Origin of the sequence: Agreia bicolorata (assembly GCF_000938265.1) — a bacterium.
Lineage (GTDB): Bacteria > Actinomycetota > Actinomycetes > Actinomycetales > Microbacteriaceae > Agreia > Agreia bicolorata.
In genome coordinates, this window is sequence record NZ_JYFC01000002.1 from 227,802 (window position 1) to 285,472 (window position 57,671).

The 57,671-nt window shown below is 66.5% G+C and carries 46 protein-coding genes (2 of these 46 cut by a window edge); 25 read left to right on the forward strand and 21 right to left on the reverse strand.

Going from position 1 to position 57,671, the window contains the following annotated elements; genetic code table 11:
- A protein-coding gene (locus TZ00_RS04605) for a DEAD/DEAH box helicase (RefSeq protein ID WP_044439673.1) crosses the window boundary here: on the reverse strand, window positions 1-3,026 show its 5' portion. It extends 325 nt beyond the left edge of the window; only the first 3,026 of its 3,351 coding nucleotides appear in the window; it begins with the start codon at window positions 3,024-3,026; the stop codon falls past the left edge of the window.
- A gap of 151 nt (window positions 3,027-3,177) precedes the next feature.
- Between TZ00_RS04605 and TZ00_RS04610 the strand changes: the two genes are divergently transcribed.
- From TZ00_RS04610 to TZ00_RS04620, 3 genes are all read left to right on the forward strand, one after another.
- Window positions 3,178-5,331 (forward strand): ATP-dependent Clp protease ATP-binding subunit, encoded by a 2,154-nt coding sequence (locus tag TZ00_RS04610; protein WP_084605921.1) that lies wholly within the window; start codon window positions 3,178-3,180, stop codon window positions 5,329-5,331.
- Between the two features lie 232 nt (window positions 5,332-5,563).
- Window positions 5,564-7,207 carry a YncE family protein gene (locus TZ00_RS04615; protein ID WP_152631083.1) on the forward strand — a complete coding sequence of 548 codons (1,644 nt, stop codon included), beginning with the start codon at window positions 5,564-5,566 and terminating at the stop codon, window positions 7,205-7,207.
- Between the two features lie 117 nt (window positions 7,208-7,324).
- On the forward strand, window positions 7,325-8,908 hold the full coding sequence (locus TZ00_RS04620; protein WP_078713696.1) for an amino acid permease: 1,584 nt from the start codon (window positions 7,325-7,327) through the stop codon (window positions 8,906-8,908).
- 60 nt (window positions 8,909-8,968) lie between these two features.
- Here TZ00_RS04620 and TZ00_RS04625 read toward each other — a convergent pair whose 3' ends face one another.
- Window positions 8,969-9,568, reverse strand: coding sequence for a nitroreductase family protein (locus TZ00_RS04625; RefSeq protein WP_044439675.1), 600 nt, complete (start codon window positions 9,566-9,568; stop codon window positions 8,969-8,971).
- Window positions 9,569-9,796: 228 nt separating this feature from the next.
- Between TZ00_RS04625 and TZ00_RS04630 the strand changes: the two genes are divergently transcribed.
- From TZ00_RS04630 to TZ00_RS04640, 3 genes are read left to right on the forward strand one after another with little or no spacing between them, the layout of a single operon-like run.
- Window positions 9,797-10,243, forward strand: coding sequence for an OsmC family protein (locus tag TZ00_RS04630; protein WP_044439676.1), 447 nt, complete (start codon window positions 9,797-9,799; stop codon window positions 10,241-10,243).
- Entirely contained in the window at window positions 10,243-10,617 is a 375-nt protein-coding gene (locus tag TZ00_RS04635) for a hypothetical protein (protein ID WP_044439677.1), read from the forward strand. The genes TZ00_RS04630 and TZ00_RS04635 overlap by 1 nt, the downstream gene beginning before the upstream one ends.
- Complete coding sequence (locus TZ00_RS04640; protein WP_044439678.1) at window positions 10,614-11,324, forward strand: ArsR/SmtB family transcription factor; 711 nt, start codon at window positions 10,614-10,616, stop codon at window positions 11,322-11,324. The genes TZ00_RS04635 and TZ00_RS04640 overlap by 4 nt, the downstream gene beginning before the upstream one ends.
- A gap of 33 nt (window positions 11,325-11,357) precedes the next feature.
- Here TZ00_RS04640 and TZ00_RS20580 read toward each other — a convergent pair whose 3' ends face one another.
- The 3 genes from TZ00_RS20580 to TZ00_RS04650 all read right to left on the reverse strand — a co-directional run bounded on the left by TZ00_RS20580 (window position 11,358) and on the right by TZ00_RS04650 (window position 15,179).
- Window positions 11,358-11,573, reverse strand: a complete 216-nt coding sequence (locus TZ00_RS20580; protein ID WP_161793727.1) for a CGNR zinc finger domain-containing protein — start codon at window positions 11,571-11,573, stop codon at window positions 11,358-11,360.
- Window positions 11,574-12,187: 614 nt separating this feature from the next.
- Window positions 12,188-13,267, reverse strand: coding sequence for a threonine aldolase family protein (locus TZ00_RS04645; RefSeq protein WP_044439679.1), 1,080 nt, complete (start codon window positions 13,265-13,267; stop codon window positions 12,188-12,190).
- Window positions 13,268-13,436: 169 nt separating this feature from the next.
- A complete protein-coding gene (locus tag TZ00_RS04650; protein ID WP_044440297.1) occupies window positions 13,437-15,179 on the reverse strand; it encodes a cation:proton antiporter in 1,743 nt (580 codons plus the stop codon).
- A gap of 111 nt (window positions 15,180-15,290) precedes the next feature.
- Between TZ00_RS04650 and TZ00_RS04655 the strand changes: the two genes are divergently transcribed.
- The 3 genes from TZ00_RS04655 to TZ00_RS04665 all read left to right on the forward strand — a co-directional run bounded on the left by TZ00_RS04655 (window position 15,291) and on the right by TZ00_RS04665 (window position 21,336).
- On the forward strand, window positions 15,291-16,532 hold the full coding sequence (locus TZ00_RS04655; RefSeq protein ID WP_044439680.1) for an MFS transporter: 1,242 nt from the start codon (window positions 15,291-15,293) through the stop codon (window positions 16,530-16,532).
- Between the two features lie 97 nt (window positions 16,533-16,629).
- Window positions 16,630-17,895, forward strand: a complete 1,266-nt coding sequence (locus TZ00_RS04660) for an MFS transporter (RefSeq protein WP_044439681.1) — start codon at window positions 16,630-16,632, stop codon at window positions 17,893-17,895.
- Window positions 17,896-17,901: 6 nt separating this feature from the next.
- On the forward strand, window positions 17,902-21,336 hold the full coding sequence (locus TZ00_RS04665; RefSeq protein WP_044439682.1) for a TM0106 family RecB-like putative nuclease: 3,435 nt from the start codon (window positions 17,902-17,904) through the stop codon (window positions 21,334-21,336).
- 68 nt (window positions 21,337-21,404) lie between these two features.
- Here the strand turns inward: TZ00_RS04665 and TZ00_RS04670 are convergent, their stop codons facing one another.
- Window positions 21,405-22,127: an SDR family oxidoreductase gene (locus tag TZ00_RS04670; protein WP_052521276.1), complete on the reverse strand. Its 723-nt coding sequence runs from the start codon at window positions 22,125-22,127 to the stop codon at window positions 21,405-21,407.
- Window positions 22,128-22,204: 77 nt separating this feature from the next.
- Entirely contained in the window at window positions 22,205-23,653 is a 1,449-nt protein-coding gene (locus TZ00_RS04675; protein ID WP_044439683.1) for a DUF6421 family protein, read from the reverse strand.
- 200 nt (window positions 23,654-23,853) lie between these two features.
- On the opposite strand from TZ00_RS04675, the gene TZ00_RS18680 reads away from it, so the two are divergent.
- A complete protein-coding gene (locus TZ00_RS18680) occupies window positions 23,854-24,798 on the forward strand; it encodes a DUF4190 domain-containing protein (protein ID WP_161793728.1) in 945 nt (314 codons plus the stop codon).
- Entirely contained in the window at window positions 24,758-28,174 is a 3,417-nt protein-coding gene (locus TZ00_RS04685; protein WP_052521280.1) for an AfsR/SARP family transcriptional regulator, read from the forward strand. Before TZ00_RS18680 ends, TZ00_RS04685 begins: the two co-directional genes overlap by 41 nt.
- A gap of 4 nt (window positions 28,175-28,178) precedes the next feature.
- On the opposite strand, the gene TZ00_RS04690 is transcribed toward TZ00_RS04685, so the two are convergent.
- Both TZ00_RS04690 and TZ00_RS04695 read right to left on the reverse strand, forming a co-directional pair.
- Window positions 28,179-29,000 carry an ABC transporter permease gene (locus TZ00_RS04690; RefSeq protein ID WP_174436060.1) on the reverse strand — a complete coding sequence of 274 codons (822 nt, stop codon included), beginning with the start codon at window positions 28,998-29,000 and terminating at the stop codon, window positions 28,179-28,181.
- The gene (locus tag TZ00_RS04695) at window positions 28,997-30,004 is read right to left on the reverse strand and encodes a daunorubicin resistance protein DrrA family ABC transporter ATP-binding protein (protein ID WP_044439684.1); all 1,008 of its coding nucleotides are present in this window, start codon (window positions 30,002-30,004) and stop codon (window positions 28,997-28,999) included. Before TZ00_RS04695 ends, TZ00_RS04690 begins: the two co-directional genes overlap by 4 nt.
- Window positions 30,005-30,137: 133 nt before the next feature.
- Here TZ00_RS04695 and TZ00_RS04700 point away from each other — a divergent pair, with 133 nt between their 5' ends.
- Window positions 30,138-30,827 (forward strand): methyltransferase domain-containing protein, encoded by a 690-nt coding sequence (locus tag TZ00_RS04700; RefSeq protein ID WP_044439686.1) that lies wholly within the window; start codon window positions 30,138-30,140, stop codon window positions 30,825-30,827.
- 2 nt (window positions 30,828-30,829) lie between these two features.
- On the opposite strand, the gene TZ00_RS04705 is transcribed toward TZ00_RS04700, so the two are convergent.
- The 3 genes from TZ00_RS04705 to TZ00_RS18685 all read right to left on the reverse strand — a co-directional run bounded on the left by TZ00_RS04705 (window position 30,830) and on the right by TZ00_RS18685 (window position 32,542).
- Window positions 30,830-31,180 (reverse strand): hypothetical protein, encoded by a 351-nt coding sequence (locus TZ00_RS04705; protein ID WP_044439687.1) that lies wholly within the window; start codon window positions 31,178-31,180, stop codon window positions 30,830-30,832.
- A gap of 65 nt (window positions 31,181-31,245) precedes the next feature.
- On the reverse strand, window positions 31,246-31,833 hold the full coding sequence (locus tag TZ00_RS04710; RefSeq protein ID WP_044439688.1) for a putative antibiotic biosynthesis monooxygenase: 588 nt from the start codon (window positions 31,831-31,833) through the stop codon (window positions 31,246-31,248).
- A 73-nt stretch (window positions 31,834-31,906) separates the two neighbouring features.
- A complete protein-coding gene (locus tag TZ00_RS18685) occupies window positions 31,907-32,542 on the reverse strand; it encodes a hypothetical protein (protein ID WP_052521282.1) in 636 nt (211 codons plus the stop codon).
- A gap of 80 nt (window positions 32,543-32,622) precedes the next feature.
- Between TZ00_RS18685 and TZ00_RS04720 the strand changes: the two genes are divergently transcribed.
- Together TZ00_RS04720 and TZ00_RS04725 are read left to right on the forward strand one after the other, a co-directional pair.
- Window positions 32,623-34,710 (forward strand): acyltransferase family protein, encoded by a 2,088-nt coding sequence (locus TZ00_RS04720; RefSeq protein WP_161793729.1) that lies wholly within the window; start codon window positions 32,623-32,625, stop codon window positions 34,708-34,710.
- 9 nt (window positions 34,711-34,719) lie between these two features.
- Window positions 34,720-35,643: an AEC family transporter gene (locus tag TZ00_RS04725; RefSeq protein WP_044439694.1), complete on the forward strand. Its 924-nt coding sequence runs from the start codon at window positions 34,720-34,722 to the stop codon at window positions 35,641-35,643.
- 101 nt (window positions 35,644-35,744) lie between these two features.
- On the opposite strand, the gene TZ00_RS04730 is transcribed toward TZ00_RS04725, so the two are convergent.
- Window positions 35,745-36,581 (reverse strand): exodeoxyribonuclease III, encoded by an 837-nt coding sequence (locus tag TZ00_RS04730; protein ID WP_044439695.1) that lies wholly within the window; start codon window positions 36,579-36,581, stop codon window positions 35,745-35,747.
- 35 nt (window positions 36,582-36,616) lie between these two features.
- Between TZ00_RS04730 and pyrE the strand changes: the two genes are divergently transcribed.
- The 5 genes from pyrE to TZ00_RS04755 all read left to right on the forward strand — a co-directional run bounded on the left by pyrE (window position 36,617) and on the right by TZ00_RS04755 (window position 41,854).
- Window positions 36,617-37,165, forward strand: a complete 549-nt coding sequence (gene pyrE / locus TZ00_RS04735; protein ID WP_044439696.1) for an orotate phosphoribosyltransferase — start codon at window positions 36,617-36,619, stop codon at window positions 37,163-37,165.
- A 20-nt stretch (window positions 37,166-37,185) separates the two neighbouring features.
- The gene (locus TZ00_RS04740; protein ID WP_052521284.1) at window positions 37,186-37,833 is read left to right on the forward strand and encodes a septum formation family protein; all 648 of its coding nucleotides are present in this window, start codon (window positions 37,186-37,188) and stop codon (window positions 37,831-37,833) included.
- Between the two features lie 283 nt (window positions 37,834-38,116).
- Window positions 38,117-39,034, forward strand: coding sequence for an LPXTG cell wall anchor domain-containing protein (locus TZ00_RS18690; RefSeq protein WP_052521287.1), 918 nt, complete (start codon window positions 38,117-38,119; stop codon window positions 39,032-39,034).
- Between the two features lie 111 nt (window positions 39,035-39,145).
- Complete coding sequence (locus tag TZ00_RS19905; protein ID WP_044439697.1) at window positions 39,146-41,002, forward strand: DUF2207 domain-containing protein; 1,857 nt, start codon at window positions 39,146-39,148, stop codon at window positions 41,000-41,002.
- Window positions 41,003-41,050: 48 nt separating this feature from the next.
- Window positions 41,051-41,854: a DUF1206 domain-containing protein gene (locus TZ00_RS04755; RefSeq protein ID WP_044439698.1), complete on the forward strand. Its 804-nt coding sequence runs from the start codon at window positions 41,051-41,053 to the stop codon at window positions 41,852-41,854.
- Window positions 41,855-41,926: 72 nt separating this feature from the next.
- Here the strand turns inward: TZ00_RS04755 and TZ00_RS04760 are convergent, their stop codons facing one another.
- The 4 genes from TZ00_RS04760 to TZ00_RS04775 all read right to left on the reverse strand — a co-directional run bounded on the left by TZ00_RS04760 (window position 41,927) and on the right by TZ00_RS04775 (window position 45,941).
- Window positions 41,927-42,883: a type IV toxin-antitoxin system AbiEi family antitoxin domain-containing protein gene (locus tag TZ00_RS04760; protein WP_044439699.1), complete on the reverse strand. Its 957-nt coding sequence runs from the start codon at window positions 42,881-42,883 to the stop codon at window positions 41,927-41,929.
- Window positions 42,884-43,073: 190 nt separating this feature from the next.
- Window positions 43,074-43,874, reverse strand: a complete 801-nt coding sequence (locus TZ00_RS04765; protein WP_044439700.1) for an HAD-IIA family hydrolase — start codon at window positions 43,872-43,874, stop codon at window positions 43,074-43,076.
- Window positions 43,875-43,931: 57 nt separating this feature from the next.
- A complete protein-coding gene (locus TZ00_RS04770; protein WP_044440313.1) occupies window positions 43,932-44,654 on the reverse strand; it encodes a metal-dependent transcriptional regulator in 723 nt (240 codons plus the stop codon).
- Window positions 44,655-44,687: 33 nt separating this feature from the next.
- Entirely contained in the window at window positions 44,688-45,941 is a 1,254-nt protein-coding gene (locus tag TZ00_RS04775; protein ID WP_044439701.1) for an Nramp family divalent metal transporter, read from the reverse strand.
- A gap of 106 nt (window positions 45,942-46,047) precedes the next feature.
- Here TZ00_RS04775 and TZ00_RS04780 point away from each other — a divergent pair, with 106 nt between their 5' ends.
- The 3 genes from TZ00_RS04780 to TZ00_RS04790 all read left to right on the forward strand — a co-directional run bounded on the left by TZ00_RS04780 (window position 46,048) and on the right by TZ00_RS04790 (window position 48,787).
- Window positions 46,048-46,725 (forward strand): TrmH family RNA methyltransferase, encoded by a 678-nt coding sequence (locus TZ00_RS04780; RefSeq protein WP_044439702.1) that lies wholly within the window; start codon window positions 46,048-46,050, stop codon window positions 46,723-46,725.
- Entirely contained in the window at window positions 46,722-47,780 is a 1,059-nt protein-coding gene (locus tag TZ00_RS04785; RefSeq protein WP_052521289.1) for a glycoside hydrolase family 6 protein, read from the forward strand. Before TZ00_RS04780 ends, TZ00_RS04785 begins: the two co-directional genes overlap by 4 nt.
- 89 nt (window positions 47,781-47,869) lie before the next feature.
- A complete protein-coding gene (locus tag TZ00_RS04790; protein ID WP_044439703.1) occupies window positions 47,870-48,787 on the forward strand; it encodes a response regulator transcription factor in 918 nt (305 codons plus the stop codon).
- Between the two features lie 3 nt (window positions 48,788-48,790).
- Here TZ00_RS04790 and TZ00_RS04795 read toward each other — a convergent pair whose 3' ends face one another.
- Window positions 48,791-49,153, reverse strand: coding sequence for an Hpt domain-containing protein (locus tag TZ00_RS04795; RefSeq protein WP_044439704.1), 363 nt, complete (start codon window positions 49,151-49,153; stop codon window positions 48,791-48,793).
- Window positions 49,150-50,595, reverse strand: coding sequence for a glycosyltransferase family 2 protein (locus tag TZ00_RS04800; protein ID WP_044439705.1), 1,446 nt, complete (start codon window positions 50,593-50,595; stop codon window positions 49,150-49,152). Before TZ00_RS04800 ends, TZ00_RS04795 begins: the two co-directional genes overlap by 4 nt.
- A gap of 126 nt (window positions 50,596-50,721) precedes the next feature.
- Between TZ00_RS04800 and TZ00_RS04805 the strand changes: the two genes are divergently transcribed.
- On the forward strand, window positions 50,722-51,330 hold the full coding sequence (locus TZ00_RS04805) for a hypothetical protein (RefSeq protein ID WP_044439706.1): 609 nt from the start codon (window positions 50,722-50,724) through the stop codon (window positions 51,328-51,330).
- A 1-nt stretch (window position 51,331) separates the two neighbouring features.
- Here TZ00_RS04805 and TZ00_RS04810 read toward each other — a convergent pair whose 3' ends face one another.
- Complete coding sequence (locus TZ00_RS04810; protein WP_044439707.1) at window positions 51,332-52,492, reverse strand: GGDEF domain-containing protein; 1,161 nt, start codon at window positions 52,490-52,492, stop codon at window positions 51,332-51,334.
- Window positions 52,489-54,144, reverse strand: coding sequence for a sensor histidine kinase (locus TZ00_RS04815; protein WP_044439708.1), 1,656 nt, complete (start codon window positions 54,142-54,144; stop codon window positions 52,489-52,491). Before TZ00_RS04815 ends, TZ00_RS04810 begins: the two co-directional genes overlap by 4 nt.
- Window positions 54,145-54,251: 107 nt before the next feature.
- On the opposite strand from TZ00_RS04815, the gene TZ00_RS04820 reads away from it, so the two are divergent.
- Both TZ00_RS04820 and TZ00_RS04825 read left to right on the forward strand, forming a co-directional pair.
- Window positions 54,252-55,784, forward strand: a complete 1,533-nt coding sequence (locus tag TZ00_RS04820; protein WP_044439709.1) for a molybdopterin-dependent oxidoreductase — start codon at window positions 54,252-54,254, stop codon at window positions 55,782-55,784.
- A 72-nt stretch (window positions 55,785-55,856) separates the two neighbouring features.
- On the forward strand, window positions 55,857-57,671 hold the 5' portion of the coding sequence (locus TZ00_RS04825; RefSeq protein ID WP_044439711.1) for an HSP90 family protein. The gene runs 66 nt beyond the window's last position; only the first 1,815 of its 1,881 coding nucleotides appear in the window; its start codon is at window positions 55,857-55,859; its stop codon lies beyond the right edge, outside the window.

Here is a 57,671-nt window from a genome sequence, read left to right on the forward strand (position 1 = left end):
CGGTCGATGATGTCTTTTCGCTTGCGCGACGACCCGTCGAGGTATTCGTAGGGAACCCCGAGCGCATCGAGCCGAGCCGCCGCTTTCTGCAGGAAGGTCGTGAACTGGCTGAACACGAGCGCGCGATGCCCCTCGGCCACCACGTCGTCGAGCTGCTCCATCAGCGAGTCGAGCTTCGACGACGGGATGTTCGCGTACTTCTCGTCGATGAGCGAGGCGTCGAGGCTGAGCATGCGCAGCAGGGTGATCGAGCGGAACACGATGAAGCGGTTCTTGTCGAGATCGTCGATGAGGCCCAGCAGCTTCTGTCGCTCGCGCTGCAGCACAACGTCGTAGAGCTTGCGGTGGCTCGGCGCGAGCTCGATCTGCAGCTCCTGCTCCTGCTTCTCGGGCAGTTCGGGCGCGACGAGCTGCTTGGTGCGTCTCATCATCAGGGGTCGGATGCGACGGCGCAGCCGCGCGATCAGCTGCGGGTTCTCGCCGCGATCGATGGGCCGAACGTAGTCTTCGGTGAACCGGCGTGACGACGGGAAGAGCCCGGGCGCGGTGATGGCGAAGAGAGACCACAGCTCGAGCAGGTTGTTCTCCATGGGGGTGCCCGTGATGGCCAGCTTGAACGGCGCGTTCAGGTCGCGGGCGCACTGGTGAATGCGCGACGTGTGGTTCTTGGCGAACTGCGCCTCATCGAGAATGAGCCCGGCCCAGTCGACGGCGTTGTAGGCCGAGAACTCGAGTCGGAATAGGGCGTACGACGTGACCACGATGTCGGCGTCGGCCGAGATCGCGGCCACCTTCTTCTTGCTCTTCGCCTCGGTGGCGCTGATGGACCGCACGACGAGGCGGGGCGTGAACCGCTGCGCCTCGGCGACCCAGTTCGACACCACCGAAGTTGGAGCGACCACGAGGAACGGCGCGCGCGTCTCGTCGGCTGCGATCGGCTGCTGCCGGGAGTGCGCGATGAGAGCGAGCGTCTGCAGCGTCTTGCCCAACCCCATGTCGTCGGCGAGGATGCCACCCAGCGAGTGTGCGTGCAGGAAGACGAGCCATGAGAAACCATCGACCTGGTAGGGCCGCAGCTCGGCCTTCACTGTCGACGGTACGGCGACCGTGTCGACCCCGTCGGCCGAGTTGAGCCCCGACACAGCGGCGCGCCAGCTTGTGGCCTCGACGGTCTCTTCGGCCAAGTCTTCGAAGTCGGCCCAGAGGCTGGCCTGATACCGGCTGATGCGCGGGGTGTCGGTCTCCCACTCGGCGATGCTGCGCGCCTCTTCAATGAGTTCGAGCAGTCTCTCGAACACCGGCTGCTGAAGAGAGAGATAGCTGTTGTCGACGAGCTTCAGCTTCTTCTTGCCCTTCGACAGGGCGGTGAACAGCGGGCCGAAGGGAATGGTTCGCCCCTCGACCGTGACCATGATGCCGAGATCGAACCAGTCGCGTTTGTCGGTCTCGACAGTGGTGACCGTGAGCTCGGGCACCTCGGTGAGCTCGACGTAGTCGGGGCGCGTGCCCACGGTCTCGACCACCACGTCGTCGCGGCCGTCGATCTGGTCGAGCACCTCGACCACGAATTGTGCCGCGTCGACGCCGTCGAACACGTTGCGGCTCGCGAACGCGACGCTCGGGTCTGCCCCGCCCCACCCGCGCGCCGTGAGGGTGTGCGAGAGCAGAGAGAGGATGCGACCTTCGTCTGTCTCGTCGCGCAGGGCACTGTCGGCGGCGGTCGCGTGCAGGGGAAGAACCTGCGACCCCCCGTAGCGCCAGCCCCACGAAATGCGCAGGCGACCCTTCGGCTCGAACGTGGCCGTGAGCACGAGCGTGGCCTTCGCCTGCTCGGGCAGGGTGACGGACTCGTCGGCGCTCGTGATCGGCAGGAGTCGGCGCAGGCGCGGGTAGTAGTCGTCGAAGAACTCGGCCTTCTCGCTGCGGGGCACCTGAATCGTGTGCAACGGGGTTTCGAATACGAGCCGGCGCTGCTCGTCGGTCAGCGGTGCGTCGAGGGGCGCAAGAGTTGCGGTGAATCTCGGGCTCAGCGCGTAGGAATAGAGCCCGTGGGCGCCGATCGGCCCGATCGAATCGACCTCGATCTCGGTGTCGTCGAAGGCGACCGTGCTGGCCAACGCGAGGCCGCCCGATTCGTCGGCCGACGCATCCAGGCCCACGCTCGCTCGCCGAGCGACCGCGACCGTCGCGTCTTTCTTGACGCCCACCAGTGCGATGCCGATGCGCGCCGCTTCGTCGAGCAGATGCCAGAGAAGCGGGCTTGCGAACTCGTCGAGGTAGATCCAATCGAGGTCTTGCCCCGTGTAGGTGGCGCGGCTCGCTCGCTGCACGGCCGCGAACTCGGCGAACCAGCGGTGCTGCTCGGCGTCGAGATTCATGCGGTTGGCCTGGTGCACGACGGTGCCCCAGGTGAGGTTGTTGCGCACCCAGGCGCCGGTGGATGCGCTGCGCACCACGGGCCGCACGCCGAGCCGGCGGGTTGCGGCCACGGCGGGAGACGAGCGCGGCGACGCCGACGTGGAGGTGGGGCCGCGCCAGCGGTCATGCGTGCGGGCGGCCCGCTCGCGCAGTTCGAACTGCAGCGCCATCGGCACGGATCCGGCCGTCTCTGTCTCTGCTGCGGCACGGTTGTCGGCGATGCCGACGGCGGTGCCGAGCAGGCTTTTCCAGTCGGTGGCGCCGGATGCCTCTGGCTGGGCAGGCGACGACACCAGCGGTTTCATGGCGCGCGCGTTGGTGTCGATGAGCGCGGCGGCGACATGTTTGCAGTCGATGCCGACGGGGCAGTCGCACATGCTGAAGATCGGACGGAAACCGCGACCTGTCGTGCCGAGGGTGACCGAGCAGGCGTAGGGATCGGGTGCCCCACCCTGCACGAGGGCGCTGATCACCCGGGTCGCGGGGTTCCACGCGACGTCGACGACGGCGCCCTGCCGAAAATAGGCCTGCCCGCGCTCGAAGGCTCCTCGGCCGACGAGTCGGCTGATCTCCGTCGCATCGACGAGCGGAAAGATCGACTCGGGCATGCATCCATGCTCCCACGCACCCCCGACATCCGATCGGCCGGGAATACCCTGGCGCATCCGGAGCGTTAGGAGTAAAGTTGAGCCAGCAGGACTCAAGTTTTATGAGGGCGCCTCACCGGATTCGCCCCACGAGGAGAAAAAGGACAGGCACATGCAAGCAGGGCAGGCCCCCGCTCAGGAGGACGCGAAGAGCGCCCTCGAGCTGTATGGCGTCAACCTCACCGAGATCGCCGCGAGCGGCAAACTCGACCCGGTGATCGGGCGCGACGCCGAGATTCGACGAGTCAGTCAGGTGCTGACGCGTCGCACCAAGAACAACCCCGTGCTCATCGGCGAGCCCGGCGTCGGCAAGACCGCCGTCGTCGAAGGGCTCGCTCAGCGCATCGTCGCGGGCGACGTTGCCGACTCGCTGAAGGGCAAGCAGCTCATCTCGCTCGACCTGGCGGCCCTGGTGGCCGGCGCGAAGTATCGCGGCGAGTTCGAGGAGCGTCTGAAAGCTGTGCTCAAGGAGATCAACGACGCCGACGGCCAGATCATCACCTTCATCGATGAGCTGCACACCCTGATGGGTGCCGGCGCCGGCGAAGGCAGCGTTGCGGCATCCAACATGCTCAAACCCATGCTCGCGCGGGGTGAGCTGCGCATGATCGGCGCCACGACGCTCGACGAATACCGCGAATACATCGAGAAAGACAAGGCGATGGAGCGCCGCTTCCAGCAGGTGCTGGTCGGCGAGCCCAGTGTCGAAGACACCATCGCGATTCTGCGCGGGCTCAAGGAGCGCTACGAGGCGCACCACAAGGTGGCGATCGCCGACGCCGCACTCGTCGCGGCCGCAGCGCTGTCGAATCGCTACATCCCCGGCCGGCAGCTGCCCGACAAGGCCATCGACCTGATCGATGAGGCCGCGTCGCGGCTGCGCATGGAGATCGACTCGGCCCCTGTCGAGATCGACGAGCTGCGCCGCAGTGTCGACCGTCTGAAGCTCGAAGAGCTCGCACTCAAGAAGGAGAAAGACGAGGCCTCGAAGGAGCGCCTCGAGAAGCTGCGCGACGATCTCAAGACTCGTGGCGCCATGCTGAAAGAGCTGCAAGACCGGTGGGAGAAGGAGCGCGCGAGCCTCAACCGCGTCGGCGAGCTGAAGGAGAAGCTCGACGCCGCGCGCATGAAGGCCGAGCGCGCCCAGCGCGAGGGCAAGCTCGAGCAGGCATCGAAGCTGCTGTATGCCGAGATCCCCGTTATTGAGCGGCAGCTGGCCGAGGCTGAGGCTGTCGAACAAGAGGGGCCGATGATGGTCAACGATCAGGTGACCAGCGACGACATCGCGTCGGTGATCGCCGCCTGGACCGGCATCCCAGTCGATCGCCTCACCCAGGGGCAGACCGAGCGTCTGCTCGCCCTCGAGGCCGAGCTCGGCAAGCGCCTCATCGGCCAGAAGCGTGCCGTCGTGGCCGTGTCGGAGTCGATCCGGCGCTCGCGAGCCGGCATCGCCGACCCCGATCGCCCGACCGGTTCGTTTATGTTCCTCGGCCCGACCGGCGTCGGCAAGACCGAGCTTGCCAAGGCCCTCGCCGACTTTCTCTTCGATGACGAGAAGGCGCTCATTCGCATCGACATGTCGGAGTACGGAGAAAAGCACTCCGTGGCGCGTCTGCTCGGAGCCCCTCCCGGATACGTCGGCTACGAGCAGGGCGGCCAGCTCACCGAGGCCGTGCGTCGTCGGCCCTACTCCGTTGTGCTGCTCGACGAGGTCGAGAAGGCGCACCCCGAGGTCTTCGACGTGCTGCTGCAGGTACTCGACGACGGTCGGCTCACCGATGGGCAGGGTCGCACTGTCGACTTCCGCAACACCATCCTCATCCTCACCTCGAACCTGGGATCGCAGTACCTGGTCGATCAGAGCCTGAGTCTCGAGCAAAAAGAAGAGGCGGTGCAGGCGCTCGTTCGCCAGGCCTTCAAGCCCGAGTTCGTAAACAGGCTCGACGACATCGTGGTGTTCCAGGCGCTCACCCGCGAAGACCTCGCGCAGATCGTCTCGCTCTACGTCGACCGGTTGGCTCGCCGCATCAGCGACCGCCGACTCGATCTGGCCGTCACTCCGGATGCTCGTGCCTGGCTCGCCGAGAAGGGTTACGACCCGATCTACGGGGCTCGGCCGCTGCGCCGCCTTATGCAGCACGAGATCGACGACCGCCTGGCCACCGAGATCCTGCGCGGAACGGTGCGTGACGGAGACACGGTGCGAGTCGACCTCGATGACACGGGTGACGCGCTGACGGTGACCCCGGAGGGCAACAACGCGTAGCGCGGTCGAGTGAGCGTTGCCGGTGTGAATGTTGCCGGCGTGGATGTTGCTGGGAGCGACGGATGTTGCCGCCCGCCCGGCAACATTCGTCGCGGCCGGTAACATGCTTGCCGCTGCAACGGGGCTGCAACAGGAGAGGCCGGCTGCATGTGCTCTCGGCGATTGGCGGCGGCGTCGCCCTGCTAGGGTCGTTTTGCTACTTTCTGTAGCATTCTCCAAGCGAAGAGGCTCCATGCTGCGCGATTTCCGCCCCCGTGCCCGTTTTTCTCGTCGTCGGTTGGGAAGTGCGGTCGCCGTACTTGCCCTCGCCGGGGCGGCGCTCGGCCTCGGAGCGAGCGCTGCCGCCGCAGTGCCGGCTGATGGCGCGGCGCCAGTGGTCACATCGACGTCGACCCAGACCGCCGTGCTCGACACCAACAAGGTCTACAACAAGACCGGCAAGTACTTCTATCAAGACGGCGTGGTCGACCCCGCTCGCGACGTTCTCTATCTGGCCGACTCCACGGGCACAACGGCCGACCCGTTCGAGACCGCGCTCGTGCGCATCGATCTCGCCACCGGAGCGAGCACCGTGATTCCCTTGGGCGGGGGCTTCGCCGCATCCGACGTCGCCGTCTCGCCGCTCGACGGCACGGTGTACGTGGCTCACAACACAGCACCCGACGCCAGTGTCTCGGTGCTCGACCCCGCCGTCGCCTACACGGAGACATCCTTGCCACCGCAGATCCCGGTCGCGGACCACTCACAGCGTCTCGAGGCTGCGAGCGACGGTCGCATCTTCGTTGTGGGTTCGGACGCCGACGTCATCTCGGTGATCGGAGCATCGACCGGCCCCGACCGCATGAACATTGTGCAGACCATCGCCGGCGTCGAGACAAGTGCGTCCGTCACTGCGATGGACTCTGTGCACCAGCGCCTCTATGTTGCAAGCGAGAACGGCAAGACCGTCACGGTCATCGACGCTGCGGCGAGCTCGGCTTCGGTGCTGGGTGTCATCGCGCTGGAGAAGACTCCGGTCGGTGTGACCTGGGACGCGGTCGATGACCAGCTCGCACTGACCTTCGACGACAACACCATCTCCTGGCTTACTCCCGCCGACGACTTCTCCTCGGCCGTGGTCACCCGCACCGAGACGCTTGCGCCGCTGCCCGACGGTGCCGACCCCGTCGTCTCCCAGCCGCGGGCACTGTCGGTGCGTGCAGACGGCACCGCCATGGTGCTCACCGAGGTCTGGCCCACAGGGGCCGGGCCCGAGAACATCAAGTCGTTCGTGTCGGTCGTTCCGCCCGTGGTGGATGCCGCGACCCCGGTTGTTTCGTTGACCGTCGGCCGCGACGGGTTCGCTCTTGTGCCCGATCCTCGGGTGGGCGGATCGGTCTACGTGACCAACATCGGTGAGGGAACGGTCTCGACCATCGGCGATGTCACGCTGACCGGATACGCCAGCAGTCACGTGGTCGGCACGGATGGCGCGGCGACGGCGAGCCTGGTGCGCGCCGACGGATTTCCGCTGGCCTCGACGCTGAACTTCACCGACGCATCCGGCGCCGTGTTCTCGGCACAGACCGGCGCCGACGGATTCGCCCGGGCGGCAGTTCCCGGGTTGGCCCCGGGCGACGCGGCGTTCGACGTGACCGTCGTCGCGCCCGCCACCGTGACGCTCGCAGGGAAGAGCACGGTCACCACCGTCGCTGCGGCAGTCACGCCGGGCGGTCCGACGGTGTCGACTCCTTCGGACGCAGCGGGGCAGAAGCCCTCGAGCACCTTGGCGGCGACCGGCTTCCCGGCAGGTACGGCCGCGGCCGGAGTGCTTGCGCTGCTCGGACTCGGAGCGGCTGGCCTGCTGGCATCGCGACGGGCGCGCGTGCGCGCCTGACCTCGTCGATCGTTTCCTGCGCGTTAAAAAGAGGGCCACCGGTCAATGTGTGGCCCCCTTTCGGGGCTAGGCTCTTTTTCTGCGAGTCAACAGACGTCGACCGAAACGAGGCATTCCATGACGAAGTCAGAGCCACCCGTGAACCCGTCCGACAAGATCACGCCGAGAGACAGGCGCATCGCCGCCGCTCGCAATCGGGAGAACCTCGGCGACGAGGTCTCGAGTGTGCAGGACTTCTCGCACGAGCAGGAGGGTTACCACAAGACTCTCAAGCCTCGGCAACTGCAGATGATCGCCATCGGTGGCGCCATCGGAACGGGGCTGTTCCTCGGCGCCGGCGGGCGGCTTGCCTCGGCCGGGCCGTCGCTCGTGATCGTCTACGCGATCTGCGGCTTTTTCGCCTTCCTCATCCTGCGGGCCCTCGGGGAGCTGGTGCTGCACCGGCCGTCATCCGGCTCGTTCATCTCCTACGCGCGCGAGTTCTTCGGCGAGAAGATGGCGTTCGTCGCAGGGTGGATGTACTTCCTCAACTGGGCCATGACGGCCATCGTCGACGTCACCGCTGTGGCGCTGTACGTGAAGTTCTGGTCGGCGTTCACCGACGTGCCGCAGTGGCTGCTCGCGCTCATCGCCCTCGCGATCGTGCTGAGCCTGAACCTCGTGTCGGTGAAGGTCTTCGGTGAGATGGAGTTCTGGTTCGCGATCATCAAGGTCGTCGCGCTGGTGGCGTTCCTGATCATCGGTGCGATCTTCCTCGCCTTCTCCTTTCCAACGGATGTCGGAAACGGCGAAACAGGCATCTCGCTTCTCGTAGACAACGGCGGATTCTTTCCCGCTGGGCTCCTGCCGACTGTTCTAGTGATCCAGGGCGTCGTCTTCGCATACGCGGCCATCGAACTCGTCGGAACCGCCGCCGGCGAGACCGCCGACCCGAAGAAGATCATGCCGCGCGCGGTCAACACCGTCGTGATTCGCATCGCCGTCTTCTATGTGGGATCGGTGCTGCTGCTGTCGCTCCTGCTGCCCTACACCGCGTACAAGGCGGGCGAGAGCCCCTTTGTCACGTTCTTCTCGAGCATTGGCAGTCCGGAAGTCGGGGCCATCGCCGGAAACATCATGAACTTCGTCGTTCTCACGGCCGCCCTCTCGAGTCTGAACGCCGGGCTCTACTCGACCGGTCGCATCCTGCGTTCGATGTCTGAAGCCGGGGCGGCGCCCAGATTCACCGGGCGCATGAACAAGCAGGGCGTGCCGTACGGCGGAATTCTGCTGACCGCGGCCATCACTCTGCTCGGGGTAGGACTCAACGCGATCGTTCCCGAGCAGGCGTTCGAGATCGTGCTCAATGTGTCAGCGCTCGGAATCATCAGTGGCTGGGGCACGATCATCCTCTGCCAGATGCGCCTGCAGAAGTGGGCGAAAGAGGGCAAGCTCGAGCGACCGGCGTTCAGGCTGTTCGGTGCGCCGTTCACGTCGTGGCTCACGCTCGCGTTCCTCGCGACGGTGCTCGTGCTGATGGCCATCGACTTTCCGGTGGGAACGATCACGATCTCGTCGCTCGTGGTAATCATTCCGCTGCTGATCATCGGCTGGTACGCGAGCCGCGATCGCATCAAAGCGATCGCCGCCGCGCGCGAGGGCTACACCGGGCCGTTCCCCGTGGTGGCGGAACGGCCCGGCGACGGGCGCGGCACGAAGTAGTAGTCGTCGTCCCCTGAGCTTGTCGAAGGGCCCCTTCGACAAGCTCAGGGAACGGGGGTGCTACTCGTTGACGAGAACGATCTCGTCGAGGGGGAAGCGCTCGCGCGGAGCCTTCTCGCGGGCGATGGCGCCCTCTTCGCCGAGCGCCTCGGGGGCGTCTATCGTGCCGAGCGCGGTGACGGTGAGCGGGGTGAGGTTCTCGGGAATCGAGAACGCGTCGCGCAGCCCCTCGGCGATGATGCCGCTCATCTGGTGAACGTGCAGGCCCTCGTGGTGGGCCTGGATCGACATGTGGGCCACGGCCTGGCCGAGGTCGTAGGCCGCCATGCCGCGCGGCTTGCCGTCGAGGTCGGTGGTCTCCGCGATGTTCACGATGAGCGCGGCGGCGTTCGGGGTCCAGGCCTGGTTGAAGCCCATGAGGTTCGACACGATCTTGTCGAAGGCCTCGGATCCGCGGCGGGCCACGATGAAGCGCCACGGCTGCGTGTTGGCCGCCGATGGCGACCACCTGCCGGCCTCGAGAACGGATGCGAGTGCCTGCTCGTCGATCGCGACGGTCGGGTCGTAGGAGCGCGGACTCCAACGAGCAGCGAGCACCTCGAGAATCGGAGCGCTGGTCTCGTCGGCGCGGGTCACGGCGGTGGTCGTGGTGAGGGTCATAACGGTTCTTCCTTACGGTGTGCTTCGTCGCATCCCCTTGGGCGGTGGATGCATGGCCAGGCATCCATTGCCTAGCTATGCAAACGCATAGAAGACGGGGGTATTCCCGGGTCGGAGGAACTTCTCATGGTTCCCCAAGATGGCGGCCGCACTTGGCGTCGAGGGAGCGCGACCCGTCGCGAGAACGTTTCGGTTCCTGACGAAGGGATCCGGCCATAGCGTTGAGCCATGACGACACACAATTACGCGAGCACACTCCGGTGGGCGGGTCGAACGCTGGATTACGACAGCTACAGCCGCGAGCACGACATAACCATGAGTGGCACCGCCGTCACCACAAGTGCCGACTCGGCATTTCGTGGTGACGCGGCTCTGCCGAATCCGGAGCAGTTCGTGGTCGCGGCCGCCAGCTCGTGCCAGCTCCTGTCGTTCCTCGCTGTCGCTGCCCTCGGCGGGGTCGAGGTGCTCGAATACGAGGACGCGGCCGAGGGGGTCATGCCCGACGATGAGCGCCCCATGCGTCTGACGAGCATCGTGCTTCGCCCCAGAATCATCGTGCGAGGCGCGACGATCGAGCGGGTTGAGAGGCTTCTGCACAAGGCTCATCAGCAGTGCTATATCGCGAATAGCCTCATCACAGACGTGACGATCGAACCGACCATCGAGGTGCGGTGATGTTCGACATCGAAGTTCTAACGCCAGACGGCGCGAGCTCTCTGGCCCGGATCGGACGATCTCTCGGTGAGGCGGGTGTCGGTCTCGAGGGTGGGGGGATGTGGTCGGGCGTGGCGCACTATCTCGTGGCCGACGCAGACTTGGCGGTGCGAGCGCTCACCGAGGCGGGAATTGGACCCGTCGTCGTTCGAGAAGTGGTCGTCGCAGAGCTCGACGCTGACGTGCCGGGCGCCCTGGGGCGCATGATGAACACGCTCGTCGAAGCCGGAGTCATTCTTCTCGGGCAGTACAGCGATCACGACAACCGCAAGGTCCTCATCGTCGGCGATGCTGAGGCCGCGCGTGACGCGTTGCTAGCGGCCCTCCCCGCATGAACGGCGAGCCGGACATTGCGGTTCCTGCCCGAGCGTTGGGCGACCCCGCGCGCGGTCGAATCGTTACCGCCTTGCTTGGAGGCCGGTCGATTCCGGCAGGGGACCTTGCTCGTGCGGCGGGTGTGTCCGCATCCACGACCAGCGAGCATCTTCGGGTTCTTCTCGGCGCAGGAATCGTTGCGGTAGACCATCGCGGACGTAACCGCTTCTTTCGGCTTGCGAACAGTGACGTCTCGCTCGCGATCGAAGCTCTGCAGGCGATCGCGCCACGAAGCGAGATACGTTCGCTGCGGCAGCATCGCGTCTCGCAGGAACTTCGTTCGGGGCGGAGCTGCTACGACCACCTCGCCGGTGACCTCGGGCTGCGTGTCACGGATCTGCTGCGGCATTCCGCAACGCTGGCTGACCTGCAGATCGGCGCCAACTCGATACCGCCTGATCCGTTCCCCGCCGGTCCGGTGGCAGCAGCCTTCCACCTTCAGCGCCCAGAGGGCCGCCGCCCCTGGGCGCGAGGGTGCCTGGACTGGACCGGCAGACGCGCTCACATCGCCGGTCAGCTTGGCGCGCAGGTACTCAGTGCGATGGATGCCCAGGGCTGGGTCTCCCGGCGGCCAGACAGCAGGGCCGTTCGTCTCACAGACCTCGGCGCTGCGCGCCTCGAGGAACTCGAATCGACCGTTGGTGTGTCTCTACAGACTCGCGTGTAACGAGTCGCACTCGTTGAGGCTGCCGGAGCACGGCTAGCTCGCCTTAGCACGATCGCGGTGTCGACGGACAGCTGCTCTATTGGCGCATTCCGTGGAGCAGAAACGTTGCGTCCCGGGGCGGCTGATGTCAACGAAGATCCGTTCGCAGGCAGGCAGGCAGGCTCGGCGCAGCGCCCCAGCCTCGTCGCCCCTCGGGAGACGAAGTGCATGGCGGTACCCACGAGGATCATCGCTTCGAGCGACTGCCACAGGGAAACCCCGTCTTCTCGGTAGTGCAGGTGGAGCGGCTGGTCGTTGTGCATCGTCAGGGTTGGGGCGCCGACGACTGACTGATCGAGGAGATGGTTCAGCATTGCCACCCTGGCTGACACATCCGATTCGTCGGCGAGTTGTTGCCAGGCGGCGAGCCGATCGTTGAGCTGCACAACGTCTGAGTAGGTCGCTGGTTGCTCGACAACAACTCCGGCGGCGCGGCAGACGAGTTCGAGCCCGGCAGGGGTCTCTACCGGATTGTTCACAAGGTTCGCGGCTAGGAGGACTGGGCCCTGGCCGCGAGAGTCGACATGCATGAGGTCATCCCATCATCCTCGGCGCCAAAATGGCCGCTTGTGGACGCGAAGATCGCGGCGCGTCGACTGCTGACGCGCGCCGCAGGGGCAGGAGAACGACTGCACGACGGCGTCGCCCACCCGCTCTTCATGATCCAGGGCGAAAAAGTGGGACCGGTAGTTGTTTGCTGCGCAGAGAGCCATTCCGCAATCGTGACGCCATGGTCTTGCACCGGTAAACCCTTACATTAAGGCGCGGGCAGATGAGGGGCGACCCCCTTCGACAGACTCAGGGAGCGGTGCCCTTCTTGCGGGTCAGCGCTCGGCGAGCAACTCCCGCAGTCGCGCCGCGAACGCGTCGACATCGGCCTCTGTGGTGTCGAAGGCGCACATCCAGCGCACCTCGCCCGTCGACGGATCCCAGTCGTAGAAACGGAAGCTCTCGCGCAACCGGTCTGCGACCTCTGGAGCCACGATCGCGAAGACGGCGTTCGATTGCGTCGGCTGAGTGATCGTCACGCCATCCAGCCCCTCGACGGCCTGCCGCAGTCGCTGAGCCATCGCGTTGGCCTGCGAGGCGGAGCGCATCCAGAGCCCGTCGCTGAGAAGCGCGATGAGTTGCGCCGAGACGAAGCGCATCTTGCTCGAGAGCTGCATGTTGAGCTTGCGCAGGTACATGAGGCCCTCGGAGCGTTCCGGGTTGAGCACCACGACCGCCTCGCCGAACATAAGTCCGTTCTTCGTTCCGCCGAACGAGAGTACGTCGACTCCGGCGTCGGAGGTGAATGCCCGGAGCGGCACGCCGAGGGAGGCTGCGGCGTTGGAGATGCGCGCGCCGTCCATGTGCAGGGTCATGCCGCGGGCATGCACGTGATCGGCGATGGCGCGCACCTCGACGGGCGTATAGGCGGTGCCCAGCTCGGTGGTCTGCGTGATCGACACGGCCAGCGGCTGCGCGCGGTGCTCGTCGCCCCAGCCCCAGGCCTCGCGGTCGATGAGTTCGGGCGTGAGCTTGCCATCCGGTGTCGGCACGGTGAGCAGCTTCAAGCCCGCGACCCGCTCGGGCGCCGCGTTCTCGTCGGTGTGGATGTGGGCGGTCTGCGTGCAGATCACCGCACCCCAGCGGGGCAGCATCGACTGCAGGCTCAGAACGTTCGCGCCGGTGCCGTTGAACACGGGGAACGCCTCGACGCCGTCGCCGAAGTGCTCGGCCATCACCTGCTGCAGACGGGCCGTGTAGAGGTCTTCTCCGTAGGCGATCTGGTGGCCGCCGTTGGCTGCAGCGACGGCCGCAAGCACCTCGGGGTGCACACCGGCGTAGTTGTCGGAGGCGAACCCGCGGTAGTCGGTGTCGTGCAGGTGCAGGGGAGAGGCGGTGTCAGTCGAAGGGGTCACGACTCCAGTCTCGCGTACGCGCCGCGCACGGGCGTTGCGTTCGGCGCGTCTTTGTTGCTAGCGCTGTAACGCAGGTAATTTCGAGCGGCGGCGGACGAAAACCTCACTCCCGGTCGATATCTCCTGAATTGCAGCCGTGCCGTGCTGCCACTGCGAGCGGCGGCGGCGATCAGTGATCCCCGGTGCGGGGCCGCAGCCGCGTCTCTTCGACATCGAGCATGCCCTGGGCCTGCGCGAGAATTCGTGACGGATAAGCGCCCCGACGGCGGGCATCCAGAAGTCTTTCGCGCTCGGCGAGCACTACGGCGAGCCGCAGCTGGCGGTACACGCGGTGGGGCGTTTCGTCCGTGCTCGTTGAGGCGGGCGATGCCTCGTGCGAGCGTTCCCACGCGGCCTCGGCCCTGAGGAACGACGACTGGCGCACCCGCTCGACGACGTCGGGATCGACCTCGTTCGTGCCGTCGATGGCGGCCGCGGGGTCGTCGAGCACGGCGAGGCCGGCGAAGCTGATCTCGTCGAGCAGGGTGGCGAGCTCGCGCCGGTCTTCGGCCTCATCGACGCCCTGGATTCCGAGCAGTCGGATCAGCCAGGGCAGAGTGCCACCCTGCACGATCAGGGTCACGACCGCGACAGTGAACGCGATGAGAATGAGCTGCGAGCGATAAGGGATGTCATGGGGCAGCGACTGCGCCGCGGCCAGCGTGACGACGCCGCGCATTCCCGACCAGCTCAGAACGATTCCGCCGCGCCAGTCGATGCTCTCTCGCCGCAGTTGCTCGAGGTCGGAGCGTCGGCGCTCGTAGAGCCGCTCCTCGCGCAGGCGGCGCCGCGCTGTCCACATGCCTCGGTGTGGAGTCTTTCGATAGTGGTAGAGGGCGAGCAGATTCTTGTAGGTGAGCTTCTCGGCGTGCTCCGCTCGCCTCTTCAGCATGTAGACCAGTGGGCCGATCCAGAGGAACCGCACCAGGGTCAACGCTACGACGGCAACGAGTCCGATTCCGACGGCGTCCCCCACGCTCAAGATCTCGGGGTGATCCACATCGTTGATCAGCGTGCGGATCTCGAGACCGATCAGCAGGAACACACCGTTCTCGAGCAAAAACTGGATGGTGCGCCAGTTGATGCGATCGCTGATCCGTGCCTGCGCCGAGAACGCCGACGGCGCATGATGCCCGGTGTAAAGGCCGGCCACGACCACCGCGAGAACACCGGATGCGCCGAGCGCCTGGGTGGGCAGGAACGCCAGGAACGGCACGGCGATGGAGATCGCGGTGTCGAGAACGGGGTCGTCGAGCTTGGTGCGCACGAACACCGAGATGAGGCCGGCGAGCAGCCCGATCACGATGGCGACGAAGACGGCGAAAAGAAAGTCGCCCACGGTCTCCCACGGCGAGAGCAGGCCGCCCGCGGCAGCGGCGGTGGCTGAGCGCAGCAGCACCAGGGCGGTGGCGTCGTTCACGAGGCCCTCACCCTCGAGCACGGTCAGGATGCGCGGCGGCAACCCGAGACGGCGGCCGATGGATGTCGCTGCGACCGCGTCGGGTGGGCTGATGATGGCGCCCAGTGCGATGGCCGCGGCGAGATTGAGATCGGGCAGCATCGTGAACAGCAGGAAGCCGGTGCCGAACGCGGTGACGATCACCAGCACGACCGAGAGGCTTGTGATGGTGCTGAAGTTTCGCCTGAAGTCGACCACGGGAACGCTGATGGCCGCCGCGTAGAGAATCGGCGGCAGCACCACGTCGAGCACGAGCTCGCCTTCGATCTGCAGTTCGGGGAAGCCGGGAAGGAACGAGATTCCGACGCCGACGATCACAAGAATGATTGGCGCGGCGACGCCGAGGCGTTTCGAGAAGTACGCGACCGCGACGATGACCGCGATGCCGAATACTGCGTAGACGCCGAGTTCCATGGTCACTACAGGGTACTGGGACTATGTTCCGGCCACATTTCGTGCGGCCGTTCGTCGAGCCTGTTGAGGCGTCCCGGAGCAAACTACATGCCTTAGCTATATAGTTGATCAGTGCCAACTTCTACTTCACCTCAGACAGGATCCATTCTCAAACAGCCCCTCGCCGTATGGGCGGTGGCGTTCGCCAGCGTGATCGCGTTCATGGGTATCGGGCTCGTCGACCCGATTCTGCCCGCCATCGCGAAGAGTCTGAAGGCCAGCCCGACCGAGACATCGTTGCTGTTCACGAGCTACCTCGTCGTTACCGGACTCGCCATGCTCATCACGAGCTGGATCTCGAGCCGCATCGGCGCCAAGAAGACGCTGCTGATCGGGCTCGCCCTGATCGTCGTGTTCGCCGCGCTCGCGGGCGTGGCTGGCAGCGTCGAGGGCGTCATCGGCTTCCGCGCCGGATGGGGGCTCGGCAACGCGCTCTTCATCTCGACCGCCCTGTCGACGATCGTCGGCGCGGCCAGCGGCGGAAGCGGTGCCGCGATCACTCTGTACGAGGCCGCGCTCGGCCTCGGCATCGCGGTCGGCCCCCTGCTCGGTGGAACGCTCGGCACGATCAGCTGGAGGGGCCCGTTCTTCGGCACCGCGGTGCTCATGGCCGTGGGATTCATCGCGATCGTCACTCTTCTGCGGGAGGACAAGACCGTGGTGCGCACCCCCACGAAGCTCTCGGCGCCGTTCACCGCCATGAAGGTGCCCGGCATCCGCTACCTCGCCGGAATCGCCCTGTTCTACAACATCGGCTTCTTTGTGCTGCTGGCGTACACGCCGTATCCGCTCGGTCTCGATGAGATGGGACTCGGCTACACCTTCTTCGCCTGGGGTCTCTCTGTGGCGTTCACCTCGGTGTTCGTCGCTCCCATGCTGACGAAGCGCATGAAACGCACGAGTGCGCTCAAGCTCGCGCTCACCATCCTCGCTCTCGACCTGATCGCGGGTGGCATCGTGATCGACTCGCAGGCCGGTCTCATCGCGTGCATCGTCGTTGGCGGCCTCATGCTCGGAATCGTGAACACGGTGCTGACCGAGAGCGTGATGGAGGCGAGCGACCTGCCCCGATCGGTGGCGTCGTCGTCGTACTCCGCGGTGCGCTTTCTCGGTGGAGCCTTCGCACCTCCCGGTGCCGCCGCCCTGGCCGCAGCGATCTCGCCGAGCGCGCCGATGTATGCCGGTGCGGCCTCTGTACTGGTAGCCGTGCTGATCGCGTTCCTCGGCCGCAAGGCGCTGCGCCGGGTCGACGCCGCCCACGAGGAGAGCCCGCTCGCCGAGGCCGAGGCGATCACGGTGGGCGAGTCGCTGTAGGGGTCTCGTTCGTTGAACCTGTCGGGACGTGCCCCTTCGACGGCTCCCTTCGACAGGCTCAGGGAACGGAAGCCCGAAACGCCCGTAGCCTGAGAGGGTGCCACGCCCCTTCCGCTCCGCCCCTCGTGAGCGCCTCTCCCGCGACGTCTACGTTCTCGGCCTCATCGCCTTCTTCGTGATGGTCGGCTTCGGCGTCGTCGTGCCCGTGCTGCCCGTATTCGTGCGCAGCTTCGGTGTGGGCTACGCGGAGGTCGGCGCCGTCGTCTCGGCCTTCGCCCTCATGCGCCTCGTCGCGAGCCCCTTCGTCGGCAAGCTCATCGACCTCATGGGCGAGCGAGTCGTGCTCGCCGTGGGAATCGGTATCGTCGCCGTCTCGAGCGGACTCGTGGGCATCGCCGCGGACTACCCGCACCTGCTCATCCTGCGCGGCGTCGGCGGAATCGGCTCGGCCATGTTCACGGTCGCCGCCATGACGCTACTGCTCGGCTCGACCAGCGCCGCGCATCGCGCCCGCGCCGTGGGCTTCTATCAGGGCGGCTTCCTCATCGGCGGAATGACAGGACCTGCGATCGGCGGCCTTCTCGCCACGATCTCGCTCACCGCCCCGTTCTTCTTCTACGCCGGCACTCTCGCCGTCGCCGGAATCGTCGGGCTCGTGCTTCTGCGACCCCGCGCGCAGCCCGCAGACAGGCAGGCCGCGGGCGCGCCGGATGCCGATGGTTCGGTCAATCCGCTGGTTCCCCTTCGCGACGTGCTGCGGGATGCGCGCTTCCGCGCCGCCTGCCTCGCGAACTTCGCGCAGGGCTGGAACTCCTTCGGAGTGCGCAGCGCACTGATCCCCGTGATCGTCGTCGAGGTGATCAAGGGGCCGAGCTCGTTCACGGGCATCGCGTTCGCCATCGCCGCCGTCGCCCAGACCCTGGCGCTCGGACCCGCGGCGCGCTTCATCGACCGCGCAGGGCGCAAGCCGGCTCTTGTGCTGTCGCTGGCCGCGGCGGCCGCGCTGACCGTGGCCATCTCGTTCACGGGCGACATCGTCACGCTCACGGTTCTTCTCAGCCTCTACGGGGTCGTCTCGGCGTTTCTCGGAATCGCCCCTGCGGCATCCGTTGGCGATGTCGTCGGCCGACGCGGCGGGCGAGGCATCGCCATCTTCTCGATGAGCTCCGACATCGGCGCCATCGTGGGGCCGCTCGCGGCGGGTGCCCTGGTCGACGCCTTCTCGTTCCCCGTCGCGTTCGGAGTGGGCGCCGTGTTCTTCCTTGCTGCGTCGCTCTACTCGCTCCGGATGCCTCGGGCGGTGTCGGCGGCTCCCGCTAGCGTGGGGACGAACGACGCGAGGGCCGACAACCGAGAGGGCTGAGAATCCATGTTCCTTCTCGACGGCACGGTGGTCTACTCGGCCAGCGACCTCACCGCCGCGGCCTCCTGCGAGTGGGCGCTGATGCGCAAGCTCGACGCCAAACTGGGCCGCATCGACGAGGTCGTCGAGGCCGAAGATGACATGCTGCAGCGCACGGCGACGCTGGGCGACCTGCACGAGCTCGCGACGCTCGAGCACCTGCGCGAGACGGGCGGCGTCGTCGAGATCGAGAGGCCTGCGATCGACCAGGTCGCGGTGGCCGCCGCCGAGACGCTCGAGGCGCTGCGCGGCGGGGCCGCCGTCGTTTTCCAGGGCGCTTTCTTCGACGGTCGGTTCCTCGGGTACTCCGACTTTCTCGTGCGTGACGGCGACGCGGGCGACGTGCCCGCATATTCGGTCTACGACACCAAGCTCGCGCGCAAGGCCAAGATCACGGCGCTGCTGCAGCTCGCCGCCTATGCCGACCAGTTGCAGCTGAACGGCATCCCCACCAGCGAGACCGTGCATCTCATCCTCGGCACGGGCAAGACGACCTCGCACCGGCTGCGCGACATTTTGCCCGTCTATCGCCGCCGGCGCGCGCGCCTGCAGCAGCTCGTCGACGACCGCGTGGCCGATTCCGAGGCCACGCAGTGGGGCGATCCGCGCTACACCGCATGCGGGCGCTGCGCCGCCTGCGCCGAGCAGGTTGAACGAACCCGCGACGTTCTGCAGGTGGCGGGCATGCGGCTCACGCAACGGGCGCGCCTGCGGGCCGCAGGCATCCAGAGCATCGACCAGCTCGCGGCGGCCGCGGGCCCCGTGCCCGGGCTCGCACAGGCCACGCTCGAATCGCTCGCCGGCCAGGCGCGTATGCAGATCGAGCCGCCTGCGCCGGGGCAGGCACTGAGCTGGCAGATCGCCGATCCTGCCCCGCTCGCGGCCATTCCGGCCCCCGATGCCGGCGACATCTTCTTCGACTTCGAGGGCGACCCCCTTTATCAGGAGGGCTCTGCGTGGGGCCTCGACTACCTCTTCGGTCTCGTCGAGCCCGACGAGACGTTCGTGGCCTTCTGGGCACACGACCTGGCCGAGGAGCGGCAGGCGCTCATCGACTTTCTCGACTACGTGGCCGAGCGCCGAGCAAGGCACCCGCTCATGCACATCTACCACTACGCCTCCTACGAGCGCACGCACCTGCTCACGCTCGCCGCCAGGCACGGTGTCGGAGAAGAGACCGTCGACGACCTGCTGCGGCAGAACGTGCTGGTCGATCTCTATCCCGTAGTGCGGCAGGGAATGCGCATCGGCACGCACAGCTACTCGCTCAAGAAGCTCGAGCCGCTCTACATGGGCGATGCCGAGCGGGCCGGGGTGGCCAACGCGGCAGACTCCATCACGGAATACGTGCGGTCGCGGGAGCTTCTGGCCGCGGGCGACGTGGTCGGGTCAGCCCGAGTGCAAGACGACATCGCCCGCTACAACACCTACGACTGCGTCAGCACACTGCGGCTGAGGGACTGGCTGCTCGAGCGGGCCGCGTCGGTGCCTCGGGACTCCCTGCCCGAGGCAGGCGGTCGGCTCGACTTCGACCTGCCCGTGCGCGAGCCCGACCCTGTCTACCTAGAGCTCGCGGCGCTGTCCGCGGCCGTGCCGCTTGCAGAACGCACGGCCGACGACACGGCGCTGGCGCTCGCATCCGCCGCCATCGACTATCACCGGCGCGAGCAGAAGTCGTTCTGGTGGCAGCACTTCTCGCGGCTCACCGGTCCGATCGACGAATGGGCCGACACCCGCGATGTGCTCGTCGTGACTGAGGCGGTCGTGCTTCGCGACTGGTTCCGCGAGGGCAGGCAGCGCAGCGACCGGCGCCGACTCGGCCTGCGTGGAATTCTCGCCCCGGGCAGCTCGCTGAAGCCCGGGCAGAATCCATTCATGCTCTACGACGCGCCCTATCCGCCCATCCTGCGGGGGCGCGAGCCCGGCGCCCGAACCGCCCACAGCCGGGTCACCGTGGTCGAGACGCTCGACGACGGCACGATCGTCGTCGACGAGGTGCTCGAGAAAGACGCGCCGCACTACGACGAGCTGCCCGTCGCCCTGACGCCCGGCACGCCTCCGCCGGCCGGAACCCAGGTCGAGGCCATCTCCGAATGGGGGCGGGCGATTCTCGACGCGCATCCCGATCCTCTCGCCGACCCGGCCTACGACGTTCTGCGCCGCCGACCGCCGCGCGCGACCCTCGCTCCCGTGGCCACCGACGCCGACGGTGTCGGCGACGTGGCCTCGGCGCTCGTTGCCTCGTTGCTCACGCTCGACCACTCGTACCTCGCGGTGCAGGGCCCTCCCGGAACGGGCAAGACGTACACGGGGTCGCACGTGATCGCCCGACTCGTGCACGAGCACGGGTGGAAGATCGGTGTCGTCGCTCAGTCGCACGCGGCCGTCGAGAACATGCTGCGCGCCGTCGTCGGGGCGGGCGTCGACCGCGCGCTGGTGGGCAAGAAGGCCTCCGCGGCAACGAGCGCCAACGATGACGAGCCCGCGTTCACGGTGCTCTCTCCCACGGCCTTCGCTGGCTTCACTGGGCGAGATGGCGGATACGTCGTCGGCGGAACCGCATGGGATTTCAGCAATGCGTCCCGCATCCCGAGACAGTCGCTCGACCTGCTCGTGGTCGACGAGGCGGGCCAGTTCTCGCTCGCGTCGACCATCGCGTCGGCGGTGTCGGCGAAACGGCTGTTGCTGCTCGGCGATCCGCAGCAGCTTCCTCAGGTGAGCCAGGGCACGCATCCCGAACCCGTCGATGAGTCGGCCATCGGCTGGCTCTCTGCGGGGCACGACGTTCTGCCGCCAGAGTTCGGATACTTCCTCGCCACGTCGTGGCGAATGCATCCCGCGGTCTGCGCGCCCGTGTCAGAACTCTCCTACGAGGGCCGGCTGGTGTCGCACGCGTCAGACCGACGGCTCGAGGCAGTCGAACCCGGGCTGCACCCCGTTGCGATCGAGCACGCCGAGCGGTCGACCTCGTCGCCCGAGGAGGCCGATGCCGTGGTCGACATCGTCGCCTCGGTTCTCGGGAGCACGTGGTGGTCTGGCGGAGTCGCTCGACCGCTCGACGAGCGCGACGTGATCGTGGTGGCGCCCTACAACGCGCAGGTCGAGTTGCTCAGGCTGCGACTCGCGCAGGCAGGGTATGCATCCATTCCCGTGGGAACCGTCGACAAGTTCCAGGGACGAGAGGCCGCGATCGCCATCGTGTCGCTCGCGGCCTCATCCGCAGACGACGTGCCTCGGGGTCTCGAGTTCCTACTCATGGCCAACAGGCTCAACGTCGCTATCTCCCGAGCGCAGTGGGCGGCCTACCTGGTCTACTCGCCGACCCTCACCGATGCCCTGCCGAGAACCGAGCAGACGCTCGCTCAGCTGAGCGCCTTCATCCGCCTGGTGTCGGGGGACTGACGCATCCGCGCCCGCACGACCGGTTGCGGATGCACCGAAAAGGCGCGGATGCGCGGCGCGGTGCTCCGTCAGCCCAGCGGGATGCGACTGTCGTTGAGTTCTGCCGCGTCGCCATGCCAGAGGCCGACCACGGCCTGGCCGAGCGCATCCACGTCGGTAAAACCGGCGAACGTCTTCTCGGGGTTGTCGCGACGCATGTCGCCGTCGACGAGGGCCACAACGGAGAATCGCACGGCAGCAGCTCGCTGAGGCACCGGGTCGGCCTTCTTTCCCGACTGCGCGCGGCGGAAGCCGTCTGCGACGGAGCGTACCCAGCTTTCTGCGGCCGCCTTGGCCGCGGTGTAGCTGGCGCCTCCGGCAGTCGGGCGCTCGACCGCGTTCGACGACACGATCGCCAGCCGGCCCGCCTCGCTCGCCACCAGCGAGTCGAAGAAGGCCCGCGAGGTGTTGCGCAGAGTAGTGAACCCCGCATCCATGGCCGCCCAGTCGTCGTCGCTCTGCGCCGTAATGCCGGCCGAGCCGCGCCATCCACCCACGAGATGGACGAGCCCGTCGACAGCTCCGAACTCCTGCGCGACGGAGCCGGCCAATTCGGTGACCGCGGTCAGCCTCGACAGGTCGCACACCCGGGTCGCAGCGCCCGCAACAGAGCGCTCGAAGGCGCTGAGCCTCTCGACGTTCGACCCGACGGCCACAACACGCGCACCCGCGCTGATGAGCGCACGCGCGGTGGCAACCCCCGACGAACTGGTAGCCCCGGCAACAACAACAACGCGCCCCTCAACGCTCATGACCTGCCCCTTCGATAGGTACCGCCGTGGACAGTATGCCCCGGCGTACCGGTACACACTGCCCGCAGCGGGCACTGCTAGCTCTGCGGAGACGACCCCGTGATGCCTTCGGTTGACAGGATCACGTCGCCGATCTTCTTCGAGAGAGCCTCGTAGAACATCGAGAGGGGGAACTCGTCGTCGAGGACGGCGTCGGTCAGGGCACGAGGGGGTCCGTCGAGAGGCAGGGCCTGCGGCCCGCGAGCCCACACGGATGCCGGGTTCGGTGTGACCGTCTCGGTGACCAGCTCGTAGGCGGCCAGCCAGTGCGCCACCTTGGGGCGGTCGATAGAGCGCCAGTAGAGATCGTCGATGCGCTGCCCGAGAGCAAGAACACTGTCGGCGACCTCAGGCCAGTCGATGGTGAGCTTCGTGTCGGTCCAGTGCAGCACGTGGTGCTGGTGCAGCCACGCGAACAGCAGCTGGCCGCCGAGCCCGTCGTAATTGCGCACGCGCGATCCCGTGAGCGCGAAGCGGAAGATGCGGTCGAACAGAACCGCGTACTGCACGAGCCGGGCGTGCTCGAGAAGGTGCGCATCGGCATCCGACAGCACCGAATCGCCCGCGGCGGCCAAGGCCTCAAGCCTGCGCTGGATGCGCACCGACTCGCGGAACGCGGTGAGGTCGCAGCGCAGCTCCTCGAGTGAGTACAGGAAGAACGGCATTCGCTGCTTGATCATGAACGGGTCGAAGGGCAGATCGCCGCGCATGTGGGTGCGGTCGTGGATGAGGTCCCACATCACGAAGGTGCGCTCGGCGAGCGCCTGGTCTGTCAGCAGGCGGGCGGCGTCTCCCGGCAGTTCGAGTCCTGTGGTGTCGGCCGCTGCGCGCACGACGGTGCGGAACCGTGCCGCCTCCCTGTCGGCGAAGATGGCGCCCCAGGTGAACGTCGGGATGCTGCGTGTCGCGACGGTCTCGGGGAACAGAACGGCCGAGTTGGTGTCGTAGCCGGGCGTGAAATCGACGAAGCGGATCGGCACGAACAAGGCGTTGGAGTAGTCGCCCGCCTCGAGCTCGGCCACGAACTCCGGCCAGATGACCTCGATGAGCACGGCCTCGACGAGCCGCGAGGCTGACCCGTTCTGCGTCGTCATCGGAAAGACGACGAGGTGCCGGATTCCGTTCTCGCGATGCCTCTCGGGGTGGAACAGCACCAACGAGTCGAGGAAGTCGGGAACGCCGAAGCCGTCGGCCACCCAGCGCGAGAAGTCACCGCGCAGAGCCTCGTGATACTCGGCATCGTGCGGGAACGCAGGCGACAGAGCCGCGATGGATGCCGAGATCACGGCGACGAGTTCGGCCGCCCGCCCGTGGTCTGCCGCGTCGAGCACCGACCCATCTTTGATCTGGAGGGCCTGGAGTTCGATGGCGGCGGCCTTCAGACCGGTCCAGGCGGCGGAGGATTCCGCCAGCGACGCGTCTTCGACAACCTCGGGTTCATCGCCGATCGCGGGAACGACGTACTGAGTGGTCGTTGTAGTGGGCATGGGGAACCTCCGATCCAAAGACAGTGCTCATCTAGCGCGATGTGCGCCGTGCTTCGAGGCTACGGTCGATCGGGCAGCGGTTTCGTGTTCGTGGCATCGATTTGCTGCAGCAGAACCGCGCTTTCGAGCACGAATCCTGCATGCAACGCAGGTCTCTCGCCGCTGTCGGTCAGACGCATGCCCCGTTTATGATGAACGGCATGAGCCAGACGCCCCCCAACCAGCCTCCCATGCCCCCTTCTCCTGGTAATGGAGCGCCTGTTCCTCCCAACAACGGCTACTCGAATCCCACTCCGTCGTACGGATATCAGGGTGGCGCGTATTCGCCCGTTCAGGAGCCGCGCTATAACGTGCTGGCGATCGTGTCATTCATCTCGGCGTTCTTCGTCTCGCTGGTGGCCGTCATCACGGGCCACATGGCTCTCGGCCAGATCAAGCGCACGGGTGAGAAAGGCCGTGGTCTCGCGCTCTCGGGCCTCATCATCGGCTACGTCGGGATCGTGGGCGGCATCATCGGGACCATCGCGCTCGTCGTGATGGCGGTTCTCGGCGTCGGCCTGTTCGCGACCATCGCCAACAACTACGACCCGGATGACTACAGCTACACGTCAGACCCGTACGACACCGACGCGCCCGGCCTTTCGGGAGACGACCTGTCGTTCGAGGCAGGCAACGATCTCGACCCCAGCACTGTGGCGCAGTTCTCCGACCCCTTCGTCATCGACTCCGACTGGACTGTCGTGAGCCCCGACGATGGCCAGGGCAACTGGTCGTACCTCGACCCGTCCGGGCTCTGCACGGTGTCGTTCCACCAGGGAAAGATGGGTGGCCAGGTGTCGGTCACGACGGGCGATGACCGCGCGACGACAGAGGACTTCTTGGCCGTGGTGCTCAAGACGGACGCGTCGACCATCGCCGGCAAGGCGAGCGACAGCACCATCTCGTACAACTTCGAAGACATGGGCACCGTGGACACGTTGCTGATGCAGGGCACAGACGACGACGGCTCGAACTGGAAACTCGCGGGCCGGGCATTCGGCGAGCTCGACAGCGGCCTCTACATCGACGTCACCTGCAAGTCTGGCGGGGACCTGGATTCCGTCTATGACACTGTCACGACGAAGGCTGCCATCACTGTCTTCTAATCCGTCTGCGGGCGGGGCGCCCGGCGGCGAGGCCGCCCCGATCGGCCTCGCCCTCCTGGGCCCGATCCAGCTCGTCGAGGCGACAGGCGAGACCACCTCGGTGCGCAGCTCACTCGGTCGCGCCGTGCTGGCAGCGCTGGCGCTCGCCGACGGCAGGCCGCGTTCCGTCGACGGTCTGGTCGACGACGTGTGGGGCGACGAGCCGCCGCAGAATCCCCGAGCGTCTCTGCAGACGCTCGTCTCACGCATCCGGGCACTGGAGCGATCGCCGATCATCGAGTCGACCGCGGCGGGCTACCGGCTGGCGTCGGGCCGGTCGGCGATCGACCTGCTGGCCGCGGAGGCCGCTCTGGCGCGCCTCGCACCCTCCGCCGGCTCCGACGCAGCGACGCCGCACGGCCCTGAGATCGCACTGGCCGAAGCCGAGACAGCGCTTGCTCTCTGGCGGGGTGAGCCGGCGGCAGATCTGCCTCCGACCGCGCCCGTCGCCGTCGCCCTCGCCCACCGGGCCGAGCGTGCCCGCGGTGCGCTCCGCCGCATCCGGGCCCGTGCCCTTGCGGCGATCGGCCGAGCCGACGAGGCCTCGAGCGCGTTCGACGAGATCGCGCAGGCGGAGCCTTTCGACGAGGGTGCCCAGCTCGAGGCGATGAAAGCCGCCGTCGACGCGGGGCGATTCGCGTCGGCCCTTCAGCGTTTCGCCGACCACAGGAACCTGCTCGCTGAACGACTGGGCACGGATCCGTCGCCGGCGCTCGTCGAGGCCAACGCGGAGATCCTCAGAGCATCGAGCAGTCAGCGCACCCCGAGCGAGCACCCGGGGCAGCAGTCCCAGATGCGCCGGCCGGCGTTCGGCATCGGCCTGCGCCAGGCGCCGAACGACATGATCGGGCGAGACGGCGATGCGCGTCGCGTGCTCGAGCTTCTCGGCCGCCACCGGCTCGTCACGCTCCTGGGTTCGGGCGGTCTCGGCAAAACGCGGCTGGCGCAGGATGTCGCGGCGCGCGCCGCCCTGGCGGGCTCATCGGTCGCCGTGGTCGAGCTCGCCAGCATCGCATCGGGCGACGACGTGGGGCTGCTCATCGCATCGACGCTCGGGATCCGCGAGGTGCAGTCGGCGCGCCGCATCGGCGACCCCATCGTTGTGCCCGACGTGCGCCGGCGCATTCTCGACGCCCTCGTCGGCAACCCCGCGCACGGTGCGCAGCCGACCCTTCTCGTGCTCGACAACTGCGAGCACGTCATCGACGCCGCGGCGATCTGGGCCGCCGATCTCGTCGCCGCCTCCACCGAGCTGACGATCCTCTGCACGAGCCGCTCACCCCTGTCCATCACAGCGGAGCAGGTCTACCCCCTGCAACCGCTTCCGTCGGCCAGTGACGACGCTTCCCCGGCGGCGGCTGTCACGCTCTTCGTCGATCGCGCTCGCGCGGCCCGGCCATCCGTTCGTCTGCCCCTGAACGTCGTCGAGCGGCTCTGTAGTCGGCTTGACGGGCTTCCTCTCGCCATCGAACTCGCCGCCGCCCAAGTGCGGTCGTTCTCGGTCGAGGAGATCGAGGGTCGGCTTGTCGACAGGTTTGGCCTGCTCACCTCGGGCGACCGCTCGGCTCCGGAGCGCCATCGCACGCTGCTCGCCGTGATCGAGTGGAGCTGGAACCTGCTGCACGACGACGAGCAGCAGCTCCTCGTGCGCCTGTCGCGGTTCGCTGACGGGTTCTCTCTTCGCACGGCGGAGACGATGATGCGCTCGGCCGGGCGGGAGGGCGCGGCCGCCGATGCGCTCGACGGTCTCGTGCTGCAGTCCCTGGTCGTCGTAACTGATACGGCGCAGGGCACCCGCTATCGGATGCTTGAAACCGTCAGGGAGTTCGGGAACCGCGGCATCGGTTCGATCGTTGCGGAGGAGGAGCTGGCGCGGCACGAGCGCCAGTGGGCCATCGGCCTCGCTCTCGACTCCGCAGACCTCTGGTTCGGATCGGGGCGGGGCGGGCGTCTCCGGGACAGCCCTGTGAGCGTCGAGCAGGACAATCTTGTCGCCGTGCTCCGGCGCGCCATCGTCGACGGCGAGCAGGATGCGGCCATCGGCGTGTACGCCGTGCTCGCCTATCTGTGGACCCTGCGAGGCGCGCACTCCGAGGTGCTCGCCTTCGGCGCCTCGGTGATGGCGATGCTCCGCGGCTACCGGCCGGCTCCCGCAGTGGCACAGCTCGCCGTGCTCGCGCTGGTGATCACCGCGGCGACCTTCGGACTGTTCCAGTTCAGCACGACGGTTCGCGCGATCGTGCTGCTGCGACGGCTCGTCGACCGCGTTGAAGTGGAGTATCCGCAGTTGCAGGCCATGGCCCGCCTGGTGCTGTCGATCGAGGACCTGCCGGCGGCGTATTCCGCCGTCGAGGATACCCAGGCGAGCCCGGATGCCCGCACCGCGATTCTCGGCAACGTGATGGGGGCCCAGCTCGCAGAGAATGGGGGCGACGTCGAGGGTGCGCGCGTCTTCGCACTGCGCGCCCGCGAGCTGGCCGAGCAGATCGGCGACGAGTGGGGTGCGACCATGAGCGCCCAGATGCTCGTGCTCTTCAGCAGCGAGGCGGGCGACTGGCAGGGCGTTCTCGACTGGGCGCCGATCGCGAGCGAAGGCCTGCGCGACATGGGTGCCTTCAGCGATCTGCACCAGCTGACGTGGGCGATCGCCATCGCCCGGATCGGCATGGGCGAGCTCGACGAGGCCGATGCGCTGCTGCGCGAGGTGATCGCGGTCGAGGGCGGGCTCGACGATGGGATGCTCGCGCTCAACGGGCAGGCGGGTCTCGGGGAGGTCGAACTCGCCCGGGCCGCAGCCGCCGCGCGCGCCGGAGACCACGCAGCGGCAGCCCGTCATCGAGCGCTTGGCATCGAGGGATACCGCACGAGCGTCGACCTCTCGCGCTCGTCGGCTCAGCGCCTGCGCCCCGAGGCGATCATCGCCCTCGCCATCCTGGTTGCCACGGAATGCCAGGCCCTGTCAGCTGACGCCGTCGACGCCGAAGTTCTGCGCGACCACGGACGCGACCTGCGCATTCGGCTGCTCGTCGAGTTCCGCCGGCGGAGCATCCAGTTCGACAGGCCTGTGCTCGGAACGGCGACCGTGGCCATGGCCCGCTGGGCCCTCGACGCCCGCGACGAGCCCGAGCTGGCGGCTGAACTGCTCGCCCTCGCATCCGGCATCTCACCTCGACAGGACAGCCCGAGCATGCGCATCGAGCGGCACGTCGCTCACGTGCGAGCGGCCGTCGGGGCAGACAGCTACGACCGGATGCTCGCCGCATCCGGTCGCCTGACTCGCGATGAGCGGGTGGCGCGCATCGCGGAGCTGCTGTCGTCGCCCGCTCTGCGCGGGTAGAGCACTACGCCTTGCGCATGTAGGCGCGCACCGTGAGCGGAGCGAAGATCATCACGACCACGGCCGCCCCGAGCAGCGCGAGCCAGAAGTCGCTGCCCACCGTGCCGAGATTCGCCAGGTCGCGCACGGCCGAGACGAGGTGCGACACCGGATTGATATTCACGAACCACTGCAGCCAGTCGGGCATCGTGTCGCTCGGAACGAACGCGTTCGATAGGAAGGTGAGCGGGAAGAGCACCAGGAACGAGATGCCCTGCACGCTTGACGCGCTGCGGGCGATCACGCCGAAGAACGCGAAGATCCAGCTCAGGGCCCACGCGCAGACGATCACCAGCAGGCCGGCGAGCACCACGAAGCCGATGCCGCCCTCGGGTCGGTAGCCCAGAATGAAGCCCACGACGAAGGTGATCGTCGTGGCGATCGTGTAGCGCACGGTGTCGGCGAGCAGCGCCCCCGCGAGAGGCGCGATGCGCGCGATGGGAAGCGACTTGAAGCGGTCGAACACGCCCTTGTCCATGTCCTCCCGCAGCTGCACCCCGGTCACGACCGAGGTCGTGATCACGGTCTGCACGAGGATTCCAGGGATGAGCAGCGGAAGGTAGCTCGCCACGTTGCCCGCGATGGCGCCTCCGAAGATGAAGGTGAACATCACGGTGAAGATGATCGGCTGCAGCGTGACGTCGATCAGCTGTTCGGGGGTGCGCCTGACCTTCAGAAGGCCGCGGTAGGCCATCGAGAACGAATTGCGCACGGTCTGGCCGACGCTCACGTGGTTGCGCAGCTCGCGGCTCGCGCCGGATTGGATGGTCGAGGTGATGGTGCTCATGCGTTCACCCGTCCTTTCGGGGTCTCGGATGCGTCGGGCTGGGTCGCAGCGTCGGTCTCGACACCGTGCCCGGTGAGGGTGAGGAAGACCTCGTCGAGCGTCGGCTTCTGCACGGCGAGCTCGGTGAGGCTGATGTTCTGCTCGCGCAGGGCGACGAGGAGGTCGGTGATGCGGTCGGGGTCCTGCATCGGGGCGGTGATGCGTGCTGCTTCGGGAGACAGGGTCACGTCGACCCCGAGCACCGAGCGGATGGCCCGCACGGCGTCGTCTCGGTCGGCTGGGTTGACAAGCCGAAGCTGCAGCGAGGACTTGCCCACCGAGGATTTGAGCTCATCTGCGGTGCCCTCCGCGACGACCCTGCCCGTGTCGATCACGGCGATGCGGTCGGCCAGTTGGTCGGCCTCGTCGAGGTACTGGGTGGTGAGCAGCACGGTCGATCCCGTGCTCACGAGCCGCCGGATGGTGTCCCACATCTGCGAGCGCGTGCGCGGGTCGAGACCCGTGGTCGGCTCGTCGAGAAAGATGAGGGGAGGCTGCGAGATCAGGCTCGCGGCCAGGTCGAGGCGGCGTCGCATGCCGCCGGAGAAGTTCTTGAGCGGGCGCTTGGCGGCGGCCGTCAGACCGAACTCCTCGAGCAGTTCGTTCGCTTTGGCTCGGGATTCGGCGCGGCCGAGACCGTTGAGCCGACTGAAGAGAACGAGGTTCTCGGTCGCACTGAGCGTCTCGTCGACCGAAGCGTACTGCCCGGTGACGCCGATGAGCTGGCGCACGATCTGTGCCTCGTGCTGCACGTCGTGGCCGAACACGGTTGCGTGTCCGGCGTCGGGTCGCAGCAGGGTGGCGAGCATGCGGATGACGGTGGTCTTGCCGGCGCCGTTCGGGCCGAGCACGCCGTAGACGCTCCCGGTTCGTACGCGCAGATCGACGCCGTCGACGGCGCGGTTGTCGCCGAAGATCTTGACGAGACCGGTGGCCTCGACGGCCCAGTCGGAGCTGGTTGCCATGGGTGGACTTCCTTTCGATGAAGTTGACTCCATCGTGAACGTCACCGCTTTCATGGCGCTGTCGTGCCGCTGTCGTGGTCGTGTCGCGTGGCTGCACGCAATCCGGTGCGCTCCGCAGATACGAATACAGTCCATGAGCCTCCTGCAGCGGTACCCCGCCGGCGCCACCTTCGGGCAAGGGGGAGACGAGCCCTATGCCCGGGCGCTCCGTTCCGGTGCCGAGGGCCGACTCGAACTGCGCGAGGCGGGCCGGAGGGGATCGGCCGCTCTACTCGACATGGATTTCGGAAAGTGGAGCGCCGACGCCGACGAGGTCGACCGTTCACTTCTCAGGCACGCTCGCGGTCCCGTGCTCGACATCGGATGCGGGCCGGGACGCATGGTGCGGGCTGCAGGCCAGCTCGGTCTCGTAGCCCTGGGCTTGGATGTCTCACCCGATGCCGTGGCGCTGGCCCGGCGCGATGGTCTGGCCGTCGCGCTCGGCTCAGTGTTCAACAGGGTGCCCGCGGAGGGACTCTGGCGCACAGCGCTGCTCATCGACGGCAACGTGGGCATCGGGGGAGACGTTGCAGCCTTGCTGGCTCGATGCCGCGAGATCCTCGCGGAGTCGGGACGGCTCATCGTCGAACTTCACATCGACGATGATCGCGACCACTCCTACGCTGCAGCCCTGGTTGCTGCCGATGGGTCGCGAAGCGCTGTCTTCCCGTGGGCGGAGGTGGGCTTCACTCGCCTGCGCGAGATTGCCGGGGCATCCGGTTTCGCGGTCGATGTCGCGTTCACCATCGGCGGACGCCGCTTCTGCCGTCTGACTCGCGCCTGATATCAGCCCGCGGGCCCGAGCAGTACCGCGAGCATCGCTGCGGCGCCGCCCACGATGAACAGCATCGTTCCGAGCTGCATGGTGCGCGTCTTGTTGCGGTCGGCCGTGGGAACGTCGACCTCGAGGATCGGGCAGCCCGACCACCCGATGAGGCCGATGCTCACAGCGACGAGTCCGGCTCCGATCCACCACAGCAGCGCCAGGCCCTTGGCCAGCAGCGCCGGTCGCCATCCGCTCGACAGCAGCAGACCGAGGGTGATCGCGGATGCCCCGACTGCAGCGACGAACCAGATGGTCCCTGTCCACATGATGCGTTGGACGTTCTTCTCGGGGGACATCAGATCGTGGGTCACGGAAACATCATTCACCCGTACGCCACGCAAAACAAATTGATTTGTGGCAACTACTGTTGTTGACGCTACAAGAACCGCACACGTCGCAGCAGCCGAGTGACCCCGGGCAGTACCCAATAGGCCATGATCGGCGTCAGAACGAGCGTTGTGACGAGCACCTTGAGGGCGGTGGCCAAGTCGTTCCAGTCCGGAAGAAGCGTCGTCACGAGCAGCGTGAACGCGAGATTCACGGGAAAGAATCCGAGCCAGATACTGGTCGCCTGTTTCCACCTCGGGGGCGTTGCCGGAGACGCGACCGGCTCGTCGAACCAGCCCTCGATGCCCGTGCGCTTCTCGACGCGCGACTCGCGCACGAGTTCACGGCCGCCCTCGAGCCAGCGCCGACGGTCCTCCGACGATTCCCACTTCTCGAGCAGGGTCGCGTCGGAGAACCTGTAGAGCATGTGCCAGTGAACGGAGTCGGCGCCCTGTCTCACCCAGCCCGATCCGAGGAAGCCCGGATACCGATTGGCGAGATTCACCCCCGCCTGCACCCAGCGGGTGACATCGGGGATCCTGTCTGGATCGACGGCGCGAGTGATGGACACGGTGATGGGAACGGCGGGCGATGCTTGTGGCTGCCCGAGCGCGTTCTCCGACTCTTCTGGAGACATGTCCTCCAGTATCCGCCGGTGATGTTACGCGCGCATTAAGACGTTCCCTGAGCCTGTCGAAGGGAAGGGTTGACTACTTGTCGTCTTCGTCTTCGTCGGCCTCGTCGTACTCCTCGAGAATCTCGAGGGCCTCCTCGTCGAGATCGTCGGGTGTATGCCCGGCCGCGTGGCGCACCGCGTGACGGCCGAGGATGAGCAGCTCGCGTGTCTCCATGGCATCCGCCAGCTCGTCGCGATCGAGATCGTCGGCGTCGTTGATGACCTTGGTGACCATCTCGATGCCCATGTCGAACCAGCGCTCGGCATTGTGCGCGTCGCCGGCGGCGTCGTAGCTGTCGCCGAGGAACGAGTACACCATCGGGTCTTCGGGCTTCTCCGCGCGAAGGGCCTTGGCGAGCTCGTTGGCCTCGGCCTCCTGGCCGGTGCGCAGCAGGCCCTCGATCAGGTAGACGCGCTTGTCCGGGGCGGCGTCGCCCGGCGCATCCTGGGCCTCGCGCGCGGCCTCGTAGGCGCGCAACGGCAGGAGGGCGTCGTAGAAGCTCTCGGATGCCGCGATGAAGAGAGCGGCGGGGGTCACGTCTTCGTCGTAGTAGGTCTCGGGGTCGCGGGCTGCGGCGAGAAACTCCTCGGCGACGGCGAGCGCCTTCTCGGGGTCGTCGGCTTTGAAGCTGGACTCGTCGATGTAGTCCCAGGTCACGGTCTTAGGCATGAGGCAACCTTAACGCCCAGACGCCGACAGCTAGCATGGACAGCGATATGCAAACGAGCCCGCCGCCCTCCCGTACGCGTGTGCAAGCGCGCACCCCCGGCCACTTTCTGCCTCACCTTCAGGGACTGCGCGCTATCGCGGTTCTGCTCGTTGTGGTCTACCACTTCTGGCCCGGCCGGCTGCAGGGTGGCTACATCGGCGTCGACGTCTTCTTCGTGATCTCGGGCTTTCTCATCACGGGCCAGCTGGCTCGCGAGCTCGAGAAGACGGGGCGCATCGGCCTTCCCGGCTTCTACGCCAAGCGGGTTCGACGCCTTCTGCCGGCCGCCGTCACGGTGCTCATCTTCTCGGCGCTGGCGACACTGTTCATCCTGCCCCTGTCGAGCCTCGGCGAGAACCTGCGCGAGATCCTCGCGTCGACCTTCTATGTCGAGAACTGGGCGCTCGCGGCCAACTCCGTCGACTACCTCGCGGCCGCCAACGAGGCCACGCTCGTGCAGCACTACTGGTCGTTGTCGCTCGAGGAGCAGTTCTACCTGATCTGGCCGCTGATGCTGCTCGGCGCGTCTTGGCTCGCTGTGAAGTTTTGGTCGGGCAAGCGCTGGAACGCGCTGTTCGCTGTCGTCGTAGCCGTCAGCATCCTGTCTCTGGCCTTCTCGATCCTCTATACCCAGACGAACGCGGCCCAGGCCTACTTCGTGACCTTCACTCGCATGTGGGAGTTCGGCGCTGGTGCCGTGCTCGCGCTGCTGCCGAGGCTGCGGCCCACGAAGGCGTGGTTGTCGAATCTGCTGGGCTACGGCGGAATCGCGATCGTGCTCGGCTGCGGTTACTTCTACGACAAGTCCACGCCGTTCCCCGGCTCCGCGGCGATCCTTCCCGTCATTGGAACGATGGCGATCATCCTGGCCTCGCACCGCGAGCACTGGTACGACGCCGGCCGCGTCCTGAGCGTGCGCCCCGTGAGCTTCATCGGCGACATCTCGTACTCGCTCTACCTGTGGCACTGGCCGCTCATCGTCATCGCCCCGTTCGTTCCGGGCTGGGGGCTTTCGACCATCAACCGGCTCGTGCTCTTCGTGCTCTGCTTCGTGATCGCGTGGCTCACGAAGAGGTTCATCGAAGACCCGACCCGGGCCTGGAAGCCGCTCGTCCGTCGCAAGCCCCGATTCACCTTCGTGTCGATGCTCGCGGCAATGGCCGTGGTCAGCCTCGTCGTCGGCGTCACCAGCGTGGTGCAGCAGCCCAAGTACGACGCGGCGGCCGCTGAGCTGCGCAGCACGCTCGAGACGATGCCCGACTGCTTCGGCGCGGCATCCGGCGGCACAGACGGCCTGGCGCCGATCGAGGAGTGCTCCAACCCCGCCCTCGACGGTCAGATCATCCCGAGCCCAGGGTTCGGCAACGCCGATCGCCCCCAGCACCCCGAATGCCTGGTCACCCTTAACGACTCGTCGCTCACGACATGTGAATTCGGCGACACGACATCGGATGCCGCGCCGCGCGTCGCGATCGTTGGCGACAGTCACGCGTACTCGCTGCTCGACCCGGTCATTCAGCTCGCCGAGAAGAACGGCTGGCATCTGACCACCTACCTCAAGGGCGCCTGCCCTTGGAGCACGACGCCGATCGCGGGTGGCGACGCCTTCGCGGCCTCCTGCGCCGACTGGCGGGCCAAGCTCGAGAGTGAGCTGGCGTCGGTGCAGCCCTACGATACGATCTTCACGGCCGCCCTCGCCGATCACACGCTGGATGCCGATGGCTCGGCCGCCGCCGACGAGACCGCGGGATTCGTGGAGGCCTGGACCCCGCAGCTCGCCCAGGGCACGCCGGTGGTCACCCTCGTCGACAACCCTTCGTGGGAGACCGATCCGAACAAGTGCCTGCGCATCTCCGACGTGGCGAGCTGCACAGAGCCCCGCAAAGACGGGCTCGGCGAGGTCGACACGCTCGCGTCGGCCGCCCGGCAGCTCAAGGCCGGCGGCTCAGACGTGACGCTGCTCGATTTCTCCGAGATGTACTGCGATTCGTCGAAGTGCTTCCCCGTGATCGGCGGAGCGAACGTCTACCGCGACCAGGATCACTTGACGCGCACCTTCGCTTTCACGCTCGCCCCCTTCATCGAGAGCGCCATCGTCGCCGCACTCGGTCGATCGTCCGTGCGCTAGGAGCTGCGCATGGCCGGGGTGCTCACCGGGTTCTCAATCATCGGTTTCGTCATCGCGGTCGGCTATGTCGTGGGCAGAACGAACATTCTGCAGGTCGACGTGCAGAAGCCGCTGAACCGCATCGCGTTCTTCGTGACCAGCCCGGCGCTGCTTTTCACGGTGCTCGCGCGGGCTGACGTGAACGTTATCTTCTCGTCGTTCCTCGTGGTGACCGTCATCACCGTCGCCACGTCGATCTCGCTGTACATCGTGGTGTCTCGCCTTTTCTTCAGGCGGGCCGCGGCAGAGACCACGATCGGCGCGGTGGCCTCGTCGTACTCCAACGCCAACAACATCGGTCTGCCCGTGGCCATCTATGTACTGGGAGATCCCCAGTTCATCGCTCCGCTGCTGATGCTGCAGCTGATCGTGATGGCGCCCGTCACGCTCACCGTTCTCGACACGGTGACGCGCGGCAAGGCATCCATCGGTTCGTTTCTCACCCAGCCCGTGCGCAACCCGATGATCATCGCCTCCCTGATCGGTCTGTTGTTGAGCGTCTTCGGGGTCACGCTGCCGGATCCGGTCATGGCTCCGTTCGATCTCATCGGGGGAGCGACGATTCCGCTGGTACTGATGACGTTCGGCATGTCGCTGGCGGGGCAGAGGCCGCTGGCCCCGGGAAGCGGGCGTCGCGACATCGTGACCGCTGCCCTGCTCAAGAGCGTCGTGATGCCGATCGTCGCCTATCTGCTCGGCCGCTTCGTGTTCCACCTCGACCCCACGCACCTCTTCGGCGTCGTGGTTCTCGCCGCCCTGCCGACGGCGCAGAACGTGTTCAACTTCGCGTCACGCTATGAGCGGGGCGTGGTGATCGCGCGTGACACCGTGCTCATCACCACCATCGCGTCGGTACCCGTGCTGGTGGTCGCGGCGGCGCTGCTCGCTCCGTAGCGGGGCTCGGCCGCGGGTGTTGCTGGCCGCGACGGATGTTGCCCGGCGACCGGCAACGCCCGTCGCCTCGGGCAACACTCACTGGTGCCGGTCAGTGCCGACTACCAGAACATGGGTCGATCGTCGTCTTCTTCGGTCTCGACATCGAGGTCGACCCACACGGGCACGTGGTCGCTGGGTGCATCGCCCTTACGCTCGTTGCGGTCGATGCCCGCGTTCGTGACAGCATCGGCGAACGGCTGAGAGCCGAGGATGAAGTCGATGCGCATTCCCTCGTTGCGGGGGAAGCGCAGCTGCTTGTAGTCCCAGTAGGTGTAGCCGGTGGGGATGCGCGGGCGCACCACGTCGGTGAGCCCGGCATCCATGAAGTCGTCGAAGGCGGCTCTCTCGGGCGCCGACACGTGGGTCGACCCCTCGAATGCCTGGATGTCCCACACATCGGTGTCGAGGGGAGCGACGTTCCAGTCGCCCATCAGGGCGAGTGGCTGCTGCGGGTTCGCCGCGATCCATGCTCGTGTGTCGGCCGAAAGGGCGTCGAGCCAGCGCAGCTTGTAGTCGTAGTGCGCGTGCGCGAGTTCGCGGCCGTTGGGTACGTAGAGACTCCAGAGACGAACGTCGTTCACCGTTACGCCGAGCGCGCGCGCCTCGAGGGGAAGCGTGCCGTCGTCGGAGGCGACCCCGAAGCCGGGCATGTTCTCGAAGTCTTTGGTGACCTCGCTCATCGGCAGGCGCGATGCGAAGGCGACTCCGTTCCACTGGCTCAGACCGTGCAGTTCGACGTCGTATCCCGCCGCGGTGAACTGCTCGAACGGGAACTGGTTCTCTTTGCACTTGATCTCCTGCATGGCGAGAACGTCGACGTCCTCCCGCACGAGCCAATCGGCCACCCGGTCGACCCGGGCTCTGATGGAGTTCACGTTCCAGGTCGCAATGCGCATGCGCCCCAGTTTATTGGCTCCTCTAAACTGGGGCTGTGACGAACGCGCGCCAGCAACTCATCGACTACATTTCCGCCGAAGCCGTGTTTCACGGCGACTTCACGCTCACGAGCGGCAAGAAGGCGAGTTACTACGTCGACCTGCGCAAGGTGAGCCTCGACCACCGCGTCGCGCCGCTCATCGGCCAGGTCATGATCGACGTCATCAAAGACATTCCCGATGTCTTCGCGGTCGGCGGCCTCACCATGGGAGCCGACCCCGTGGCATCCGCGATTCTGCACCAGGGTGCGGCGCAGGGGCTCGCGTATGACGCCTTCGTCGTGCGCAAGGAGCCGAAGGATCACGGCCGCGGCAAGCAGGTCGAAGGTCCAGAGCTCGAGGGCAAGCGCGTGATCGTGCTCGAAGACACGTCGACCACGGGCGGCTCGCCGCTGAAGGCCATCGAGGCGCTCGAGAAGGTCGGAGCCATTGTCGTGGGTGTCGCCGTGGTCGTCGACCGCAACACCGACGCGCGCGAGCGCATCGAGAAGGCCGGCTACCCCTACTACTATGCGATCGGCCTGGCAGACCTCGGTCTCGAGTAGACGGTGACCGCGGGCAGACGATGACAGAGCCGGTGGATGCTGTGGGCGGCCCGAACGCACGGCGCTCGACACCGAGATGGCTGGTCGTGGCCGTCGCCGCGCTCGCCGCCGTTTTTGTGGTCGTGCTCTTCTTTGTGATCGGTCGGCACCTGCCCTGGTTCGATGACGCGCGGTCGGTGGAGCCGACATCCACGCCGACTGCCTCGGCAACGCCGGACGCGTCGCCCACACTCACGCCCACCGCGACCCCGACGGAGCCTGCGACTGCTCCGATCGGGCCTGTCGCCGCGGGAGTTCATCCGTGGAGCGACCTGCGCGGCGGCGAGTGCCTCGACCCGTTCGGCACGCCTTGGGACGAGACGTTCACCGTGGTCGATTGCGCGGCGCCTCACGCAGCTCAGCTCATCTCCCGTGTCTCGCTCAATCCCGACCCCGCAGCGGCCTACCCCGGCGAGGCTGCCATCACGGCACAACTGAATCTCGCTTGCACCGCACCGACCGTGCTCGATTTCGCGGCGGCGGGGGCCTACCCCGACGTGCAGTGGCAGGCGAGCTACCCGGTTTCAGATGCGCAGTGGGCCGCCGGTCAGCGCGAGTACTCGTGCTTCATTACGAGGTCATCAGGCGAGCAGCTCACAGGTTCTCTGCAGGTTCCTCCGGCTGCATAGGCACTCCTTCGGCCAGCGAGCTGAAGAGAATTTCCAGCGCGGTGCGGAGTGTTTTCGTGTCGGCAAGGTCAACAAAACCTGCGATGACCAGTGGTTTAGAGACACCCCCAAATAGGGATGGGTTGTAACCTTTTCGAGGGCGTCTGGATTTAATCGATAGAAACTTGGCTTTTCTGGGAAAGTGCCTATAGCCTCAATGAGACGCAGCATTCTCGCAGCATCACCTCTTTCGTTGGAAGAAACGCCGACGATGATCCCCCTGCTCGCCTATTTCAGGAGAACAATGTCTCGCTCAATCCTTTCCCGCCTCGGCGCGGGCCTCGTCGCAACGGCTCTCGTTGCCGGCGGATCACTTCTTATGGCCGCTCCTGCTTCCGCCGCTGGCGAGCCCAACACGATCACTGTTGCCAACACGGCCTTCCAGTCGGGTGCCGGTTGGGGCGAAGGCATCAAGGTTGCCGGAACGGATTTCCCGGCAACGACTGAGATCACCGTCGCCGCAGGCGTCGGCAACGGCCAGTCCGGCGACGGCTGGGGCAGCACCACGGTTACGACCGACGCTAACGGTGCCTTCAGCACCACGCTCATCCCCGAGAACGGTCCCACCAACGTGCGTGAGGGCTTCACCGCATCGGTGGTCGCCTCCTACCTCGACACCGACCCCGAGGCTCAAGAGGGCGCACGCATCTTCTCGAACGCCGTCGTCCTGCAGATCGCCGACTTCGTTCCCGCGCCGTTCACCACGACCATCGACCCCATCTGCCTCTCGGGCGTCGATGCTGCGACCACGGGCGTCAACGTCTCCGCCACCGGCTTCGGCCAGTTCGAAGAGGGCGTCGTCTACACGCTGACTGATGCTGCTGGCACCCAGATCGGTGACGCCGAGCCTGTCGGTATCGATGAGACGGGATCCGTTGCCGGAACCCTGACCCTCCAGACCACCCTCGACGGCGTGCCCTCCGGCCCGATCGCCGATGGCGTCTACACGATCACCTTCACCGGTTCGATCACCACCGCCGGTCTCGTGACCGTCGGCAACTGCGACGCTCCCGTCACCCCGGCCGAGGTTGTTCCCGCTGCTCCGCAGCTGGCCAACACGGGCTCCTCTGACGCGGGAATCCTCGTCGGTGGCTCCGCTCTAATGCTGCTCGTCGGTGCCGCCCTCATGGTTGCCCGTCGTCGCCAGAACGCCGCTGCGTAACTAATTCACCCGCCGTCTGACGGCACCCGAAGGGCCGAGACATCTGTCTCGGCCCTTCGTCGTTTCGGCTCATCCCCGTCGTCGCCTCGGCGCTTCCGTAGAGTGAGCAGCATGCGCCCGATCTTTCTGACCGCACTCGTCCTCATCGGACTCGGAGTGGCAGGTGTAGGTGGAGCCGCCTCGAGTGCGTCGGCGGCTGTCCATGCCGCACCCGCCGCATCCGGTCTGTCGACGGGAGTCGATGACTTCTCGTTCTCGTCGTACGACGCTGACTTCTATCTCGACACCGACGCCGACGGCAGGTCGACCCTGAAGACTGTTGAGACCTTCGTCGCCGATTTTCCCGAGGCCGACCAGAACCACGGAATCCGCCGCGCGATCCCTCTCGACTACGACGGTCACCCGACCGATGTCGATGTCGAGAGCGTCGTCGACGAGAACGGAGATCCGCGCCCGTTCGAGGCCGAGAAGAACGACGACGGTGACTTTCTCGTTGTCACTGTGCGCGCCGATGACTTCGTTCACGGAGCGCAGATCTACACGTTCACCTATACGCAGCACAACGTGACGAGGCACGACGAGGCCACCGATGTCGACGAGTTCTACTGGGACTCGGTCGGATTCGACTCGCTGCAGAGTTTCGGCTCTGCGACCGTGCGGCTGCACGTGCCCGATCGGCTCGCAGGGTCGCTGACGGGCGAGGGCAGCTGCTATTCGGGTCCCTACGCGTCGAACACGACATGCCCCATCGCGAGCGAGCAAGGCGACGGCGAGACGATCTTCACCGCGGGTGGTGTGCCCCTCGGTGCGCACGAGAACGTGACAGTGGCCGTCGGATTCGACGCTGCGACATTTGTCCCTCGCGATGACTCGTACCTGGGTGCGTGGCAGGGATGGGCGCAGCTGGCCGCGGCCCTGCTGGCCGTGACCGGCGCCGTTCTTGCGATCGTCTGGCGCGCGACGGGGCTTCGGGATGCCCGTGGTCGGCCGACCATCATCGCCGAGTACGCGCCGCCGCCCGGTGCCGATGTCTTCACCTCGGCCGTGATCCTGAAGCGCACGAGCCGCGCCGCGGCATCCGGATTCGTCGCCCTTGCCGTGCGGGGAAACCTGCAGATCGTCGAGAAGCCGAGCGATTCGATGTGGTCGAAGAAGCCCGAGTACTGGCTGCATGCGGTACACAGCGATGGGCTGTCGCGGCAGGAACTCGAGTTCTATCGGATGATCTTCGACGGAACGCCCGACAACAGGCGCGAACTCAAGAAGAACGACACGGAGCTTGCGACGGACGTACGAAAGTTCATCAAGGAGGCACGCGCGACAGCCGTGAAAGACGGCTACTTCAAGAAAGGCACCTCGGGCCGCAGTCTGCTGCTCGCGGTGATGGTGTTCGCGGCCGGCGTCGCGACGATGGTCTTCGGCTCGATACTGAACTCCGAATCGCGTGGCGGGTCACTGCCATTCGTTCCGATTGCCGTTGGTGTGCTGTGTGTCGCCATCTCGTGGCTCACGCTGTTCCGCACACCTCTCACGACGTCCGGTGCCGAGCTGCGGGACTACCTGAAGGGAGTCCAGCTATATCTGACGGTGGCGGAGGAGGAGCGATTCCGCATGCTGCAGAGCCCGGAGGGCGCCCTCAAAACGCAGGCTTCAACGCCGGATGGCGGCCAGATCGTGAAGATCTACGAGAAACTGCTGCCCTTCGCTGTTCTCTGGGGCGTCGAAGACGAGTGGGCCAAGGTGCTCGGAACGTACTACGAGCAGACCCAGACGCAGCCGCACTGGTACGGCGGATCGACCGGCTTCAACGCCGCGTATTTCGCGGCGAGCGTCGGATCGTTCGCGGCCACATCGGCCGCCGGGTACTCGGGCAGCTCCTCCAGCACGTCGTCGTCATCGAGCGGCGGATCGGGTGGTGGTGGCTTCTCTGGAGGCGGCGGTGGCGGTGGCGGAGTGGGCGGCGTCTGATCTGTCCACCCCTATTCAGGCGTCGTCGGCCCTCGTTAGCCTCGATCAATGACCAATTCTGCGAAGAGTGCCGCCCGCACAGCGGAGAACAGCAAGACGCTCGAGGTGCTTGCCCGAACCGGCTTCGCGGTGCTGGGGTTGCTGCACATTCTGATCGGTGCCATCGCCATCGGGCTCGTCGGAGGGTCGGGGGACTCTGCGGATCAGTCCGGGGCGTTGCGTGAACTGTCGTCGAAGCCGGGCGGAGTCGTGGTGCTCTGGGTCGTCGTGGTCGGCCTCTTCGCTCTGACTTTGTGGCAGATCGGCCAGGTATTCCTGGTCCATGAGACCGATCCGAAGAAGAAATGGGGTCGGCGTGCCTCTGAGTTGGGCAAGGGAATCGCCTACGGAGCTGTCGGCGCCACGGCCCTCACGTTCGCCCTTGGCGGCTCGTCGAGTTCGTCGGACTCGAGCCAAAGCCTCAGCGCGCGGTTGCTCGCTAGCCCGGGAGGCGTCATCCTGCTCGTGATCGTGGGACTGGTCGTCGCGGGCATCGGCGTGGCCTTCGTTGTTCAGGGTGTGCTCAAGAAGTTCGAGAAGAACCTCGTTATCCCCGCGGGCACGAAGGGCAAGGCCGTGCGCGGTCTGGGAATTGCCGGATACGTGGCGAAGGGGATCGCCCTGTTCGTCGTGGGCGTGCTGTTTGTAGTGGCAGCGGTGACTGCCGACCCGGAGAAGGCATCCGGTCTCGACGGTGCACTCAAGGCCCTTATCGACCTGCCCTTCGGCAAGGTGATCCTTGTCGCGGTCGGAGTAGGCCTGATCGCCTACGGCCTCTTCTGCGCGGCCCGCGCCCGCTGGGCGAGGCTCTGACGGCAATAGGTGCCTCTGTGGACATTGGGTACCGGTATACCTGGCACCACTGACCGCAGCGGGCACTGCTGACTAACGGGAGCAGGGCAGACCAGCCTCGAGCAGGATGCCGCGCAGCCGACCCCTCTTATTCACGTCACCCGGGATCCAGCGGCTGACTCCGTGGCCGTCTGATCGCAAATGATCCTCACGTATCTTCTCTTCGAAGACGGCGTCGCCCGGTGACATGCGATCGAGGTACTCGGGCTTGAGGTACTTGCCTTTTCCGTCGAATTCGCCGATGCGCCGGAACTCCGGCCATTCGAAGTCGACGTAGTAGTAGCCGCCGCGCGGATTGACGTGCCGCACCTGAAGTTCCGGCGCGGGGAATCCCAGTTCCGCTATGACGATACGGCTGTGGGTCTCACCCGCGTTGTCCGCTCCTGCCCGGCTGAACTCCACGGCTCGAAGAGCGCGGCTGGTGCCACGCACGGCGTCGAGCGCCGTGACGCCCGCGAGCAGCTCGGCCTTGGCCAGGGGCCTGAACAGTGTGGAGCGTCTGTCGTGCAGAGCGAAGTCGAGCGCCGTGACGGCAGTGACGAACGGGCTGATCCGAGCAAGATCGATCAGGGTGCGCAGCGGGGAGGTGACGAGGAGTCCGCCGACATCGACAATGTCTTCTTCCAGGAGGCGTTCTCTATGGACTGTCACTCCATTCTTGGAGCGGATGCTCGAGTCGGGAGGAACGACCACGTGCACTGTCGTCGGCATAGCAGGGCGGATGGGCATGCCCCAGAGCACCGCGGCAGAGAGGTGGCCGATAATCGGTCGGATGCGCCGAGTCTCGACGATGGCGTGCACCTGGGCGAGGTGCCTGGCGCGCGGAGTGAGATCGGCAATGCGCTCGCTCTCGGCATAGACGCCTCGATGAAGGCGCGTCGATGAGCCCAGCCGGTGCTGTCGCCTGACTTGGCGCGCTTCACTGGGCGTTATAGAGGAGCTCGAGGTGAGTATGAGGCCGGTGCGCGGGTCTCTGAGATGTTCGTCCATGGAGAAACACTCTCGCCCGCCGACGTGTCTCTCCGCCTAATCGGAGGATCTGGGGAGTACTCGCGCCCAACCGCTGATGGTCAGGAGCAGTCATCATCGCGGCAACAGGTGCCTCTGTGGACAACAGTTACCGGTATACCTGGCACCACTGACCGCAGCGGGCACTACTAGCGAGCTAGCGGGGCGCCGGTCAGATCTCGTCTGACTCGAATGGTTCTGTTCGGAGGAGGTCGCTCACTCCCGAGAGGATCTCGTCGGGGCGGAACGGGTACTTCTCGATCTCTGCCTGGTCGCTGATGCCCGTGAGCACCAGGATCGTGTGCAGGCCCGCCTCGATGCCGGCGACCACGTCGGTGTCCATGCGGTCGCCGATCATGCCCGTGTTCTCCGAGTGGGCGCCGATGCGGTTGAGGGCCGATCGGAACATCATGGGGTTGGGCTTGCCCACGACATAGGGCTCCATGCCCGTGGCCTTCGTGATGAGGGCGGCGACCGCGCCGGTGGCCGGCATCGGACCCTCGGCACTCGGCCCCGTCGCATCCGGATTCGTGACGATGAACCTCGCGCCCGCCGAGATCAGCCTGATCGCGCGGGTGATGGCCTCGAACGAGTAGTTGCGCGTCTCGCCGACCACCACGTAGTCGGGGTTCGTATCGGTCATGATGAAGCCCGCCTCGTGTAGTGCGGTGGTGATGCCGGCCTCGCCGATGACGAAGGCGCTGCCGCCGGGCATCTGCGACTTGAGGAAGCTGGCGGTGGCGAGTGCCGAGGTCCAGATCGCCTCTTCGGGCACCTCGAGACCGGATGCCCGCAGCCGGGCGCTGAGGTCGCGCGGCGTGTAGATGGAGTTGTTCGTGAGCACGAGATAGGGCTTGCCCTCGTCGCGCCACTGCTGGAGCAGCTCGGCCGCGCCGGGAAGCGCCCTGTTCTCATGCACGAGAACGCCGTCCATGTCGGTCAACCAGCATTCGATCTCATCGCGTCGAGCCATGGGAGAGTCCTTTCATAGCCTGCATCGCCCAGCCTAGCGGCGGCGGCTCGGCAGAGCTCAGGCCGGTGCCGAGATCCAGATCGACGAGCTGCCGGATGCCGACACGGGCACGAGCGGGCCGGTGTCGGCATCCGCATCGCTCGCCAGGGCGACCCGCACGATGAAGCCGGCACCGGCATCCCGCGAGACCACCGAGAGTGTGGTCGATGGCCGGATTCCGGCGGCGGCGAGCGAGAGGAGCAGCGACGGATCCCTGTCGCTGATACGCACGACCATGCCGGAGGTGCCGACGGCTGCTTGCGACAGCAGAAGGGCGGGCGAGTTCTCGACGCTGCCGTCTGCGGCGGGGATGGGGTCGCCGTGAGGGTCGCGGGTCGGATGCCCGAGGCGCGTATCGATGGCATCGAGAAGCCGGTCGCTGATCGAGTGCTCGAGAACCTCGGCCTCGTCGTGCACCTCGTGCCAGTCGTAGCCCATCTCGTCGACCAGCCAGGTCTCGATGAGCCGGTGCCGACGGATGACGCCCCGGGCTCGAGCCGTGCCCTCGGGGGTCAGGGTGAGTGGCTTGTAGGGCTCGTAGTTCACAAGACCCGCCGCGCTGAGCTTCTTCGCCATCTCGGTCACCGACGACGGCGCGACGCCCATCGTCGCAGCGAGTACCGACGGGGTCACGGGAGCAGACTGCCACTCCGTGTGGTGATAGATCGTCTTGAGGTAGTCCTCGGCGGCCGAGTCTGCGTTCGGCTGCGTTCGGCGCGCGACCTGATCCGGGATGCTCATGATCACACCAGCCTAGGGTCAGGCGGTCTGGAGTCACGCCCCCGTGAAGATGAGAACGAGCAGTGTCAGGTTGAGAGTGACGAGCAGTACCGACGCGACGATGCCGGCGACGGTGGTGTGCCAGCGATTGGTGAAGTCGCCCAGCAGCGCCCGGCGTGAGGTCAGCCAGACCAGGGGAATAAGGGCGAACGGGATTCCGAACGACAACACCACCTGGCTGACGACGAGCGCCCAGGTCGGGTCGACCCCGACCCCCAGAATGACGAGCGCCGGCACGAGGGTGACGAGTCGGCGCCAGACGATCGGGACGCGCACTCGAAGCAGGCCGTGCATGATCTCGGCCCCCGCGTAGGCCCCGACCGAGGTCGACGCGAGACCGGATGCGAGCAGACCGACGGCGAACAGGGTCGCGACGACGCCGCCCATGGCCTGACCGATGGCGGCGTGTGCGCCCTCGAGAGTGTCGGTGCCGGCGACCCCCTGGAGGGAGGTGGCGGCGAGCAGCAGGATGGCGAGATTCACGGTTCCCGCGATGAAGAGTGCGATCGTGACATCCCAGCGGGTGGCCGTGATGAGACGCTTCGTGGTGTGGTCGGCGGCGCGCACCACGAACCGGTCGCGGGTGAGGGCCGAGTGGGCGTAGATGGCGTGCGGCATGATCGTGGCGCCGAGAATGGATGCCGCGAGCAGCACCGAAGACGGGCCCTCGAAGCGGGGTACGAGACCCCCGACGACGGAGGCCGCGTCTGGAGGGTTGATGACGACGCCGGCCGCGAAGCCGACCGCGATGATCACGAGCATCGAGATGATGACGCGCTCGAATGTCTTCTGTCGCCCCGAGCCTTGAAGAACGAGCACCAGCATCGAGACGGTGCCGGTGACCAATCCGCCGAGCAGCAGTGGCAGATCGAACAGCAACGAAAGAGCGATGGCTCCGCCGATGATCTCGGCGAGATCCGTCGCCATAGCCACCAGCTCGGCCTGCACCCAGAAGAGGCGGCGACCCCAGACGGAGCCGATGCGTTCTCCCAGAAGCTCGGGCAGGCTTTTGCCGGTGACGATGCCGAGCTTCGCCGACAGGTACTGGATGAGCCACGCCATGACGTTGCCCAGCACCACGATCCAGACGAGGAGAAAGCCGAAGGTCGCGCCGGCGGTCATGTTGCTGGCCACGTTGCCCGGGTCGAGGTAGGCGACGCCGGCCACGAGGGCGGGCCCCAGCAGCCAGACGAGATGAGACCCGCGGGGCGCCGCCGGCTTCGTTGTCGGTGTGGGGGCGTGCAGCATGTGGCCACTGTAGCGAATTTTTAGGCGTGCCTAAAAATTCAACGTTCGTGGAGCTTGTCGAGATGCCCTTCGACAGGCTCAGGGAACGGGCCGGTAGCCTGAGGGGATGTCCGATGAGCCGATTCCCGCCGAGCAGAATCCGTCTGTCGAACTCACCACCAACGGAGTCGGCCCATGGCGGGGCGAACTTCCCGACGATGACTTCTACGATCCCGAGCTGCTGGCATCGGGCGACTCGCGCAACGTGATCGACCGCTATCGCTACTGGCGCATGGAGGCGATCGTCGCCGACCTCGATCTCACCCGCCACCCGTTTCATGTGGCCATCGAGAATTGGCAGCACGACCTCAACATCGGATCGATCGTGCGCAGTGCCAACGCGTTCGGCGCCGACACCGTGCACATCATCGGGCGCAGGCGATGGAACAAGCGCGGCGCGATGGTGACCGATCGCTACCAGCATGTGCTCCACCATCCCGACGTCGAGACCTTCGTGGCATGGGCGGCGGATGCGGGCCTGCCGGTGATCGCGATCGACAACGTGCCGGGCAGCGTCATTATCGAGACGTTCCCCCTGCCGGCCTCGTGCGTGCTGCTCTTCGGTCAGGAGGGTCCCGGGCTCTCGGCGCCGGCGCTCGAGGCGGCCGACGCGATCGTCGAGATCAGCCAGTTCGGTTCGACCCGCTCGATCAATGCATCGGCCGCCGCGGCCGTAGCGATGCACGCGTGGATTCTGCAGCACGTCACGTTCCACGGTTCCTCCGCGGATACACTGGCGACGTGACGTCTAAAGGCTCGCGAATCGGGGTAGCGATCGCCATCGTGGCCCTCACCCTGCCGATAGTCGCTCTCGGGGTCGTCTTCGCCGGCCTGGTCTCGGCGCCCATCGCATCGTCGGAGTCGGCGTCCGGCACCGATTCGGATGGCGAGGCCGCCATCGACAATCCGTTGCAGGGCGACTCCTTCTACGTCGATCCCGACTCTCTCGCCGCGAGGGCCGCCGCGGCATCGGCCGCCGCCGACGCCGGTGGGTCGGGCCTGCCCGCTACACCGTCGCCCAGCACCGAGGTGCTCGACAAGCTCGCCGCCGCACCGACAGCGATCTGGCTCGTGCCCGAGAGAAACCCGACCGCGACGGTTGCCGCAACGGTGACCCAGATCCTCAACTCGGCCGAGGCTGAGGGATCCACACCGATCTTCGTCGTCTACGGGGTGCCTAACCGCGATTGCGGAAACCAGTCCGCCGGTGGCCTCACGGCCGCCGAGTACCCGCTGTGGACTGCTGAGATCGCCGGAGCCGTCGCCGACCGATCAGCCATCGTCATCCTCGAACCCGATGCGCTCGCCCTCGCGACCCAGTGCGGCAATGTCGACGAGCGTGTTGCCGAGATCAAAGGAGCGGTCGACGCCTTTGCGTCGACCAAGGCCATTGTGTACCTCGATGGCGGGCACTCGACGTGGCTTTCCGCCGCACAGATGGCCGACCTGCTGACCCGCGCGGGGATCGCCGAGACACGGGGCTTCGCGACGAACGTGTCGAACTACAACGCCACCGTCAAAGAACGCGCATACGGCGAGAAACTCTCCGCGCTCACGGGCGACTCGCACTATGTCATCGACACCGGTCGAAACGGCAACGGATCGAATGGCGAGTGGTGCAATCCCCCGGGTCGCGCGCTGGGAGTCACATCGAGCGTCGTGACCGACGCAGGCCACCTCGACGCACAACTGTGGATCAAGCCACCGGGAGAGAGCGACGGCGCGTGCAACGGCGGGCCGGCCGCCGGAACCTGGTGGCCCGAGAGCGCGAGCGAGCTCGCCGCGAATGCCGGCTGGTAATGGCGCCCGCTGATCGCGCCCTTTGATAGGGTGCACCGTACGTCGAAGGATTGGGGATCGCTGTGGGCTTTGACGCGCAAGAGCGACGGATGGCTGTCATCATCGAGGATGACGCAGACATCCGGCATTTGCTCGAAAGCGTGCTCACCCAGGCGGGGTTCGACGTGATCGCCACGAGCAACGGGCACGACGGCATTCAGGCAGTGCGGGCCTACGAGCCGATCGTCACCACTCTCGATGTGAGCATGCCCGGCATGGATGGCTTCGAGGTGGCCAAGCGCCTGCGTACCTTCAGTCAAACGTACATCGTGATGCTCACGGCGCGCGACGAGGAGATCGACACGCTGCAGGGCCTCGAGGCCGGCGCCGACGACTATCTGACCAAACCGTTCCGCCCTCGCGAGCTGCGGGCGCGCATCGATGCGATGCTCCGTCGTCCCCGTATGGCCTTCGCCGACGATGCTGCCGTGGTCGCCCCTGCTGTTCCGGCCCCTCCCGCTCCTTCGCCGGCCGCTGCACCCGAGGCTCCGGCTGCTGCCGTGCCCGCCGCTGTGCCGGTCGTTCCCGTGGTGGCGCCGTCAGTCGAGCCAGCCCCTCACACGGGTGCGCATGCCGCGCCTGCCGTTCCGGATGCCGCGTCCTCGGCCGTGCGCGAAACGTCGGAGGACAGCGGGGAAGGCTGGATCGAGCACAACGGCCTTCGTCTCAACCGCGAGATGCGCCTCGCCTCGCTCGACGGCAGAGATCTCGACCTCACTCGTACCGAATTCGACCTGCTTGTTGCGGTTGTCGAATCGAAGCGTCGGGTGCGAACCAAGGCCGACCTCGCCCTGCTGCTGCGTGGCGAGAGCTACGTGACCGCGTACTACGTCACCGAGGCCGACAAGCGGGCGGTCGAGGTGCACATGGGCAATCTGCGCAAGAAGCTCGGCGACAGCCTCACGACTCCTCGTTGGCTCGAGACCGTGCGCGGCGTGGGGTACAGGCTCGCGGCGGCAGACGAATAGAACTCAGACGCTCGCGCTCAGAGGGAACCGTGTGGCGAGTTCGATGCACGTCTCTTGCCCGACCTGGTCGAGCCGACCGAGATGACGGGCGCACCCGTCGAGATCGTGACGATCGAGCGAGCTGAGTATCAGAGATGCGGTTGCCTCGATGACCTGTGCGCCGATCATCCTGCTCGACGACCGAATGCTGAGGAGCACAACGTGCGCCTCCGAGGCATCGCGGCTGTCGAGGGCATTCGTCAGCCTCTGGACACGGGTATCCCAGAGGCTGACGAAATCGCGGGCGAAGCGGGAACGTGCGCCCTCGTCCCATCCCACCGCAGTGAGCAGGTCGCGGAGGGCGTCCTCATCGAGTAGGCGACTCATACCTTGTAACCGTGGTGGCGTTTGACCAGCTTCGCGAACATGGTGAGTGTCTGCAGAACGGTGATGACACCGAGCACAGGCCATCCGATCCAGAGGATGGTCGACTGGGCCATGATCGGCAGCTGCATCCAGATGACGACCAGGGCCACGACGATACCGGCGGCGACGAGCAGCGGGGTGAGGTAGGCGTTGCCGGATCCGCGCTCGGCCTTGGCCTGCTCGGCCCAGTTGTCGACCTGCTTGTTACTGGCGAACTTCGACCACGCGCGAACGAAGTGGCCGATGCGAACCCACATGTAGAGCTCGGCGGGGAACACCGCCATGGCGAAGAAGGTGTCTCTCCAGCTGCGGTTCTTCATTGAGGCGGCGGTGCGCGAGTTCAGCGCGATGGCGACGACCGGCGGGATGAGCCAGACGGGGCTGAAGACGAATGCGCCGATCGAGAGCGACGCAATGAGCAGAAGGAAGAACAGGCCGCGGGTCACGATGTTGGCGACCATCGAGAAGTTCTCGAGCCAGCGCAGACGCAGGTTCGGGTGGAAGGGCTGGCCCTTCGTGTCGCCGCGCTGTCCGGGCCACATGAGCTCGATGGCACCGAAGTTCCACTTGACCTGCTGGGCGTCGAGGCCTCGGAGAGACGTCATGCCGCCGACATTGGCGCGGGCTCGGGCCGAGATCTTGGTGAGATACCCGGCGCTCTTGATCTGAAGTGACAGAAGGGAGTCCTCGACCTCCGAGTCCTTCACCCACGGCGTTGCCTGGTGGCTGTCGGCCATGACCTCGCGCAGTGCCTTGATGGAGAAGATCGAGAACTGGCCGCCGAGAACGGCCATGTTGCGGCCGCGGAGCATGTTCTGCATGTTGAACGCGGCGAACTGTGCGCGCTGTCCCGAGATGAGGAACTTGGCCATCGTTCCTGTGATGGGAGCTTCGTCGATCGAGTAGATCGCCGAGATGCCGCCGATGCGAGTGTCTGATGCGATTTCGGCCTCGAGAGACTCCAAGGCTGTCGAGTCTGCCGTGGTGTCGCCATCGACGCCCAGCAGATAGTCGCATCCTTCAACGAGCGAATAGCCGTAGTTGAGAGCACCGACCTTTTTGTCGGGGTTCTCTCCGATGTCGTGAATGAAGACCTCGGTCTCTTGCGTCACACCGTTGTCGGTGCGGCTGTGCGGGCCGGCGAACTCGCTCGCGATCTCGACCGTTTTGTCTGTGGAGTTGTTGACCACCACGTGGATGACATCCGGAAGGCGGGTCTGTGCGAGGAGCGATTCGAGAACCTCGGCTATCGAGTCGGCCTCGTTATAAGCCGGAACGATGCAGCCAACCATCGGGCGATAGCTCGGGAGCGCATCGACGATCCCGATGAACTCGGTCGCGTAGGCGGCGAGGGTGGGGTCGACGGCCGGCTGGGGCTTCACGTATCGGTTCGTGTTGGTCATGAGTGCAACTCTGGCGTAGCTAAATCAGGCTTTGGACAAGCCAAAAGCAAGGTCTCCACAAGATATGCTCAAGATTCGCGCATCCCCCTGCCCGGGGGTGTCCGGCGGCGGCATGGGAGTGGCGGCATGATTCGAAGAAGTTGGAAGAACGCGGCTGCGACCGCCGCGATCGGATCCGTTATCGTCTTGGCGATGAGCGGATGCGGCACGGCCCCGTGGGCGGTCGACACAACGTCCGCCGCGACGACGTCGACTCCGACCCCGAAGGCCACGATCACCTCGATCGTCAACGAGCTCGCCACGGGTTCGGCGCAGCACCAGCTGCAGGCCGGTGACGTTGCGCTCACCGCCAATTACTGGTCGACCCTGAGTATGGATCAGTGGAAGGCCGACTCCAACAAGCCCATCAGCTTCTCGTTGGTCGGGGCTCTCGGCACCGATGACGGGCAGGGGGTCTACCTGTCGCGGGTAAGTCTCGCCGTCGCCGTGGCCGGCCCTAATGGATCGCTCGAGGCGCCGGCCCCGCTGAGCGACCAGTCGACAGTGGCGCCTGGTTACGACATCAAGTCGCCCTACAGCTACAGCCAGACCTTCATTCTGCCGGCCATCGACCCGGCCGCCACGAGTGTTACGCTCTCGTTCACCTACGAGCTGCTCATTCAGACGACCCCGACATCGGGAACCTACGCGAAGCAGACAGCGAGCGATCAGATCACCGTCGCGATCGCAGAGTAGCTCAGTCGGTGGTGCCGACGACGATGTGGTTTCCGCCGGCGGACTTGCTCTGCTCCACCGACTCCACCACGGCGGCTGTCAGCCCCGGCAGCGAGTAGCCGTGATCGAACGTTGTGGCGACTCCTAGGCTCGCCGTGAGCCTGATCGTCTGCCGCTCGGGTAGCGGTGTGTCGACGAGTGCGATCTGGATGCGCTCGGCGATCGTGAGTGCCTCGGTCTCGCTGGCGACGGCGGCCAGCACGAAGAAACGGCCGGCCGATGGATGCCCGATGGTCGCCATCACCGGAACGGTGGCGCGGAGTGCCTGTGCGAAGGCCGAGATCGCCTCATCGCCTGTCTCGCGTCCGAATGCGATGTTCACCTCGGGCAGCCGATCGACGTCGGCGCCGATCAGGGCCATGCCGAGCCGAGCCGAGTCAGCACGCTCGAGGTGGTCCCCGGCTGCCTGGGAGAAGGCCTGCGCCGACAGAACGCCGGATCGAGACATGATGCCTTCGCTGAGGTCTCCCACCGCGCTGTCTGCACCGCGCTCGGCCCGCAGTACCGAGACGGTGATCGCCGCGCTGATGATCAGCGCCATCGTGATGACCGCGGCGACACCCGAGTTGAAGTAGGTGGTGAAGGCCTTGCCTTCCGCTCCGGAGAAGAGGAAGGCTACGGTGCGCGCCAGCATAAAGACCGCGACGATCCAGAGAATGCTGCTGAGTGCGCGCCCGTTAAGATTGCGGCGGAGTTTGCCGTGCTGGAATTCGAGGGCGCCGAGGCTGCAGAGGAGTGCGAGTCCGAGCCAGAGAACCGGCGCGCCAGCCCAGGTTCCCGCGCCTGGAGTCTGCAGCGCGGTGGCTGCGACAACCACGAGCGCGATCGCCGCGACGACCCAGAGACGGCGTGAACGGCGGTTGTACCGCCTGGCGCCGCACCACAGCGCACCGATGGAGACGACGTAGGCGGCATTTCCGACGAGCAGCCCCCACCAGGCATCGGGGGCAGTCGCCTCGACGCCGTAGCCGGCAGCCACGACGATGCCGCTGATGAACCCGAGGCTCCAGACGCGGCCGGCGGCATCATTGCGCGTGAATGAGGTGCTGAGAATAAACGAGACGCCGCACAGCACGACGGCGAGGCTCGACATGGTCATCAGAGTGTAGACATCGAGGTTCATGGGGCGGCCTTCGATTCGGGCGACGAATCCCCAGCGGGCTCGCGGTCTTTCATGGGAATGGACATGATCGCGGTCGTGCCCTTGCCTCGTGCGGACTCGAGACGCAGCTCGCCGCCGTGCCGATGCACGATGTCTCGGCTGATGCTGAGCCCGAGGCCCGAGCCGTGCACGGCCGAGTTGCGCACCGAGTCGGCCCGGTAGAACCGGTCGAACAGACGCGCCTGCTCGGCATCCGTCATGCCTCGCCCCGTGTCGTGCACACGAAGCTCGGCCGTGCCGTCTGGTGTCGCTCTCAGCGACACATCGATGTGGCCATAGCCCACGTTGTACTTCACGGCATTCGAGAGGATGTTGTCGACGACCTGGCGGAGGCGGAACGCATCGGCATCGAAAACCAGCGGCTCGAGCTCCGGAGTCGTGAAGGTGATGTGGCTGATGGACGCGACAGGGGTGATCGATTCGATGCCGTCGCGCACGATCTGGGCCAGATCGCACGGCGCGAAGACCATCAGCAGAGTTTGCGTCGATTCGCTCGCCGCAGCGAGCAGATCGGCCACAATGGCGAGCATTCGGTCGGCGTTGCGCGAGGTGACCTCGAGCATCGCGCGGGCCGTGTCGGGGATGTCCTCGTCGAGGGCCAGCTCGGTATAGCCCACGATCGAGGTCAGCGGTGTGCGCAGTTCGTGTGACACCGATGCGACGAGGTCATCGCGTGCCTTCACGGCCTTCAGCTCGGCGGTGACGTCACGGAAGACGATGACGCCGCCGTCGTAGTCGCCCTGCTCGTCGATCACGGGGCGCGAGGAGGTGAGGATGGCAGCCTGTTCGTCTCCGGGCTCGCCGAACCAGACCGTCTCGCGGTCGATCGTCTCGCCGCGCAGAGCCCTCTGAATAGGCCTGTCGTATTCCTCGTAGGGCGTTGTGCGGTCTTCGCGGTAGACGACCGCGGGAACGATCGATTCCTCGCCGAGAGCGAAGGGCGCAACCATCTCGCGTTGCGCCCTGTTGATCAGGTTGATGCGTGCCGACCCGTCGAAGCCGATCACACCGAAGTCCACGGCGTCGAAGAGTTCGTCGAGCGTCTGTTTTTGTCGCCTCGAGCTCTGCAGTGCCTGCTCGAAGAGATGGGCCTGCTGCTGCAGCAGCGACCGTTGCGCGGACGCTCTTCGGGTTGTCGAATAGACGGTGGTGGCGACGAAGGCGAGCACGATCGGAACAATGCCGAGACGTGGAAGGATTGCAGGATCGATCGTCTTATCGCTGTCGCGCATGAACTCTCCGCCCCAGATGAGCAGCGCAGGGAGCACGACCGAGACAGCGCCACCCCAGAAGCCGAAGTGCATCGACATCCAGATCGCTGGAAAGACGAAGAGAAGAGTTGCGCCCAGCTGCGGTTGATCCTGGCGGATGAGCGCGATCGCCAGGATGTCGAGCAGAGGGAGACACGCGATCCAGATTTTGGCGATTCTGCGCCAGGGAACGGCGGCGGCGAGCCCTGTGACGGCGAAGATGGCGACGACTCCGGCGAAGAACATCGGCGACGAGAGCGCGAGCGGATCGACCACGAATGAGATCATCGCGAGCACCAGCGTTGCGCCGGCGAGCAGCAGTTGCGAGAGGAAGACGCTGCGCTCGACGGCGGAACGGACCATCGCCCTACTGTTCTCCGAAACAGCTACCACATGTCGTAGCGTAGCAACCGCTTCGCGTGGTGAAATACCCAGGCGCTCTGGCGATTTCACGGCGTAGGGTCGACCCCATGCGAACACATGGGATGGCCGCCCTCGTCGGACTGCTTGCAGCTCTCGCGGTGCTGGCGACCGCCGAGGCCGTGGCCGTCTTCGTCTCCAGCTCCTCCTCGCCGTTCTTCGCCGTCGGTCAGCTGGCCATCGATCTGGCCCCTGCCTGGCTCAAGGAGTCGATGATCGCCCTGTTCGGCACGGGTGACAAGATCGCGCTCTTTGTGATCCTCGGGCTCGTGGTTATCGTGTTCGCCGCCCTCGCCGGTGTGCTCGAGCGGCGCCGACCGCCTCTCGGCGTAGCGATTCTGGTGCTTTTCTCGGCGGTGGCCGTCGTCGCCGTGCAGACCCGGCCCGAGGCCAGCGCCCTGTGGGCGTTCCCGACAGTGCTGGGGATGATCGCCGGCGTGCTCGTGCTGCGCTCGGGCATCCGGCGTCTGGGTGCTTGGCTCGATGTGCCTGAGGCTGCACACGCGGGCATGCAGCGCAGGCAGTTTCTGACCTTCGCCGGCGTCACGGGTGCGACGGCTCTGATCGTGGCGATCGGCGCCAGAGCGATGAACGCCAGTACGGCGGCGGTCACCGCCATCCGGCAGGCGATCGCCCTGCCTACTCCGGCGACGGCGGCGCCGGCCATCGACCCCGGCACGAGCCTCGACGTCGACGGCATCAGCACGTTGATCACTCCGAACGAGCAGTTCTACCGCATTGACGTGGCGCTTCAGGTGCCGCAGATCGATCCCGACGGCTGGCAGTTGAAAATCACGGGGCTCGTCGATACCGAGGTCACGATCAGCTACGCCGAACTCCTCGCCCTTCCTCTCACCGAGCACGTGACCACGATCGCCTGCGTGTCGAACGAGGTCGGAGGCGGGCTGATCGGCAACGCCACCTGGCTGGGCTACCCTATTCGCGAATTGCTGGCGCGTGCCGGCGTTCAGTCGGGGGCCGACATGGTGCTCTCGTCGGGGCCCGACGGGTTCAGTGCCGGCACCCCCATCGAGGCTCTGACCGATCCGAATAGAGAAGCTCTGCTGGCCGTCGGCATGAACGGCGAGCCGTTGCCCACTGAGCACGGTTTTCCGGCACGCATGATCGTGCCCGGCCTGTTCGGCTACGTGTCGGCGACCAAGTGGGTCACCGAGATGAAGGTCACGCGCTTCGCCGATGCCGAGGGGTACTGGACCCCGCGGGGCTGGGACGCCCTCGGCCCCGTGGTGACCCAGTCGCGCATCGACGTGCCGCTCTCGGGCCAGACCGTCGCATCCGGAACCGTCGCCATCGCGGGCGTCGCCTGGGCGCCGCACACCGGAATCGCGGGCGTCGAGGTGCGCGTCGACAACGGCTCGTGGCAGAAGGCGACGCTCGCGCCCGCCATCTCCGACGACACGTGGGTGCAGTGGGTGCTGCAGTGGCAGGCCCCGGCCGGTGCGCACACGATCGCGGTGCGAGCGACCGACAAATCGGGGTACACGCAGACCGACAGGCAGGCGCCGCCTGCTCCCAGCGGCGCGACCGGATGGGACACGATTCGGGTCACCGTCGAGAACTGACGCCGCGCGGCCCACACGACCCCCGTTCGGCGGGTACTGTGAACGACGGTATAGATCGTGAGGGAGAGCAGTTTGTCTCGAACAGATGGCGTCGACCCGGGCGCGCCGAGGCCGTTCCAGGTCGACCTGCGTGGCGTGGTCGACCTGCTCTCGAGGCACATCTACTCGAGCCCGCAGGTCTTCTTGCGTGAGCTGTTGCAGAACGGGCGCGATGCCGTCATCGCCCGACGGCAGCAGGTGGCAGAACCCATAGCCGGTGGCGGCGGAATCTGGATCACCCCCGCGTTCGGAGAGGGCGCGGAGTTCGTCTTCCGTGACAATGGAATCGGGCTGACTCTCGCCGATGTGGGGGAGTTGCTTGCCACGGTCGGCCGATCGTCGAAACGAGATCTGTTCGACCTGCCGCGAACCGACTACCTCGGCCAGTTCGGAATCGGACTGCTCAGCTGCTTCATGGTCGCCGATCGCATCGTGATCCGGTCGCGTGCGGCGGCTGGCGGGCCGGGTGTCGAGTGGATCGGCACCACCGACGGAACATATACGGCGCGCGAACTCGACGAGCACGAGACCGCCGCTCTGGCGATCGGCACCGAAGTCCGTCTCGTGCCCCTCCCCGGCATGGCCGAGCTTCTGTCCAGCGCCTCGATCGTCGCCCTCGCGACCCGCTTCGGCGAGTTCCTCGACCTGCCCGTGCACATCAATCTGCCGCGCGGAGGTGAGGAGACCATCAATCGCGATGCCGTCTTCCTGCACACGAACGCGGAACCGTCGGCGGGGCTCGTCGCCTACGGCGCCGAGCTGCTCGGAGCGACTCCCTTCGACGCGATCCCGCTCGTCGTTCCCGGCACCGCAACGCGCGGAACGGCTTTTGTGCTTCCCTATGCACCGCCGCCTGGCTCGCGCCAGTCCACCCGTGTCTACCTCGGCCGGATGCTGCTCGGTGAGCGTATCGATGAGCTGCTGCCCGACTGGGCGTTCTTCGTTCGCGCCGTCATCGACACCGAAGGACTGCAGCCCACCGCATCGCGCGAGCAGCTGGTCGAGAACGAGTCGCTCGAGTACACCCGGGCAGAGCTCGGTTCGGCGCTTCGCCGATGGATTCTGCAGAAGGCGCTGGCCGAGCCTCACCGTCTCGCCGAGTTCGTGGCCATCCATCACGTCGCGCTCAAGTCGCTTGTCGTGCACGACGACGAACTCGCTGGCGTGCTGGCCCGCTGGCTCTCTGTCGAGACATCGGCGGGCCCGATGACGCTCGACGCTGTTATGCAGCGCTCGGCGCACGTGCGCTACGCCGAGACCGTCGACGAGTTCAGGCAGGTCGCGGCCTTCGCAGACCGTTCGTCGCCCATCGTGAACGGCGGGTACATCTACGACGCGGAGATCGTGCGTCGGCTGCCCGACATCGTCGCCGGGGTGACCGTCGAGCGGGTCACCGTGCTCGGAGAACTCGACAATCTCGACTCGCCGCCGATGGCAGACCGGGCCAGCGCCCACGCCCTCGAGGATCGCGCCACAGAGGCGTTGCGCGACGTGTCGTGCGACGTCGACGTGCGGAGCTTCGAGCCGGCCGACCTTCCGGCGCTCGCGGTCGCCGACCCCGACGCCCTGCGATCGATCGGCCGTGCCGCCTCGCAGGAGGCCGCGCCCCCGCTCTGGGGTTCTGTGCTCGGTCGCGTCGACACCGCGGCTGCCGCACGCCGCGGCGGCCAGTCCTCGGCCCGCCTGAGGCTCTGCCTCAACTGGAACAACCCTCTGGTGCGCACCCTCGCAACCACCCATGATGCCGCCGTCTTCAGCCGAAGCATCCAGCTCGTCTACGTTCAGGCCCTGCTCGCGGGCCACAGGCCGCTGCAGACCGCCGACCGCCGGATGCTCACCTCGGCTCTG

Excerpts from the sequence above, each read along its gene's own strand:
- TZ00_RS04610 (WP_084605921.1), top strand. The coding sequence starts at position 3,178 with ATGCAAGCAGGGCAGGCCCCCGCTCAGGAGGACGCGAAGAGCGCCCTC.
- TZ00_RS04615 (WP_152631083.1), top strand. The coding sequence starts at position 5,564 with ATGCTGCGCGATTTCCGCCCCCGTGCCCGTTTTTCTCGTCGTCGGTTG.
- TZ00_RS04620 (WP_078713696.1), top strand. The coding sequence starts at position 7,325 with ATGACGAAGTCAGAGCCACCCGTGAACCCGTCCGACAAGATCACGCCG.
- TZ00_RS04625 (WP_044439675.1), bottom strand. The coding sequence starts at position 9,568 with ATGACCCTCACCACGACCACCGCCGTGACCCGCGCCGACGAGACCAGC.
- TZ00_RS04630 (WP_044439676.1), top strand. The coding sequence starts at position 9,797 with ATGACGACACACAATTACGCGAGCACACTCCGGTGGGCGGGTCGAACG.
- TZ00_RS04635 (WP_044439677.1), top strand. The coding sequence starts at position 10,243 with ATGTTCGACATCGAAGTTCTAACGCCAGACGGCGCGAGCTCTCTGGCC.
- TZ00_RS04640 (WP_044439678.1), top strand. The coding sequence starts at position 10,614 with ATGAACGGCGAGCCGGACATTGCGGTTCCTGCCCGAGCGTTGGGCGAC.
- TZ00_RS04650 (WP_044440297.1), bottom strand. The coding sequence starts at position 15,179 with ATGGAACTCGGCGTCTACGCAGTATTCGGCATCGCGGTCATCGTCGCG.
- TZ00_RS04665 (WP_044439682.1), top strand. The coding sequence starts at position 17,902 with ATGTTCCTTCTCGACGGCACGGTGGTCTACTCGGCCAGCGACCTCACC.
- TZ00_RS04670 (WP_052521276.1), bottom strand. The coding sequence starts at position 22,127 with ATGAGCGTTGAGGGGCGCGTTGTTGTTGTTGCCGGGGCTACCAGTTCG.
- TZ00_RS04675 (WP_044439683.1), bottom strand. The coding sequence starts at position 23,653 with ATGCCCACTACAACGACCACTCAGTACGTCGTTCCCGCGATCGGCGAT.
- TZ00_RS18680 (WP_161793728.1), top strand. The coding sequence starts at position 23,854 with ATGAGCCAGACGCCCCCCAACCAGCCTCCCATGCCCCCTTCTCCTGGT.
- TZ00_RS04685 (WP_052521280.1), top strand. The coding sequence starts at position 24,758 with ATGACACTGTCACGACGAAGGCTGCCATCACTGTCTTCTAATCCGTCT.
- TZ00_RS04690 (WP_174436060.1), bottom strand. The coding sequence starts at position 29,000 with ATGAGCACCATCACCTCGACCATCCAATCCGGCGCGAGCCGCGAGCTG.
- TZ00_RS04695 (WP_044439684.1), bottom strand. The coding sequence starts at position 30,004 with ATGGCAACCAGCTCCGACTGGGCCGTCGAGGCCACCGGTCTCGTCAAG.
- TZ00_RS04700 (WP_044439686.1), top strand. The coding sequence starts at position 30,138 with ATGAGCCTCCTGCAGCGGTACCCCGCCGGCGCCACCTTCGGGCAAGGG.
- TZ00_RS04710 (WP_044439688.1), bottom strand. The coding sequence starts at position 31,833 with ATGTCTCCAGAAGAGTCGGAGAACGCGCTCGGGCAGCCACAAGCATCG.
- TZ00_RS18685 (WP_052521282.1), bottom strand. The coding sequence starts at position 32,542 with ATGCCTAAGACCGTGACCTGGGACTACATCGACGAGTCCAGCTTCAAA.
- TZ00_RS04725 (WP_044439694.1), top strand. The coding sequence starts at position 34,720 with ATGGCCGGGGTGCTCACCGGGTTCTCAATCATCGGTTTCGTCATCGCG.
- TZ00_RS04730 (WP_044439695.1), bottom strand. The coding sequence starts at position 36,581 with ATGCGCATTGCGACCTGGAACGTGAACTCCATCAGAGCCCGGGTCGAC.
- TZ00_RS04740 (WP_052521284.1), top strand. The coding sequence starts at position 37,186 with ATGACAGAGCCGGTGGATGCTGTGGGCGGCCCGAACGCACGGCGCTCG.
- TZ00_RS18690 (WP_052521287.1), top strand. The coding sequence starts at position 38,117 with ATGTCTCGCTCAATCCTTTCCCGCCTCGGCGCGGGCCTCGTCGCAACG.
- TZ00_RS19905 (WP_044439697.1), top strand. The coding sequence starts at position 39,146 with ATGCGCCCGATCTTTCTGACCGCACTCGTCCTCATCGGACTCGGAGTG.
- TZ00_RS04755 (WP_044439698.1), top strand. The coding sequence starts at position 41,051 with ATGACCAATTCTGCGAAGAGTGCCGCCCGCACAGCGGAGAACAGCAAG.
- TZ00_RS04760 (WP_044439699.1), bottom strand. The coding sequence starts at position 42,883 with ATGGACGAACATCTCAGAGACCCGCGCACCGGCCTCATACTCACCTCG.
- TZ00_RS04765 (WP_044439700.1), bottom strand. The coding sequence starts at position 43,874 with ATGGCTCGACGCGATGAGATCGAATGCTGGTTGACCGACATGGACGGC.
- TZ00_RS04770 (WP_044440313.1), bottom strand. The coding sequence starts at position 44,654 with ATGAGCATCCCGGATCAGGTCGCGCGCCGAACGCAGCCGAACGCAGAC.
- TZ00_RS04775 (WP_044439701.1), bottom strand. The coding sequence starts at position 45,941 with ATGCTGCACGCCCCCACACCGACAACGAAGCCGGCGGCGCCCCGCGGG.
- TZ00_RS04780 (WP_044439702.1), top strand. The coding sequence starts at position 46,048 with ATGTCCGATGAGCCGATTCCCGCCGAGCAGAATCCGTCTGTCGAACTC.
- TZ00_RS04790 (WP_044439703.1), top strand. The coding sequence starts at position 47,870 with ATGGCTGTCATCATCGAGGATGACGCAGACATCCGGCATTTGCTCGAA.
- TZ00_RS04795 (WP_044439704.1), bottom strand. The coding sequence starts at position 49,153 with ATGAGTCGCCTACTCGATGAGGACGCCCTCCGCGACCTGCTCACTGCG.
- TZ00_RS04800 (WP_044439705.1), bottom strand. The coding sequence starts at position 50,595 with ATGACCAACACGAACCGATACGTGAAGCCCCAGCCGGCCGTCGACCCC.
- TZ00_RS04805 (WP_044439706.1), top strand. The coding sequence starts at position 50,722 with ATGATTCGAAGAAGTTGGAAGAACGCGGCTGCGACCGCCGCGATCGGA.
- TZ00_RS04810 (WP_044439707.1), bottom strand. The coding sequence starts at position 52,492 with ATGAACCTCGATGTCTACACTCTGATGACCATGTCGAGCCTCGCCGTC.
- TZ00_RS04815 (WP_044439708.1), bottom strand. The coding sequence starts at position 54,144 with ATGGTCCGTTCCGCCGTCGAGCGCAGCGTCTTCCTCTCGCAACTGCTG.
- TZ00_RS04820 (WP_044439709.1), top strand. The coding sequence starts at position 54,252 with ATGCGAACACATGGGATGGCCGCCCTCGTCGGACTGCTTGCAGCTCTC.